The sequence below is a fragment of the Alteromonas sp. ASW11-130 genome, from assembly GCF_026183735.1.
Taxonomy (GTDB): Bacteria; Pseudomonadota; Gammaproteobacteria; order Enterobacterales; family Alteromonadaceae; genus Alteromonas.
Window position 1 is genome coordinate 190,717 of the sequence record NZ_JAPFRE010000027.1, and the last position, 57,671, is coordinate 248,387.

The 57,671-nt window shown below is 43.6% G+C and carries 44 protein-coding genes (2 of these 44 only partly in view); 32 read left to right on the forward strand and 12 right to left on the reverse strand.

Annotated features, from left to right (window positions below; all coding sequences use genetic code 11):
• The 3 genes from OPS28_RS10035 to pnp all read left to right on the forward strand — a co-directional run.
• A protein-coding gene (locus OPS28_RS10035; RefSeq protein WP_265609315.1) for a glutamate-5-semialdehyde dehydrogenase crosses the window boundary here: on the forward strand, window positions 1–1,056 show its 3' portion. The gene continues 192 nt to the left of window position 1, outside the view; the window shows 1,056 of its 1,248 coding nt (coding positions 193–1,248); its start codon lies beyond the left edge, outside the window; its stop codon occupies window positions 1,054–1,056.
• A 99-nt stretch (window positions 1,057–1,155) separates the two neighbouring features.
• Window positions 1,156–2,037 (forward strand): mechanosensitive ion channel family protein, encoded by an 882-nt coding sequence (locus tag OPS28_RS10040; RefSeq protein WP_265609316.1) that lies wholly within the window; start codon window positions 1,156–1,158, stop codon window positions 2,035–2,037.
• A gap of 152 nt (window positions 2,038–2,189) precedes the next feature.
• Window positions 2,190–4,304: a polyribonucleotide nucleotidyltransferase gene (gene pnp, locus OPS28_RS10045; RefSeq protein ID WP_265609317.1), complete on the forward strand. Its 2,115-nt coding sequence runs from the start codon at window positions 2,190–2,192 to the stop codon at window positions 4,302–4,304.
• A gap of 339 nt (window positions 4,305–4,643) precedes the next feature.
• On the opposite strand, the gene cdd is transcribed toward pnp, so the two are convergent.
• Complete coding sequence (cdd, locus tag OPS28_RS10050; RefSeq protein ID WP_265609318.1) at window positions 4,644–5,036, reverse strand: cytidine deaminase; 393 nt, start codon at window positions 5,034–5,036, stop codon at window positions 4,644–4,646.
• 116 nt (window positions 5,037–5,152) lie between these two features.
• On the opposite strand from cdd, the gene nlpI reads away from it, so the two are divergent.
• Window positions 5,153–6,043: a lipoprotein NlpI gene (gene nlpI, locus OPS28_RS10055; protein ID WP_265609319.1), complete on the forward strand. Its 891-nt coding sequence runs from the start codon at window positions 5,153–5,155 to the stop codon at window positions 6,041–6,043.
• A gap of 11 nt (window positions 6,044–6,054) precedes the next feature.
• Entirely contained in the window at window positions 6,055–7,518 is a 1,464-nt protein-coding gene (locus OPS28_RS10060; RefSeq protein WP_265609320.1) for a sel1 repeat family protein, read from the forward strand.
• Here OPS28_RS10060 and cysZ read toward each other — a convergent pair.
• On the reverse strand, window positions 7,493–8,260 hold the full coding sequence (cysZ, locus tag OPS28_RS10065) for a sulfate transporter CysZ (protein ID WP_265609321.1): 768 nt from the start codon (window positions 8,258–8,260) through the stop codon (window positions 7,493–7,495). The genes OPS28_RS10060 and cysZ overlap by 26 nt on opposite strands.
• Before the next feature lie 498 nt (window positions 8,261–8,758).
• Between cysZ and smc the strand changes: the two genes are divergently transcribed.
• Genes smc through ligA form a run of 3 tightly spaced genes read left to right on the forward strand, consistent with a single transcriptional unit; the run spans window position 8,759 to window position 15,637 of the window.
• Window positions 8,759–12,226: a chromosome segregation protein SMC gene (gene smc, locus OPS28_RS10070; RefSeq protein WP_265609322.1), complete on the forward strand. Its 3,468-nt coding sequence runs from the start codon at window positions 8,759–8,761 to the stop codon at window positions 12,224–12,226.
• Window positions 12,227–12,245: 19 nt separating this feature from the next.
• Window positions 12,246–13,550: a cell division protein ZipA gene (zipA, locus tag OPS28_RS10075; RefSeq protein WP_265609323.1), complete on the forward strand. Its 1,305-nt coding sequence runs from the start codon at window positions 12,246–12,248 to the stop codon at window positions 13,548–13,550.
• A 47-nt stretch (window positions 13,551–13,597) separates the two neighbouring features.
• The gene (gene ligA, locus OPS28_RS10080; RefSeq protein WP_265609324.1) at window positions 13,598–15,637 is read left to right on the forward strand and encodes an NAD-dependent DNA ligase LigA; all 2,040 of its coding nucleotides are present in this window, start codon (window positions 13,598–13,600) and stop codon (window positions 15,635–15,637) included.
• On the opposite strand, the gene OPS28_RS10085 is transcribed toward ligA, so the two are convergent.
• On the reverse strand, window positions 15,634–16,164 hold the full coding sequence (locus tag OPS28_RS10085; RefSeq protein ID WP_265609325.1) for a DUF2062 domain-containing protein: 531 nt from the start codon (window positions 16,162–16,164) through the stop codon (window positions 15,634–15,636). The genes ligA and OPS28_RS10085 overlap by 4 nt on opposite strands.
• Before the next feature lie 40 nt (window positions 16,165–16,204).
• On the opposite strand from OPS28_RS10085, the gene OPS28_RS10090 reads away from it, so the two are divergent.
• The 7 genes from OPS28_RS10090 to OPS28_RS17075 all read left to right on the forward strand — a co-directional run bounded on the left by OPS28_RS10090 (window position 16,205) and on the right by OPS28_RS17075 (window position 24,057).
• The gene (locus OPS28_RS10090; protein ID WP_265609326.1) at window positions 16,205–18,583 is read left to right on the forward strand and encodes a DNA internalization-related competence protein ComEC/Rec2; all 2,379 of its coding nucleotides are present in this window, start codon (window positions 16,205–16,207) and stop codon (window positions 18,581–18,583) included.
• An 85-nt stretch (window positions 18,584–18,668) separates the two neighbouring features.
• Entirely contained in the window at window positions 18,669–20,414 is a 1,746-nt protein-coding gene (gene msbA, locus OPS28_RS10095) for a lipid A export permease/ATP-binding protein MsbA (protein ID WP_265609327.1), read from the forward strand.
• A complete protein-coding gene (gene lpxK / locus OPS28_RS10100; RefSeq protein WP_265609328.1) occupies window positions 20,414–21,424 on the forward strand; it encodes a tetraacyldisaccharide 4'-kinase in 1,011 nt (336 codons plus the stop codon). The genes msbA and lpxK overlap by 1 nt, the downstream gene beginning before the upstream one ends.
• A 9-nt stretch (window positions 21,425–21,433) precedes the next feature.
• Complete coding sequence (locus OPS28_RS10105; RefSeq protein ID WP_265609329.1) at window positions 21,434–21,628, forward strand: Trm112 family protein; 195 nt, start codon at window positions 21,434–21,436, stop codon at window positions 21,626–21,628.
• 10 nt (window positions 21,629–21,638) lie between these two features.
• Window positions 21,639–22,394, forward strand: a complete 756-nt coding sequence (gene kdsB, locus OPS28_RS10110; RefSeq protein ID WP_265609330.1) for a 3-deoxy-manno-octulosonate cytidylyltransferase — start codon at window positions 21,639–21,641, stop codon at window positions 22,392–22,394.
• Window positions 22,395–22,411: 17 nt separating this feature from the next.
• The gene (locus tag OPS28_RS10115) at window positions 22,412–23,071 is read left to right on the forward strand and encodes an SDR family oxidoreductase (protein ID WP_265609331.1); all 660 of its coding nucleotides are present in this window, start codon (window positions 22,412–22,414) and stop codon (window positions 23,069–23,071) included.
• A complete protein-coding gene (locus tag OPS28_RS17075) occupies window positions 23,065–24,057 on the forward strand; it encodes a Kelch repeat-containing protein (RefSeq protein ID WP_265609332.1) in 993 nt (330 codons plus the stop codon). The genes OPS28_RS10115 and OPS28_RS17075 overlap by 7 nt, the downstream gene beginning before the upstream one ends.
• Before the next feature lie 61 nt (window positions 24,058–24,118).
• On the opposite strand, the gene rimO is transcribed toward OPS28_RS17075, so the two are convergent.
• Window positions 24,119–25,552, reverse strand: coding sequence for a 30S ribosomal protein S12 methylthiotransferase RimO (gene rimO, locus OPS28_RS10125; protein ID WP_265609333.1), 1,434 nt, complete (start codon window positions 25,550–25,552; stop codon window positions 24,119–24,121).
• Window positions 25,553–25,733: 181 nt separating this feature from the next.
• Between rimO and OPS28_RS10130 the strand changes: the two genes are divergently transcribed.
• Complete coding sequence (locus OPS28_RS10130; RefSeq protein ID WP_265609334.1) at window positions 25,734–26,162, forward strand: GNAT family N-acetyltransferase; 429 nt, start codon at window positions 25,734–25,736, stop codon at window positions 26,160–26,162.
• On the forward strand, window positions 26,159–26,650 hold the full coding sequence (locus OPS28_RS10135) for a DUF2919 family protein (RefSeq protein WP_265609335.1): 492 nt from the start codon (window positions 26,159–26,161) through the stop codon (window positions 26,648–26,650). The genes OPS28_RS10130 and OPS28_RS10135 overlap by 4 nt, the downstream gene beginning before the upstream one ends.
• Before the next feature lies 1 nt (window position 26,651).
• Here OPS28_RS10135 and OPS28_RS10140 read toward each other — a convergent pair whose 3' ends face one another.
• Together OPS28_RS10140 and tcdA are read right to left on the reverse strand one after the other, a co-directional pair.
• A complete protein-coding gene (locus OPS28_RS10140) occupies window positions 26,652–27,065 on the reverse strand; it encodes a hypothetical protein (RefSeq protein WP_442863991.1) in 414 nt (137 codons plus the stop codon).
• A gap of 38 nt (window positions 27,066–27,103) precedes the next feature.
• A complete protein-coding gene (tcdA, locus tag OPS28_RS10145) occupies window positions 27,104–27,877 on the reverse strand; it encodes a tRNA cyclic N6-threonylcarbamoyladenosine(37) synthase TcdA (RefSeq protein ID WP_265609337.1) in 774 nt (257 codons plus the stop codon).
• 96 nt (window positions 27,878–27,973) lie between these two features.
• On the opposite strand from tcdA, the gene lhgO reads away from it, so the two are divergent.
• Window positions 27,974–29,182 (forward strand): L-2-hydroxyglutarate oxidase, encoded by a 1,209-nt coding sequence (lhgO, locus tag OPS28_RS10150; protein ID WP_265609338.1) that lies wholly within the window; start codon window positions 27,974–27,976, stop codon window positions 29,180–29,182.
• A gap of 146 nt (window positions 29,183–29,328) precedes the next feature.
• Window positions 29,329–30,288 (forward strand): glutathione S-transferase family protein, encoded by a 960-nt coding sequence (locus OPS28_RS10155; protein WP_265609339.1) that lies wholly within the window; start codon window positions 29,329–29,331, stop codon window positions 30,286–30,288.
• A 433-nt stretch (window positions 30,289–30,721) separates the two neighbouring features.
• Here OPS28_RS10155 and OPS28_RS10160 read toward each other — a convergent pair whose 3' ends face one another.
• Window positions 30,722–31,810 (reverse strand): transporter substrate-binding domain-containing protein, encoded by a 1,089-nt coding sequence (locus tag OPS28_RS10160; RefSeq protein ID WP_265609340.1) that lies wholly within the window; start codon window positions 31,808–31,810, stop codon window positions 30,722–30,724.
• Between the two features lie 257 nt (window positions 31,811–32,067).
• Between OPS28_RS10160 and OPS28_RS10165 the strand changes: the two genes are divergently transcribed.
• Together OPS28_RS10165 and OPS28_RS10170 are read left to right on the forward strand one after the other, a co-directional pair.
• Complete coding sequence (locus tag OPS28_RS10165; RefSeq protein WP_265609341.1) at window positions 32,068–33,474, forward strand: mannose-1-phosphate guanylyltransferase/mannose-6-phosphate isomerase; 1,407 nt, start codon at window positions 32,068–32,070, stop codon at window positions 33,472–33,474.
• Window positions 33,475–33,484: 10 nt separating this feature from the next.
• Window positions 33,485–34,945, forward strand: coding sequence for a phosphomannomutase CpsG (locus tag OPS28_RS10170; protein ID WP_332017752.1), 1,461 nt, complete (start codon window positions 33,485–33,487; stop codon window positions 34,943–34,945).
• Window positions 34,946–35,010: 65 nt separating this feature from the next.
• Here OPS28_RS10170 and OPS28_RS10175 read toward each other — a convergent pair whose 3' ends face one another.
• The gene (locus OPS28_RS10175) at window positions 35,011–36,291 is read right to left on the reverse strand and encodes a citrate synthase (protein ID WP_265609343.1); all 1,281 of its coding nucleotides are present in this window, start codon (window positions 36,289–36,291) and stop codon (window positions 35,011–35,013) included.
• A gap of 579 nt (window positions 36,292–36,870) precedes the next feature.
• Here OPS28_RS10175 and sdhC point away from each other — a divergent pair.
• The 8 genes from sdhC (at window position 36,871) to sucD (ending at window position 46,794) form a co-directional block, all read left to right on the forward strand.
• A complete protein-coding gene (gene sdhC / locus OPS28_RS10180) occupies window positions 36,871–37,245 on the forward strand; it encodes a succinate dehydrogenase, cytochrome b556 subunit (RefSeq protein ID WP_265609344.1) in 375 nt (124 codons plus the stop codon).
• A complete protein-coding gene (sdhD, locus tag OPS28_RS10185; protein ID WP_265609345.1) occupies window positions 37,239–37,586 on the forward strand; it encodes a succinate dehydrogenase, hydrophobic membrane anchor protein in 348 nt (115 codons plus the stop codon). Before sdhC ends, sdhD begins: the two co-directional genes overlap by 7 nt.
• A gap of 1 nt (window position 37,587) precedes the next feature.
• On the forward strand, window positions 37,588–39,360 hold the full coding sequence (gene sdhA / locus OPS28_RS10190; RefSeq protein ID WP_265609346.1) for a succinate dehydrogenase flavoprotein subunit: 1,773 nt from the start codon (window positions 37,588–37,590) through the stop codon (window positions 39,358–39,360).
• Between the two features lie 15 nt (window positions 39,361–39,375).
• On the forward strand, window positions 39,376–40,086 hold the full coding sequence (locus OPS28_RS10195) for a succinate dehydrogenase iron-sulfur subunit (RefSeq protein WP_265609347.1): 711 nt from the start codon (window positions 39,376–39,378) through the stop codon (window positions 40,084–40,086).
• A gap of 158 nt (window positions 40,087–40,244) precedes the next feature.
• Complete coding sequence (locus OPS28_RS10200) at window positions 40,245–43,064, forward strand: 2-oxoglutarate dehydrogenase E1 component (protein ID WP_265609348.1); 2,820 nt, start codon at window positions 40,245–40,247, stop codon at window positions 43,062–43,064.
• 9 nt (window positions 43,065–43,073) lie between these two features.
• Window positions 43,074–44,609, forward strand: coding sequence for a 2-oxoglutarate dehydrogenase complex dihydrolipoyllysine-residue succinyltransferase (odhB, locus tag OPS28_RS10205; RefSeq protein ID WP_265609349.1), 1,536 nt, complete (start codon window positions 43,074–43,076; stop codon window positions 44,607–44,609).
• 146 nt (window positions 44,610–44,755) lie between these two features.
• Window positions 44,756–45,922: an ADP-forming succinate--CoA ligase subunit beta gene (gene sucC / locus OPS28_RS10210; protein ID WP_265609350.1), complete on the forward strand. Its 1,167-nt coding sequence runs from the start codon at window positions 44,756–44,758 to the stop codon at window positions 45,920–45,922.
• Window positions 45,922–46,794, forward strand: a complete 873-nt coding sequence (sucD, locus tag OPS28_RS10215; RefSeq protein ID WP_265609351.1) for a succinate--CoA ligase subunit alpha — start codon at window positions 45,922–45,924, stop codon at window positions 46,792–46,794. The genes sucC and sucD overlap by 1 nt, the downstream gene beginning before the upstream one ends.
• Before the next feature lie 385 nt (window positions 46,795–47,179).
• On the opposite strand, the gene OPS28_RS10220 is transcribed toward sucD, so the two are convergent.
• The 4 genes from OPS28_RS10220 to hutI all read right to left on the reverse strand — a co-directional run bounded on the left by OPS28_RS10220 (window position 47,180) and on the right by hutI (window position 53,633).
• The gene (locus OPS28_RS10220) at window positions 47,180–50,044 is read right to left on the reverse strand and encodes a glycoside hydrolase family 16 protein (protein WP_265609352.1); all 2,865 of its coding nucleotides are present in this window, start codon (window positions 50,042–50,044) and stop codon (window positions 47,180–47,182) included.
• A complete protein-coding gene (locus OPS28_RS10225) occupies window positions 50,034–50,711 on the reverse strand; it encodes a hypothetical protein (protein WP_265609353.1) in 678 nt (225 codons plus the stop codon). The genes OPS28_RS10220 and OPS28_RS10225 overlap by 11 nt, the downstream gene beginning before the upstream one ends.
• Before the next feature lie 800 nt (window positions 50,712–51,511).
• The gene (hutG, locus tag OPS28_RS10230) at window positions 51,512–52,447 is read right to left on the reverse strand and encodes a formimidoylglutamase (RefSeq protein WP_265609354.1); all 936 of its coding nucleotides are present in this window, start codon (window positions 52,445–52,447) and stop codon (window positions 51,512–51,514) included.
• Window positions 52,437–53,633 (reverse strand): imidazolonepropionase, encoded by a 1,197-nt coding sequence (hutI, locus tag OPS28_RS10235; RefSeq protein WP_265609355.1) that lies wholly within the window; start codon window positions 53,631–53,633, stop codon window positions 52,437–52,439. Before hutI ends, hutG begins: the two co-directional genes overlap by 11 nt.
• A 109-nt stretch (window positions 53,634–53,742) precedes the next feature.
• On the opposite strand from hutI, the gene hutC reads away from it, so the two are divergent.
• The 3 genes in view from hutC to hutH are tightly spaced (at most 2 nt apart) and all read left to right on the forward strand, a layout consistent with a single transcriptional unit that may run on beyond the window.
• Window positions 53,743–54,465 carry a histidine utilization repressor gene (gene hutC, locus OPS28_RS10240; RefSeq protein WP_265609356.1) on the forward strand — a complete coding sequence of 241 codons (723 nt, stop codon included), beginning with the start codon at window positions 53,743–53,745 and terminating at the stop codon, window positions 54,463–54,465.
• Window positions 54,462–56,132 carry a urocanate hydratase gene (gene hutU, locus OPS28_RS10245; protein ID WP_265609357.1) on the forward strand — a complete coding sequence of 557 codons (1,671 nt, stop codon included), beginning with the start codon at window positions 54,462–54,464 and terminating at the stop codon, window positions 56,130–56,132. Before hutC ends, hutU begins: the two co-directional genes overlap by 4 nt.
• Before the next feature lie 2 nt (window positions 56,133–56,134).
• Window positions 56,135–57,671: the 5' portion of a histidine ammonia-lyase gene (hutH, locus tag OPS28_RS10250; protein ID WP_265609358.1), read on the forward strand. It continues 2 nt past the right edge of the window; the window shows 1,537 of its 1,539 coding nt (coding positions 1–1,537); the start codon lies at window positions 56,135–56,137; only part of the stop codon is in view: it crosses the right edge, with 1 base visible at window position 57,671.

Here is a 57,671-nt window from a genome sequence, read left to right on the forward strand (position 1 = left end):
GTTGATAGGTTGATCTTAAATGAAGCGCGTATAGAAGATATGGCAGTGGGGATTGAGACCATTGTTGAACTACCTGATCCAGTGGGCGCCACACGGGATTTTGGCAAGCGTCCTAACGGCTTGGATATAAAAAAAATGCGTATTCCACTCGGGGTTGTATGCATGATCTACGAAGCGCGACCGAATGTGACCGCTGACGCCGGGGCCTTGTGTTTCAAATCGGGTAACGCAGTTATCTTACGCGGTGGTAAAGAAGCGTTGGATTCAAGTCTCGCTATTGCAGGCTTGATGCAGGAGGTGTTAGAAAAGCATAACTTACCCAAAGCGTTAATCACTGTGGTTCCAAACCCGGATCGTGCCTTAATGCAAGAGTTAATGAATCAACGAGAGTATATTGATGTCATTATTCCACGTGGTGGAGAAGGGCTGATCAATTACGTTACGGATAACGCTAAAGTTCCAGTGATTCAACATTTTAAGGGTGTATGTCATCTTTATGTGGATAAAGAAGCAGATTTAGATAAAGCAATGAATTTGCTGTTAAACGGTAAGACTCAGCGCACAGGCGTTTGTAATGCGTTAGAAGGGTTGCTGGTACACGAAGCGATAGCGAGTGATTTTCTTCCCAAAGTTGCAGAAGCATTGTCTGAACACAATGTTAAACTGCACGTTGACGAGAGAACGAGTAAATGGTTTCCTGATGCCGATATCATTGAAGAAAGTGGTTACGGTGAAGAGTATCTTGATTTAGAGATTGCTATCCGTGTTGTCGATGATATTGACCACGCGCTAAAACATATTGCACGTTTTGGAAGTAATCACACCGAAGTAATATGTACTGAAGATCAGGCAGCTGCCACGCGCTTCCAACGCACGGTTGACGCATCGGTCGTCATGGTGAATGCTTCTTCGCGTTTTTCAGATGGAAGCCAGTTAGGTTTAGGGGCTGAAATTGGTATTGCAACTACTAAGCTACATGCTTATGGTCCGATGGGCTTAGAATCGCTTACCACTGAGAAATACCTGGTTAATGGTGAAGGTCAAATCAGATCATAGCTGGTCTGTATTGTATCAATACTTTACCTTCGTCATAATAGAAAACACCGGCATGATTTTCCGGTGTTTTTTTGTTTGTTAGTCAAGAGGAACTCGTGAGTGGTAGAAATTAACGCAGTATGGAATGAAGTGGTAGCAGTTTTAATTGCAAATAAATTGCTTGCCTCTGCGTTATTAATAATTTGTTTTCTTTTAGTTAAACGCTTAATCCTCAAAATTATCAAACGACGAAGCAGCCGCAAGGGCGAGGATAGAAGGCATCAAATAACGATTCTTGCCCAACTGGGCAATGCGTTGCTCATCGTCCTTATTATGATGGTGTGGGCGTCGGAAATTCAGTCTCTGGCCATATCAATTGCTGCGTTTATGGTAGCGATTGTACTAGCGACCCGGGAATTTATTCAGTGCTTCATGGGGTTTATCTATTATCTCGGCGCGCGGCCGTTTAGGGTGGGTGATTGGATTCAAATGAACCACAACCTGGGCGAGGTGGTGGAGATGGACTGGGCCAAAACAGCCCTTTTGGAAGTTGACCCTGAATCTTTTTCATATACGGGTAAGCATATCTACGTACCCAATAGTCAGTTAGTTACGCAAACGGTAAGAAATCTTAACTTCTTACGTAGATATACTATGCATACATTTTCACTGACAAATGAGCCAACAGTAAACGCATATAAACTTCTGCCGGCGTTTATTGCCAGAGCTCAATCTCACTGTGAGTATTTTCGCGATGTAGCCGAGCGTTACAAAGGATTAATTGAACGAAATCTAGATGTGGAATTTATTTCTATTGATCCTGACGTTATGGTGGAAACGAATGAATACGCAAAATTGATCGTTACAGTCTCGCTGTTCTGCCCTACCGACCAGGCTTATTCACTACAACAGAAAATAAGTGCAGATTGGATGAGTCTTTGGTTTAAAGAGTTACAAGAGCAAGACGATAAGTGGATGCTTCCTGGACAGGAACCATCTTAATAGAAGTGGTAATCCGAGAGAAATGAGAACACGCAAACGCGTTTATCTATCTGCATCTGGATTTCACAATGGTATTAGTTTCTTTTCACGGCTATACTATCGGCCGCGTTGAAAAGCGAAACAAAAATAGAATTGAATAGAAAGGACAAATAGTGACTCCTATTACTAAAACATTTCAGTATGGACAGCATACTGTAACGCTTGAAACGGGGGTTATTGCCCGTCAAGCAACCGCTGCCGTTATGGCAAGCATGGATGACACAGCTGTGTTAGTAACAGTTGTGGGGAAAAAAGAAGCCAAAGCGGATCAAGACTTTTTTCCATTAACCGTAAATTATCAGGAAAAAACCTACGCTGCGGGTAAAATCCCCGGTGGTTTTTTCAAACGAGAAGGTCGTCCATCAGAAGGCGAAACGTTAACTGCGCGTTTGATCGACCGCCCAATCCGTCCATTATTCCCGGAAGGTTTCAAAAACGAGGTTCAAGTTGTAGTTACCGTGGTTTCTGCAAACCCTGATATCCCCACCGATATCATCTCAATGATTGGTACTTCAGCTGCGCTAGCGATTTCTGGTATCCCTTTCAATGGACCTATTGGCGCCGCACGTGTGGGCTATACCGATGGTGAATACGTGCTCAACACTCGTACAACCGAGCAAGAAACGAGTGAGTTGGACTTGGTTGTAGCGGGTACGCAAAACGCCGTGTTGATGGTTGAATCAGAAGCATCTGTGTTGTCAGAAGATGTAATGCTTGGCGCCGTTATGTTCGGTCACGAACAATTACAAACGGTTGTTGATGCGGTGTCTGATTTTGCGGGCATGGTTGGCACGGAAAAGTGGGACTGGCAGCCTAAAGAAGAAAATACTCAGCTTAAGCTTTTAGTTAAAGAGCTAGCAGAGCAAGGTATGACCGAAGCATACCAAATATCTGACAAAATGCAGCGTAAAGACGCAGTTAACGCTGTAACGGAAAAAGCGTTAGCTGAAATCATCGAGCGTGATTCAGAACAAGACGAAAAAGAAGCATTAGATATGCTTCATGCGTTGGAAAGTGATGTTGTACGTTCACGCATCCTAGATGGGCAACCGCGTATTGATGGACGGGAACCTGCGATGGTACGTGCGCTCGATGTTTCTACTGGTATTCTTCCACGCGCCCATGGTTCAGCCGTTTTTACTCGTGGTGAAACACAGGCACTGGTCGTGGCTACGCTAGGTACAGAGCGTGATGCCCAAATGATCGACGAACTCCAAGGTAAACGTGATAGTCGTTTCATGCTGCATTACAATTTCCCTCCATACTGTGTGGGTGAAACGGGCATGATTGGGTCGCCGAAGCGTCGTGAAATCGGTCATGGACGTTTGGCTAAACGTGGTATTCAGGCGGTGATGCCTGATGAGGCTGATTTCCCATACGTTGTGCGTGTTGTATCGGAAATTACCGAGTCAAACGGTTCGTCGTCTATGGCCTCTGTTTGTGGAACGTCGTTAGCATTAATGGACGCCGGTGTACCTATCAAAGCCTCTGTAGCAGGTATCGCGATGGGTCTGGTCAAGAGCGATGAAAACTTTGTCGTACTTTCGGACATCCTTGGTGATGAAGATCACTTAGGCGACATGGACTTTAAAGTCGCAGGTACTACTGACGGTATTACTGCCCTGCAAATGGATATCAAAATTGAAGGTATCACCAAAGAAATTATGCAGGTTGCGTTAAAACAAGCCAAAGAAGCGCGTTTGCATATACTTAAAGTTATGGATGAAGCGATTGGCGGACACCGAGACGAATTAAGTGAATTTGCCCCGCGTATCTACACTATCAAGATTGATCAGGATAAGATCCGTGATGTAATCGGTAAAGGTGGTGCAATGATTCGCCAAATTACTGAAGAGTCAGAGACTAACATCGAGATTGAAGATGACGGTACCATTAAGATATTTGCTACTGAGCGTGCAAAATCTGAAAAAGCCATTAGTATGATTGAAGCGGTTACCGCAGAAATTGAAGTAGGCAAGACGTATCACGGTAAAGTTACACGTATTGTTGATTTCGGTGCATTTGTTGAAGTATTGCCTGGTAAAGAAGGCTTAGTTCATATTTCACAAATTGCGCATGAGCGTGTTAACAAAGTCTCAGAGTACTTATCTGAAGGCCAGATGGTAGATGTGAAAGTAATGGAAATCGATCGTCAGAATCGCGTTCGACTAAGCATCAAAGAGCTGTTGGAAAAACCAGCGGCTCCAGAACAGCCTAAAGAAGACTAGTTCGGCTTATAAGTTTAAAAGGGGAGCGAATATCGCTCCCTTTTTTTATCGAAGAGGTTGGGGGAGTGGAATTTATTCCTCTTCCATAGACAAGAGAGCTGAGCAGCGACAGGCGAATTCACTCAATTAAGCTAAATAGGTAAGGTGCACCCTAATGCGTGGCTCTCACAAACCATAGGAAGACGCCGTAATAACTGCACCGAATATGTCTGGTGAGGTGGGTTGTTTATATTGCTGACTCTCCAATTATAATCGACTTAGTCCACTATAATCTTCACAAAGCTAGTGGGTTACACATTTAATAAATTCCTCTGCTGAATGAGCATTCATTGTCACGGCTTAGTTTTCATCCATTTGAAACGCAAAGGGCAGTAGCGTTTCGAGCGATACAACCTTTTCGTCACCCGATTGGCTAAACATTACAACTTCTGTATTGCTATCGGCAAACTCTGCAATTTTTTGTCTGCATCCTCCACATGGGAAACAAAGTTCATCAGTTGGACTGACAATAACTATTTTCTTGATGCTGGTACAAGCGCTGTTCACCATGGTGCCAATTGCCGTAGCTTCAGCGCATTGCCCTAAAGGGAAAGATACGTTTTCTACGTTGCAGCCAGAATAAACGTTGCCGTTGCTGCCTAAAATAGCAACGCCAACTTTAAAGTTTGAGTAAGGTGCATGTGCATTCTTTTGTGCAGCTAGTGCGTGGGTTTTAAGGGTGTGATTATCCATATTACCTTATTAATAGCGTGTTATACTTTACATTTACTATCAAATACGCGATTGTGACGTCTTTGTGCTGCGAATAAAGTGCAGCGATTCATTTGATTTCGAGATTTCTTTTTAACATGCGCCATTGTATAAGTCTCATTTTATTTTCATGTTGTTCTTTAATTTTAAACGGTTGTGCTCAAACTAACAGCACTGGGCCTAAAGCCGAAATGGGCAATTTATTGCTTGCTGAGCCCGCACCAATTAACCCTCGTTCACAGATGGCTATTGCTCGCTATAATCAAATACTTGCAAGTAATGCGATTACCGATGAAGACAAAGCGGAGTTATTTTACCAAAGAGGCATGTTATACGATAGTGTTGGGCTCGGCGGATTAGCGCAGTTTGATTATTCGCAGGCGCTTGTGCTAAAGCCCGACATGGCAGAAGCTTACAACTCCATTGGCATTCACTACATTCAGCAGATGGATTTTATCCAAGCATACGAAGCTTTTGATTCCACTTTAGATATTAATCCGGACTATGATTTTGCATTTCTCAATCGTGGAATTGCACTTTATTACGGAGGTCGGTCTGATTTAGCAGTAGATGATCTTAATCGTTTCTTGCAAATAGATGAGACAGATCCTTTCCGCGCGTTGTGGACTTACTTTGCGGCTACAGAAGTTGATGCGGAAGAAGGGATAATTAAGCTTAAGACCATGCGACAAAAATTAGATTCGCTTCATTGGGCAACCAAGCTAGTTGATTTGTTTTTAGGCGAGCTTTCTGAACAACAAGTTCTTGCCGCGTTGATAGATGGCATCTCAAGTCAAAAAGAACTTACCGATAGGCTGTGTGAAGCATACTTTTATCTAGGGAAGTTTCACAGTCAAAAGGGGAATCGCGGTATCGCGGCGAACTACTTTAAACTCGCTCTTAGCACCAATGTATTTGATTATGTTGAGCATCGTTATGCAAGACTCGAACTAGTTCGGCTTCGAAATCCAGAATATATTGCGGAATAATCTAACTTTTTATGCGCGGTTTTTTTCTGGCTTTGGCCCTATGTTTACTGCTGGCTAGTGATAGCGGTCGTCAGCCTTCTCAACTATTCTACAATGCTAACTTTGCTTTGCATTCTGGCAGCCTTCTATGGCTGGCGTCTAAAGTGGGGCACTCAGATGCTCAAGCATCTTTAATCGACTTCTCGGTTCAAAATGAAGAACCGTATTGGCTTAAGAAATTAGTTGCACTTGGTCATCCAGAAGCGGCATGGTCATTACATAGATTACTTGCGAACGATGAAAGCGATCAGACATTGGTTCGATTGGCTGCAAGAGGCAATGTCCCGGAAGCTCAGTTGGCTTTTGCAATGGCCACTGACGATGCTTTAGTAAGAGAAAAATGGCTTAAAAAAGCTGCTTCCAATAACTATTTACCCGCTCAAGCAGCTCTGGCTGATTGGTATTTGCTTCATGGAAAAGTTAATCTTGCACGTCCATTATTAGAAAAAACTCAACATGCTTTTACCCAAAGTGCCTTTTATTTGGGGCGGATATTAATTGATGAAGGCAAGCAAAATGTGGGGATACAGGCGCTACAACGCGCGTTTGAGAATGGGCATCCAGATGCAAAAAACTGGTTGACGTTAATTAAGCACTATCCTCAGCGCGAAATTGATGCTCTAGGGATAGGACAGTGGCCAGCAACTAAGCAATGTAAGCAACGAATACAGGTATTTGCCACTTCATTAGCAACTACTGAAAGGGCCAATGCAATTTATAACCAATTCGTTGAAGATTCACGTTTCAGCACATTACCTATCTGTTTGCAAAAACCTATTAGAATTAAAGCTGATAAATTGAATTGTACAGACAACTGGCGCGGTAGTGGCCGGTTGGGGTGCGATGTACGTCCTTTGTCTCTGGCCGTGAAAACGCTTGATATAACCCATGCGGTGATAATACATCAAACTGGAAAAGCCAATGTTGATAATGGACTGATGTATTTAGATTTGACCGATAGTTATGACGTATTTATTCATGAATTAGCGCATTTCGCGGGATTTATTGACGAGTACCCAATAACTAGAAATATGGCCAATCGCTACTGTAACCGCCAGGAAGCGCCAAACCTTATTTTTGATGGTGAATTGACGTATTCGCCTTTGGCAACCCTCAAACGATGGCAGGAGCGCCCCGAATTTGACGGTATATGGCCTGCAAAAACGTGTCAATACACTGATGTTCAAGCTTATAAACCTACAGGTGACATTACTTTTCTTGAACATCATGATAGTGGAAAAATCCCCACTATTTATTTAACGTTATGGAAACAGCAGCTGGAAGATCCTACTACTTCACGGCCCATATATATGAATTTGTTTCAATCATTTCATCGTAATGGGCAGCAAACTCAGGCAGATATATGGTTGCGAAAATATGAACAATACAAGCGAACCCCAACCTATGAAGCTATCGATCAGGCATCTGTTGATTAAGATGTTTTTCTAAATCGGGACGTAATTTTTCCACCCACATTGCGGTCGCACCACATATTGCTACAGGCATAACGATAAAGTTTACAATTGGGATCAGAGAAAACACGTTTACCATCATTCCAAAAGACATCGCGGCTCCTTTGTGCTGACCGAGATGAGTGCGCATGGAGGAAAACTTAATTTTATGATTATCATAGGCGTAATCACAGTATTGTATTGCCATCATCCAGGCATTGAATAAAAACCATATAGCCTGGCCAATCACTGGTACAAATAAAAAAATTAAAAAGAAGCCTATCGCTCTTGGTATGTACCACATCAGTTTAGATAGCTCGCGTCCCAAAACACGTGGGAGATCTTTTATCAGACTTAAAATGCCTTCGTCACCTAAGGATTGTCCTGTTAAATGGCGTTCAACTTTTTCTGCGAGAATTCCATTGAACGGAGCCGCTATCCAATTGGCTAAGGTTCCAAATATCAATGCAAATATAAGTAGTACACTGATAACAGCTATAGGCCAAAGAATATATACGAGTACTTCTTTTATCCAGCCTAACCAATCTGGGATACTTGCTAATAACCAAGCGATCCCTTCACCAATTTGACCAAACAAAAAATAAAATGCAGTTGAAAACAACAGCAGGTTGACCGTGAAAGGTATAAAAACAAATCGTTTTAATCCTTTAGTCTTAATAAGAGTAAAACCCATAGTGAAATAACTGAAACCACTTTTTGTCGGCATATTGATTCTCCTGTTAAACACTAAAGTGTATTAACATTTTCTGTTCAATTTTGCAGCCATCTGTCGTGCTTATGTGTAAGGCAGGAACTGCAAAAATATGTCATATTAATTTACTTAATTCGTTTTAGACGTACAAAATTAGACGGCAAACCCTTTACTTAGTTGTCAGCGTGTTGGTTTTCTGCAGAGTACAACCATACCTACTTTGTTTGACTTTCAAATAGCGTTCTAAGCTACTTGCGCCATATTTGGTCCGCGAAGGTCAAATAGTATGCGAATTACGAACAGATGCAGCGAACCTGCTCTAATTGTACAGGTTTTGCTTCGAACGAAAAAATCGGAATTGTTACAGGCTATGAGTTTTGATAGAGTCGCGAGATAATAATTATTACATCCAGCGCATGAAATTGTGATGTTCAATCAGCACGGGTTTACCGGCACTTCAGAAAGCTTCGCTACCCATATAGGTTTACTTCGCGTTAAGGTCGTGAGGTCTCTGTGCGTCTGAAAAAAATAAAGTTAGCCGGATTTAAATCTTTCGTCGACCCCACTTCTATCCCGTTCCCAGGCGATATGACGGCGATTGTAGGCCCTAACGGTTGTGGAAAATCTAATGTTATCGACGCTGTACGCTGGGTATTAGGTGAAAGCTCAGCAAAAAATTTGCGTGGTGATGCCATGACAGATGTAATTTTCAACGGTTCTTCTGCGCGCAAGCCCGTTGGACAGTGCAGTGTAGAGTTAGTATTTGACAACAGTAGTGGTCGCATTGAGGGCGAATTTGCCAGATACAACGAGTTATCGATTAAACGGCTGGTTACACGCGACGCATCATCAACCTATTTTTTAAATGGTACAAAATGTCGCCGTAGAGATGTAACAGATCTATTTCTGGGTACCGGATTGGGACCGCGCAGCTATGCCATCATCGAACAGGGCATGATTTCGCGGCTAATTGAGTCCAAACCGCAAGAATTACGTGTTTTTATCGAGGAAGCGGCGGGGGTTTCGCGGTATAAAGAAAGACGACGGGAAACGGAAAATCGTATTAGGCATACGGTAGAAAACCTGGAACGCTTAGAAGATGTACGTGGGGAACTGGCCCAACAGATAGAAAAGCTCCAGCGCCAAGCCGCAGCAGCAAACCGCTATAAAACTTTAAAAGTGAGCGAGAGGCGGTTAAAAGCAGAACTCAGTGCAATTCGTTGGCTAAAGCATTCCGAAAAAATTGACGAGTTAAGTCAACAAAAGTTAACACAGGAAACCGAGCTCGATGCGCTATTGGCTCGCCAGCGTGGCGATGAAGCGGGAATTATCCAGTACCAGCAAAAAGCTGATGACTTAACACAACGATTAGATGATTTACAGCAGAAAAGATTTATTACGGGTAATGCGATAACTCGAATTGAACAGAGTAATCTTCACAGTCAACAAAGGACCGCACAGATTGCTACGGAATTAGAGGATTTAGTCCACCAAATTGAAGAGATAAATAGCTCTATCAATCAAGCGCAGCAGGCAAAAGCTGCATCGTTTAAAACGTTGCAACAACTGGAACCTGAAAATGAAGTGTTGTCGATGGCGATTGAACAGGCGCAAGAGAACAAAGCATCAAAAGAAGCCGAGTTAAGAGAGTTTTACCAACATACCCGAAACCACGAAGCACAGTACCATCAACTTAAGAATCGGGTACAAACGTGCCATAGCCAATTGCAATCTCTGATGAAAATGCAATTACGTACGACGCAACGTATTGCTGAGCTGAATGAAGAGTTAGAAGAGTTAGGTGGGGACGACCTGCAATCTGAATTGACAGAAATGGAATCAAAATGTGCTCAGGAAGAGGCTAAAGTTGAAAAACAAAAAGAACAGTTAAACCAAAAACGTCTGCTGAAAGAAGAAGCTGAAATTGCTTTGGCTGAACAGCGAGAGGTGCTCGCCTCTACCACTAAACAGTTACATTCTGTTCAGGCCAGTATCTCCACTATTGAGACGATGCAAAATGAGCGAGCTTTAGCACAAGGGAAAAGTGAACACTTGACGCCAATCTGGCAACAAATTGAGGTAGAAACAGGATTCGAAAAATGTTTTGAAGTGGTGTTGGAAGGACTGGATCAACCTTTGGTAAATGCACATTTGATCTCCAATACTATCGCCCACACAATTACCGAACACCCTCTTGGGCAACGTGTTTATGCGTCGGATACGATTACTGACAATATTAATGCAAACAGTTTAGCTGCAAAAATCACCAGCGGACCAATCTATAGGTTCTTCAACGATATTATTATTGTGGCATCGGTGGAGCAAATTGAAGAAACGCTACAACAATTAGCACCACATCAAACGGTTATAACAAAAAATGGTGAGTGGGTATCACACTATTGGGGTATCAATCAGCACCGTTTACAGGGGGAGGGTGCGTTTGATCAAACTAAGCGCTTACATGCCCTCACAGAAAGGTTGTTGAAGCTGGAAGAAAAGGTTAATTCATCCCAGGAATTGCTCACAGAGCGGCAGCACCTCCTTTCAAAACGTGAAAAAGAGCTTTCTGAATGTGCGCATCTTGTTAGTGAACAGGTAGCCGTGTTGCAGAACTTACAGAGTGAGATAAAGTTCGTTCGTATGCAGATCGAAAATAGTGTGCAACGACAACAAAAGTTAAAAGACGAATTAGCTCGACAACACGAGCGTCTGGAAGAGGAAAAGCTGCAACAGGAAGAGGTGGCAATAAAATTAGAAGCGACGTCTTTAAAACAGGCTGAACTAGATGAGCAAAACCAGTCAAACGATGAACGGCGAGAGTTGTTAGAAGCTGCGATAACAGATGCGAATCAAGGTCTGGAAAGGTTGATTAATAAACGCCATCAAATTGAATTATCAATCCAGCAACAAAAAAGTCAGTACGAGCTATACTCTGAGCAGGTTACGCGTAACGAGCTGCAACGCCAGCGATTCATCGAACGTCGACAGTCATTAGAAGAAGAGCAACATACACTCTCTGCACCTTTAGCGACTCAACAGGAGCAACTTCAGGAGTTATTGACAACGCGTGAGAGCATTGAATCGTCTATCAGCGGTTACCAAATTGACCTAAACGAATTGCATAAATTACTGCAAGAAGCGAAGCAAGACCAGCACGGAATAACGACCAAAATAAGTCAACGGCAAGCTGCACTGGAAAGTATCAGGCTTGAAATTGAAGGATACCGTGTTCGTGCCGCTGCAGTAATCGAACAACTGCAGGAGACGGGGCAAAACCTTAAGACAGTGCTTGAACAACTCGACGAACAGGCTGAAGAGTCACACTGGCAAAATGAACTAGAAAAAACACAAGCAGCAATTGCTCGATTAGGTGCAGTGAACCTTGCAGCTGTCGATGAATATGAAACTCAGTCTGACCGTAAAGCACATTTAGATACTCAGTTTGATGATCTTAATAATGCGCTGGAAACGCTGCGAAGCGCAATTAGAAAAATTGATAAAGAAACTCGGCAGCGTTTTGCCGAAACCTTTGAGCAGGTAAATAGCGATCTGAAAATGTTATTTCCAAAAGTATTTGGAGGGGGGGCTGCTTATCTTGCATTAACGGATGATGACTACCTGGAAACCGGTGTAACGATTATGGCGCGACCACCTGGCAAGAAAAATAGTACAATTCATCTGTTAAGCGGTGGAGAAAAAGCGCTAACCGCTTTATCATTGGTATTCGCTATATTCCGATTGAATCCAGCCCCATTTTGTTTGTTGGATGAAGTCGATGCGCCGCTTGATGATGCTAATGTAGGCAGATTTTGTAATCTAGTCTCAGAGATGTCACAAACGGTTCAGTTTATTTACATTACCCATAATAAGATAGCGATGGAAATGGCTACGCATCTCACCGGCGTTACCATGGCGGAACCTGGCGTTTCGCGGATGGTGGCGGTTGACGTAGATGAAGCGATGTCATTCGCTGAAACATAACAAAGGGCAATCAAAGTCAATGCAAGATGAATTACGCCTGTCTTTATTAATCGCCGGAACACTTTTTATTATTGCGATATTTGCGCATGGTATGTGGAAGATCCGTAAACAAAGTAAGCCAGAAGAGAAAAAATCTCGTTTAGAACCGCGTTCGTGGGAAATAGATGATAATGACGAACACGATGAAGACGAGAGTTCCTGGCGTGAAGAAGATATGGGACGCAAGAGTGAAACACTACGAGACGCCCATAATATAGAAAATTTTGATGAATTAGGTTTAGGCAAAGTTCGAGTCGTTAGAAATCAGGCAGAAGAGACGCAAATTACGCCTGTAGAAGGCAAAGAGGGAGAGGTACATGTGCATACCGAAGCTGAAGTTGTCGACGAAGAGCCTGCTATAACACCAGATGCAGAAGCCGAACCTAAGCTTTATGGTTCGGTGGTCACCAATCCAAAACCGCATATGCAAAACCAGCGCAATAGCTTAGACAGCGATAAGGAAGATATTCCAGAGCCTCCTGGTTTTTTACTTAAAAGAGACGCGGAAAAAGTACCTGTGACACCGTCTGAAAAGTTTGAACCGCAAAAGAGTGAGCGGGAGGCAGAAGTAGATGACTTTTGTCTTGATCCACAGCCTGCACCCCAGCATTTACAGGAGTCGGCAGAAAGCGAGACTGCAGAAGGTGAGAGTCTCGGAGAGCAAGCGCGCCGTTTCATGTCTCGCAAGCGCAGCAAAGCCTCCGCGAAAAAGGGGCGTCAGGAGCCAAAATTTGGTGATGATCAGATGCGTATTGATTTTGACGATCCCCTAACTGACGAGGTTGCTACCTCAGGCGCAGAAGAAAAACATCATCAAGAAAGCAAATTAGAAAACAATGAAAAGCCGACTTTACCAGAACAGGAAGTATTGGTTCTGAACGTTAAAGCTGCTGAAGACGCGCCTATTTCTGGTGCGGCGCTGTTACCTATGTTGCTAACCCTCGGTTTTAAATTTGGTGAACAAGATATTTTTCATCGCCACGTAAACTCTAATGGTAAAGGCCCAGTATTATTTTCGCTGGCAAATATGTTTAAACCAGGTGTGTTTGATATCGATAACCTTGAAACCTTCACTACACAAGGCGTATCTTTGTTTATGATTTTACCTATAGAGGGCGATGCTCATCAGGTTTTTAATATGATGCATAATGCCGCCCGCAAAATTGCAGATGAGTTTGGTGCTCAGGTGCTAGATGGTCGCCGGAGTATAATGACAAAGCAAGGTCTGCAGCAATACATTGAACGTATCCGGGATTTTGAACGCTTGCGTATGATAAATCGCTAAGTATACAAATCTTATTTCAGTAAACACTTTTATTAATCGGTAACTAAATGAGTGATTCCTCATCTTCTGAATCAAGAATCTTACAGCTTCGTAAGGCGATAAATGAGTACAATTATCAGTACTATGTACTTGATGATCCCAGCGTGCCTGATGCGCAATATGACCGTCTATTTAATGAGCTTCTCGATCTTGAACGAGCACATCCTGAGTTAGTCACCGCCGACTCTCCGTCGCAAAAAGTAGGCGCAGCGCCTCTTACTGCTTTTAGCCAGGTAGAGCATGAAGTGCCGATGCTTTCATTGGATAACGCGTTTGATGAAGAATCGATCTTCGCATTTGAAAAACGTTTGCATGATCGATTAAAAGATAATACCCAACTTACTTTCAGCTGTGAGCCAAAATTAGATGGCTTAGCCGTGAGTGTTCTGTATGAAGAGGGGAAATTAGTTAGAGCAGCTACACGGGGTGACGGTAGAGTAGGGGAAAATATTACTGAGAATGTGCGAACCATAGCTAATGTACCGCTTTCACTTCGTGGAAATGCCTGGCCCAAACGTATCGAAGTGCGAGGCGAAGTTTTCATGCCACGTGCGGGTTTTTCTCGGTTGAACGACATACAAAAACGACAAGACGCTAAAGTATTTGCAAACCCTCGTAACGCTGCTGCGGGTAGTTTGCGCCAGCTAGATTCGCGTATTACTGCCAAACGACCACTTCAATTTTATGCATACTCGTTGGGCGTGGTTCAACCTAACTCGTTTACATTGCCCACATTACATACCGAACGCCTACAGTTGTTAGCAGACTGGGGTGTCCCCTTATGCCCCGAGATAGATTCTGCGATTGGGGCTCGTGGCTGTCTGGATTACTATCAACGTATTTTAAAAGCACGCGATACATTACCTTACGATATCGATGGTGTGGTATTTAAAGTTGATAAGATTCAACTTCAGGAAAAATTAGGGTTTGTATCCCGTGCGCCACGTTGGGCGATTGCGCAAAAATTTCCTGCCCAGGAAGAAGTCACTACGCTTGTTGGGGTAGAGTTTCAAGTTGGACGTACGGGCGCAATTACACCAGTTGCCCGCTTGGAACCCGTTTTTGTCGGGGGGGTGACGGTCTCAAATGCAACTTTACACAATGAAGATGAAATCGAAAGGCTAGGTGTTCGCATAGGCGATAAGGTGGTCATTCGCCGCGCTGGTGATGTTATTCCACAGGTGGTTTCTGTGGTTACAGCAGAACGACCTAAGGACACACATTCAATACAGTTTCCATCGACTTGCCCTGTATGTGGGTCAGCGGTTGAAAAACTTCCTGAGGAGGCGGTCGCTAGGTGTTCAGGAGGGCTATATTGCGGAGCGCAGCGAAAGCAATCTTTAAAGCACTTTGCCTCGCGCAAGGCCCTAGATATTGATGGTTTGGGAGACAAGCTAGTAGAACAACTCGTAGATGCTGAACTAGTTAAACACCCTGCCGATTTTTTCAAATTAAGCATGGAAAAGCTGATTGGACTGGAACGAATGGCGGAAAAATCAGCGGCAAATCTTCTTGCCTCGTTACATGCTGCTAAAACGACTACTCTACCTCGCTTCCTTTATGCGTTAGGTATTCGTGAGGTGGGGGAAACTACAGCGCAAAACTTAGCCTTACATTTCGGTAGCCTTGATGCAATTCGTCAGGCAAAACAGGATGAGCTTATCAACGTTCAAGATATCGGTTCTGTGGTAGCCCAGCACGTTGTTCATTTCTTCGCTGAAGACCATAATAATGACATTATTGACCAATTGATCGCTTTAGGGGTTAACTGGCCCGATGTTGAATCTGTGCAGTTAGAAAATGCACCCTTAGAGGGACAGACCTGGGTGTTAACGGGTACATTGTCCACAATGGGAAGAAACGAAGCTAAAGCGCACCTTCAGACATTAGGGGCGAAGGTATCCGGTTCTATTTCAGCCAATACAACTGTATTGGTTGCTGGAGACAAAGCGGGCTCAAAATTAACGAAAGCTCAGTCGTTAGGAGTGGAAGTATGGGAGGAAGAAAAGTTAACGAACTTACTTCGTGAACATCAACTCATTAATTAAGCATTTTCTCGCGCAAGTCTTCTTTGCTTGCGCGCCTCCCATGATTTTTGGACTGAAAAACGCCACAACCAATTGAGTCCAAAATAGCCCAACACACCAAAAAACGTTCCACAAATTAAACTGCCGACTAGCAGTGCCGGACCTATTGTACCAAGGCTCTGCATCAACCATTCAAGGCTGAATTGGATATCGAACTTTTGTTCCCGGGCCCCGAGTACAGTAGTACCTACCTTGTAAGCTCCGTAAAATATTGGCGGCATAGTAAAGGGGTTGGTAATCCAAACTGTAGCCACCGAGAGTGGAAGATTTGCCCTTATCGGTATCGCGGTAGCGGCAGATAGCCACATTTGGAAGGGAACAGGCCAAAAAGCAAAGAACAATCCTAGACCAAACGCGCGTGACGCTGAACGCCTGTTTAAGTGCCATAAATTAGGTTCGTGAAGGATGCTCCCAAACATCATTAAAGCTCGCTGGTTTTTGATGGTTTGGTGATCAGGTAAAAACCGTTGGATAAATTTTCTTGGCATAGCGACTTCTTAACCACGCATCAGGGAGAAAAGTAAAGGAATGCAAAAAGTCACACTTTGGCTAGTAGGGTTTTGTGCGAGCACAATGTCGGCCACTTGGTGGCCGGTGCTTCCATCGTTATCTGTTTGTTTGCTATTCGTTGCCATCAGCAGTGCTTCTTTAATTACCCTTTTTCGTTCCGTATATGCTTGTTTACCATCAAACTGGCTAAAAAGATTTCAATTTAATAATAGCCTGGCGGTCATGTTGCTGATCACCCTCAATGGAGTTGCTATCGGAACATTCTGGATGGCGAGTGTAGGGCATTGGTATACCAGTTGGCAACAAACGGTATACAAATTTAAAAATGATGTCGCTTTGGTGGGCAAGGTGCTAAGTATTTCTTCCAATGAAAACTATAGCAAACTGATATTGAAGGTTAATCAATTTGACGGTAAAGCCACCTTTATTGCACCAAAGGTTATTTTGTATTGGTATGATCCAAATCTACGTTTTCATCGGCACGAAGAGGTCAAATTAGTAGCAAAGCTCAAACCAGCGTATGGCCTTGCAAATCCCGGCAGTTTGCCCAAGCAACGTTGGCTGTTAAGCCAGTCAATCGTGGCGACAGGAAATATAAGTAAGCGTGCAAATGTACACTTACTATCGCCGGCTACTTCGCTGCACGCCAAAGTGAATGAATTTATTGATGGCAGTCACCTACGCAATGAAAGGTGGTTAAAAGCATTACTAATCGGTAATCGGGATAATTTATCTAAGGAAGATTGGGAAAGACTCCAACTAACAGGTACCGCTCATCTCTTTAGTATTTCAGGCTTACATATTGGAATACTATTCGCGTGGTGCTACGGCGCGCTCGCGCTATTAATTACACTTTTACAAAAGTGTGCTATCAATCGTTCACCTCAATTAAATTCGACCACATATTTGCTCTGGCCCCTTATTATGCTAACGGGCGGATACGCCATTTTCGCCACTGCGGCGTTACCAGTAGTGCGCGCATGGTTGCTAATATCACTGTATTTATTACTTCAAAATTCACGCGTTTATTGGAGTGGGATGGAAAAAGCATTAATCATGATTTCCAGTTGCATCATAATTTTCCCGCTATCGCTTTTTAGTGCATCCTTTTACCTGAGCGTTGGTGCTGTCGTCATTATCTGGTTTTTGCTATGGCGCTTTAACACGGATTTAGCAACTTACTTTAAAAAGTTAAAACAACTTGTTCTTTTGCAATTTTTCTTATGTTGGTTAATGCTGCCGCTAAGCGTTCTCTGGTTTGGTCAGATAAGCTGGGTAGCGCCTATTGCGAACTTAATGTTGGTACCGCTATTTACGTTAGCACTGCCTTTTTTGCTAATCGCGCTGATAGTAGATTATAGCTTCCCAGACGGATTGCTTGGGTTGCTATCCTTGGCAGATCAGTTAATGGAGTGGGTGATCTCGGTTATTATTCTCGTCGCAACCTATGCTCCTACCAGTACTCTCTCTTCTTTTCCCGTGTCTACAGCTACTTTTCTATTAATCGGCGCGCTATTGAGTTTGTTGCCGCCATTTCCTCATAAACGAATAATGATAGTGATAAGTTGCATTCCGTCAGTCGCGTTTTTCATTCCCCCATCTCCCCATAGCTGGAAACTACATGTTTTCGATGTCGGGCAAGGTACAGCTATGGGAATATCCAAAGGAGACAGGTCGATATTATTTGATACCGGGGCGGCATTCGAGGGACGCTTTAATATGATGCAACAGGTTATTATCCCCGCTTTAAAAGCGCTACAAATTAACCATGTAGATATGCTTTTCATCAGTCACAATGATAATGACCATGCTGGCGGCAAAGCCGCGTTTATTGACTATTTTAGTCAAAATAGCGCAGTGTCACCGCAAATTTTTTCTCCTGATTCTGGTTGTTTTGCAGGCAAGGAGTGGAGGTGGCAGAATCTCACAATAAATGCTATATGGCCTACTTACGTAGGTGAATCGGGTAACAATTTTTCCTGTGTACTCAGCATATCCGATCTTAAATTTACAATACTGATGCCAGGTGATATTGAACGAACTGCGGAATACGATCTGCTGTATCTCCAAAAAAATGTAAAGGCAGATATACTTATCTCTCCACATCACGGCAGCTCGACTTCGTCAACCAACATATTTGTAAAGAGAGTGGCGCCGAAATTGGTCGTTCATACTACCGGCTTTATGAACCGCTGGAACTTTCCTGCAAAAGAAGTTGTTGCGCGTTATAGTCACATAGGGGCAAAACAACTGACTAGCAGTGATCAGGGATACCTACAGATAAACATGAATAAAAAGGAAATAGAGGTGAGAAGTTTCAGACAATTTTTTGAGAATCGGTGGTATTTACAGCAGATAAATATGGTTAAACCTTTTCCTGTGCCGCTAGTGTATTGAATTACACCCAATTTAGCACCATAACCTATGGATTTGATACTTAACACGCTACAATAGCCGCAATGATAGATACAAGTGAGATTTCATGCAGCCAGTAGATCCTGACGCATACCAGTTAAAACGATTTTTAAACTATTTGCGTGCTTACAAATTGCCTTTTTTTGTTGCCATAATAGGCATGGTTGGTTACTCCGCGGTAGACACTTTTGTCATTAGCCAAACAAAAACGTTAATCGATGAATCTTTCGGTCAAAATGATCACGAATTTTTGCGTTTAGCTGCGTATGCAATCGTTCCTTTATTTGTTATACGTGGTGTGTGTAACTTTATGGGCACTTACACCTTGCGGTGGATTGGCGCTAAAGTGGTAATGCGCATGCGCCAACAGCTATTTGAAAAATATATCCATTTACCCGTATCTTTTCATGATCAGCATTCCACTGGCGCGCTAATCAGTAAAGTTACGTATGACACAGAACAAGTGGCAAATGCTGCAGGAAACGCATTGCTGACACTTGTTCGCGAAGGTGCTTTGGTAATTGGTTTATTGTTCGTAATGTTTTATTACTCGTGGCAACTTTCCCTAATTTTTCTTCTGATTGGTCCGATTGTAGCAGTCATCGTAGCATACGTAAGTAAACGATTCCGTACGGTAAGCCGCAGCATACAAACCGCAATGGGCAACCTAACCTCAGCTGTAGAACAGGCTGTTAAAGGCCATAAAGTAGTATTAATGTTTGGCGGTCAACAAATCGAACAGAGCAGGTTTGAAGAAAAAAACAATATAAATCGTCAGCAAAATATGAAGTTGGCGGTCACCCAAATACTAAGCGTGTCATCTATTCAGGTGATAGCATCCATTGCTTTAGCTGTGGTGCTTTTTATTGCAAGTACGCCCGAAATGGTAGAGCGATTAACCGCCGGCGTCTTTACCAATGTCGTTCTCTGTATGGTGATGCTGCTCAAACCTTTAAAGCAACTTACTACTGTGAACAATGAGTTTCAAAAGGGGATGGCAGCTTGTTCTAGTATTTTTGCAATTCTTGACGAGCGAGATGAAATAGACAAAGGATCGAAAATTGTTTCTAGAGTTGAAGGTAAGATTAGGTTTGATGACGTGTCATTCGCCTATCCTGGAAAAACAACCAAAGCATTGAAACATGTTAGCTTTACCATTGAACCAGGGCAGACGGTCGCGCTCGTTGGTCGTTCGGGAAGCGGAAAATCGACAATTTCTTCGTTACTTACTCGTTTTTATAATCCTCAAGAAGGTGAAATTACGCTAGATGGTAAAGCAATCACTGACTTTGATTTGAAGAATTTACGAGAACAATTTGCGTTGGTGTCGCAACATGTCGTTCTGTTTAACGATACGATTGCTAATAATATCGCATATGGTACAACCGATAACGTAAGTCGCGAGGAAATAGCTCGAGCAGCGAAGATAGCGCACGTGGACGAATTTTTAGCTCAACTTCCCAACGGGTTAGATACGATCGTGGGTGAAAATGGTTTGATGTTATCGGGCGGACAGCGCCAGCGAATAGCGATAGCGAGAGCCGTACTAACTAATGCGCCAATTCTGATTCTAGACGAAGCGACTTCAGCTTTAGACACTGAATCTGAACGGTTAATCCAAGATGCGCTAGAAAAGTTGCAACAAAACTGTACCAGTTTAGTAGTGGCACATCGGTTATCGACCATTGAAAAGGCTGATCTGATTATGGTGGTAGAGCAGGGCGAAATCATCGAAAGTGGTAAACACGATGAGCTATTGGCTAATGGCGGCCATTATGCGCAATTGCATGCGCTCCAGTTTGGTGAAAAATAGTGAGTAAACTTACTCAGGCTTGGTATGAAGGGGCATGGTGGAGTTGGATTTTGTTTCCGTTCGCTGTGATTTTTTGGCTATTATCATCCTTACGCAGAAAGTGTTATCAAATCGGTATTTTACCCTCCTCAAAACCTGATGCATTTATCATTGTGGTTGGCAATATTTCTGTGGGTGGCAATGGCAAAACGCCTGTAGTCGTAGAACTGACAAAATGGTTTCAGCAACGGCAAATAGAGGTAGGGGTATTAAGCCGCGGATACGGTGGTTCAGCTTCTAGTTTCCCGCATAAAGTGAGTAATAATGATTCAGCTATGCTGGTAGGCGATGAACCCAAACTGATCGCTAACCGAACGGGCGTGCCTGTGATAATTGATCCAAAGCGCACACGTGGTGCAGCTTATTTAAGAGAAACATACAATTGTAAAGTAATTATTTGTGATGATGGTTTACAGCATTATGCGTTAAAAAGAGACATGGAGTTGGTGGTTATGGATAATCGCGGGGTAGGAAATGGGAAGTTGCTGCCCATGGGCCCTTTGCGAGAAGGAGCTTGGCGATTAAATACCGTTGATGCCATTATCCATAATAGTCAGCTAGAAGATAAAAATACCCCCCCGGCGTCCGTGTCTGCCCCACAGTATAGAATGCACTTACAGGGTGATAACTGTATAAATGTCTCAGACCCTGATAAGGTTATTAATCTCAAAAATTTTCGACAGCAGTTCGGTGCCTTCACCGCTATGGCAGGCATAGGCTCGCCCAAACGTTTTTTTAACTATTTGATTCAGCATGGTCTGTCTCCCCAAAAAACACTCAGTTTCTCCGACCATCATCAATTTCAAAAAGCTGATATTCCGCCGGGAGTGGTTTTGATGACAGAAAAAGATGCGGTAAAAATTGAGACGTTTGGACATGAACAGTGCTGGTATCTACCTATAGAAGCACAACTACCTGACGCTTTTTACCGTTTGATAGAAAAGACGTTCAGCCAATCACATTATAAGTAGAGGTACACCATGGCATTTGATAAAAAACTACTGGATGTTATTGCGTGTCCAGTATGCAAGGGAAAGTTAATTTTGTTACACGATGGACACTCACTGGTTTGTCGTTTTGATCGATTACAGTATGCCATACAAGACGGTATTCCTGTATTAATTGACGACAAAGCAAAGCAGCTTTCATTAGACGAATTAGAAGCAATTAAATAACGGTTATTACATGAACTTTACAGTCATCATTCCAGCACGTTTTGGCTCCACTCGTTTCCCCGGAAAACCGCTAGCCGAAATAAATGGAAAGCCCATGTTAATGCATGTGGTCGACAGAGCTCGAGAATCTGGAGCGACGCGAATAATTGTCGCTACTGATGATGAACGCATACAACACGTGGTTGATAACGAATGTGAAGTCTGTATGACTTGTTCGTCACATACCTCTGGCACAGAAAGACTGGCTGAAGTGATAAAGAAGCTTTGCATTGAGGATACTGAAATTATCATCAATGTACAGGGTGATGAGCCATTTGTACCCGCAGTGAATATTCGCCAAGTTGCAGATAATTTGGTCGCACACAATCCATCCATTGCTACTTTGGCTTGTCCAATTGTCGAGCCTGACGAGGTAGTCAATCCTAACTGTGTAAAAGTGGTGTTGGCTGAAAATAGCAATGCGCTCTATTTTTCTCGCGCTATTGTTCCCTATATACGCGGAACCAACTATGCTGATAAAGGGGCCATCGATACTGCTCCATACTTACGCCATATAGGGTTATACGGCTATACCGCAGGCTATATAAAACAATATGTCGGTTATCAGCCTAGTCATTTGGAGCAGATTGAGTCACTGGAGCAACTCCGCGCGCTTTGGTATAACGATGTGGTGCATGTCGATATAGCGAAGGAAGCTCCGCCAGTCGGGATTGACACCCCCGAAGATCTAAAAAGGTTATTACAGGAATTGCAGGCAAACGCTTAAATAGGAAGTAAGATAGCATGAACATAGTTATTACTGGCGCAAACAGAGGAATAGGCCTGGCTTTAGTTAAATACTATAAAGCGCAAGGTCATACAGTATATGGCATCTGCAGAAATAGTAGTGATGAATTGAGACAATGCGGTTGTAACGTGATTGCAGGTGTAGACCTGTCTCGGCCCGAGCTTCTAAATGAGAAATTGGCTCCTTTAAAAGAGTTAAGCATCGATATTTTAATCAATAACGCGGGTGTGCTAGGAAGAGAATCATTGAATGACTGGGATCCTAATACTATTGATTATCAGTTTCGAATTAATGCATTAGGACCACTACTGGTCACCCAAGTTTTACGCAATAGCCTCAATGAAGGCGGTAAAGTGTGTCTGATAAGTAGCCGTATGGGTTCAATGGGTGACAACGGCTCGGGCGGCTACTATGGTTATCGCATGTCAAAAGCGGCATTAAACGCTATGGGTGTGTCATTAGCGCACGATTTACGAGCGCAAAATATCGCGGTGGGTATCTTGCACCCGGGGTTTGTTCAAACCGAAATGGTCAACGGCAATGGTGACATTAGCGCTGATACAGCAGCGGAAAGGCTCGCTGCTCGAATTGAAGAGTTAAACCTGGAAAATAGCGGTCAATTTAAACATTCCAATGGCGATAGTCTACCGTGGTAAAGCGCTTATTAGCTGGCGCCGTACTTATATTTGCAGGCATAGCTCAAGCTGAAGAAAATTATCGTTGGGAAAGCTCGCCCTCTATGCCTGTACCACTTCAGGAAATATATCCCGCCTTATGGAAAGACAGTATTGTTGTTGCGGGCGGACTTGCAGAAGGAAGTGATGGACGCCTGGCTGTGTCGGCCAAGGTCATTCAATTAGAACGTAATGCAAAAGAATGGAAAGAACTTCCAGAATTACCTGACCCTCGCCATCATGTGATGTTAGTGGCAAAAGATGAGTCCTTATGGGCTTTTGGCGGTTTTGTTGTAACTGAAAATGGACAATGGTCGAATACCGATTCCGTATTAGTATTGGACGCTCAGTCGCAACGATGGAGCCAACATAATCCGCTACCGCTAAAATTGTCGGAATCTGTAGCAGCCATTCTCAATGGTAATATTCACCTAGCTTCAGGCCGCACCCTTAAAGGAGAAAAAAATGGTCAGTGGGCACACCATGTGGATACAGATTGGCACGGTGTTTTTGATCAAAAAAGCGGTGTATGGAAACAACTCCCTCCCGTGCCTACAGCTCGCAATAGTGCGTGTTCGGTCGTTATTGACAATAACTGGCATGTTATAGGCGGCAGAACAGTTGCAGAAGGCAACGTGGATGTTCACGAGGTATACAACGATAAAACTAAGCAGTGGAATAAACTGTCACCGATGCCTGAAGCGCGTGCTGGCATTGCATGCTTATCAGATGGGAAGTTTATCTATGTATTTGGGGGCGAATATTTTAGCAATGGTGGCGGACTTTACCCTGATGTTCTTCGTTACGAAGTGAAACGCGATAGGTGGAAAGTTATCAGTAGTATGCCACAGGCTACGCATGGTCTAGGTGCAGTTTTATGGGGCGAAGATATCTTGGTTATCGGGGGAGCTGCACAGCCAGGCGCAAAAAAAACAAAAGCAGCAGTATTAAAATTTACAGTCAAATGAAAGTAAGTTTTTTACTACCATACGGCGCCTGAACGCGCCGTAATTAGAAACATTAGTTTACTTACTCTGAAGTCTCGTCTTCATCGTATTCTTCAGACAGTACTGCCCATAAGTCATGTTCGTCAGCATGGATTATTTCTGCCCACACTCTCTCACCTGGGGTGAGGTGGTACACACCGTTTAGGTGAACGGTGCCATCTACTTCAGGCGCATCTGCATACGTTCGACCCACAGCACCTTCGCTATCCACGCTATCGATTACAATTTGATATTCGTTACCAATACGTTGTTGCAGACGAGCTTTACTGATTTCGCTTTGAACTTCCATAAAGCGTGCTAATCGCTGCTGCTTCACATTTTCAGATACCGGATCGGGTAGATCATTTGCTTTAGCACCTTCCACGGGAGAATAGGCAAAACAACCTACTCTATCTAGCTGTGCCTGTTTAATGAAGTCTAATAACTCTTCGAATTCTTCTTCAGTTTCCCCTGGAAAACCTACGATAAATGTCGAACGAATAATAAGTTGAGGACATATTTCTCGCCAGCGCTTGATGCGCTCAATCGTACGATCGAAACTACCGGGACGTTTCATTAGCTTTAGAATTCGCTTACTAGCATGTTGAAAAGGAATATCCAGGTAGGGTAGCAGCTTGCCTTCATTCATTAATGGAATAAGGTCGTCCACATGGGGGTAGGGATAAACATAATGAAGACGTATCCACATATCCAGCTCACCGAGCTTTTCACTTAGCTGTTGAATGTGCGCTTTCACAGGCATACCATCCCAAAAACCTGTACGGTGTTTTAAATCAACACCGTAGGCGCTGGTATCTTGGGAAATCACGAGCAGTTCGTTTACTCCAGCAGCCTTTAAACGTTTGGCTTCATCAAGAATACTCCCCACAGGCCGACTAACCAAATCTCCCCGCATAGATGGAATAATGCAGAACGTACAGCGGTGATTGCAGCCTTCAGAAATCTTTAAATAAGCGTAATGTCGTGGGGTCAACTTAATCCCATGATCAGGGATAAGGTCAGAAAAGGGATTATAATCTGGTTTAGGTAAATGCGTGTGCACCTGATTTACCACTTCTTCATAAGCATGGGGACCCGTTACGGCTAACACATTTGGATGAACTTCGCGGATCTCATCATCTTTTATGCCCAAACAACCCGTTACAATGACACGTCCATTTTCCGTTAATGCCTCGCCGATTGTATCCAGCGACTCTTGCACTGCCGAATCAATGAAGCCACAGGTATTTACAATAACCAAGTCGGCGTCGTTATAGGTAGGTACGACATCATAACCTTCTGTGCGTAACTGAGTCAGAATACGTTCTGAATCTACCAGATTTTTGGGGCAGCCTAGACTAACAAAACCAATCCGTGTTCCTTGCGCTTCGATATTTCTGGTGCGATTTGCCTCCAGCACTTTAACTGGCGTTTCAAGTGTAGTGGTTTGGTTTGGAGTAAAGGTTTTGACCGTCATTGTGCCTCGCTGACAACTTGGAATAAGCGTGTGGTTGTAAAAATCGGCGGATTATACACGAGAGTGACATTAATTACAGCTCTTAAATGTTCAAAAAATCTACAGTATGGAGTTTTGTTATTATCGGTTTAAGTGGATACAATTGTGCGTTCACATTAAGTATAGGTGTAAGATACTGTTAATGATTACGATTGACCGAATTGAGACACAAAAAGCGTTAAAGCAAGCTGCTTCTGTTATGCTTGAATTGCGGCCTCAGTTTACTGCTGACGCTATGATAAAGCAGATAACACGCCAACAGGCTAATGGGTATGTATTATTTGGAGCGTTTAAAGGCGATGATTGTGTTGGTGTTGCGGGTGGGGTTATCGGTGAAAAGCTGGCCTGGGGAAAACATCTTTATATCGATGACCTGGTTACGCGCGAAGACGTCCGTTCGGAAGGAGTAGGGGAGGGTTTGCTAACTTACTGTATCGAATACGCTAAAACCAATGCTTTAAAAAGTTTACATCTGGATTCCGGGGTCCAGCGTTTTGGTGCTCACCGGTTTTACTTACGTCATGAGATGCACATAAATAGTCACCATTTTGCATTGGAATTGTTGGAGTGAACGGCAGATTATTGCTACCGCTCCATTGTTACGATGAGGCCGGAGTCGTTAAGCCCCCTAAGTGGCTTTATTGGTTATTGTTATTAGCGTGTGCTGATTGGATAGTATTGATATTCGCGCTTGCGTTACGCGAGCACACAACGTTGCTGCTTGCCCTGTTTTATCCCAACCGTCAGCTTCTAATTATCCAACTTATAGTAACCATTCCTTTTATATTAACCTTGTTGTTGTTGGGAAACCGAGCGCGGTTATGGAAGAAAGGTTTGGTTAAATGGTCCAAGGTAATTTTACCGTTAATGCTGGCTGGCATCGCATTATCTTTAATATCGACGGTGTGGCAACTCAATCACCGTGATTGGGAGTTTGCATTATTGCAAGCTTTTCGGCTTACTTTGAACCTCTTGTTAGTTATTTTGTTATTGCGAAGTTTACATATAGGACTGATGCTCAGTGACTGGCAATACATCAGTCCAGACTCGGTTAAATAAATTATTGTGCGTGATTAGCGAGGGCTTTATCGAAATATGCCTTAACACTAATATTACTATTATTGACTAGCCGCTCATAACAAATACCAGAAAAAGCATAGGAGTTCTCGTTCACGTCGAGCACCACGAATGGCGCATCTGGATTGCTCTGGTCGTAGCGCCAGGTCCCTCCAATCATTTTTTTAAATACTTCCCCAATGTACGCACCATAGATATTGCAGATGGTAAATACTGCATTGTCCTCCAGTGCTTTATCGTGATATTTGTCGACGAAGGACAGTAACACATCATCAACGTTAGCCACGCTATCCTGAGTGAGGTCGAGCTTCACATTGAACTCTTCTTCCGCCGTTTGTACAGCGTCACTGGCGCATTCTTTCATCAACTGATCAAGTTCGTGTTGTTGCACGCGTATCTCCTAATACCACAATATTCTAAGTATGGACGAAATGATTACTTAACTCCACTTAAACGATTAATCACCCGAGCAGCTGCAATCATGCCAAATGTGGCGGTCACTGTCACCACTGCACCAAATCCTCCGGCACAATCCAATCGCGTTCCTCCTTCCATTGCCGACTTATTAAAACATACTTGTCCATCAGGTTGGGGGTAGCGCAATTGTTCGGTGGAATAGACACATTCCACGCCAAAGCGTCGTTTAGGATTAGATGAAAAGTTAAAGTTTCGGCGTAATTCGCTCCGTACTTTGGCTGCAAGTGGGTCTTGTGTTGTTTTCGCTAAGTCACCATGCGTTACCTTTGCAGGATCGATTTGACCTCCCGCTCCGCCAACAGTCACAACCGGTATCTTGTTTCTTTTGCAATGCGCAATAATGGAGGCTTTCGCTTTAACACTGTCAGTCGCATCGATGACAGCATCAAAATTATGAACGTAATCCACTACAGTATCGGCGGTGACGAAATCTTCAATAGCGGTAACATTGCAGTTAGGATTGATCAGCTCGATACGTCGTGTCATTACGTCGACTTTGGGTTGGCCAATAGTGTCGTTTAGAGCATGTAGTTGCCGGTTGGTATTGGTGACGCATATGTCGTCCAAATCGATTAGTGTGATCTGACCCACACCCGTCCGAGCCAACGCTTCTGCAGACCAACACCCCACGCCTCCTATACCGATCACACAAATATTTGCGTTTGAAAAAGTTACCAAAGAAGAATGGCCGTATAATCGTTCGATACCACCAAAACGTTGCGAATCATTCATATAGAAAGAAATCTTCCAAAAAAATAAAAACAATTAAATTGATAGGGCGTTATTCTAACCGAATTGTGAAGATGAATCAGTTGTCGGGTGTAACAAATGAAATTACATTTTGATTTTATCGTCGTGGGCGCCGGTATTGTGGGTGCCGCAGTGGCTAGACAGTTAGCAATACAATTTCCTACCAAATCTATTGCGATTATTGAAAAAGAAGCCAAGCCAGCACAACACCAATCAGGACGTAACTCAGGGGTAATACATGCAGGCGTTTATTACCCCCCAGAAAGTTTGAAGGCCCAATATTGCATAGAGGGGCTTGGAGCTACAATCGAATTATGTGAAAAAAATAATCTGCCATTCGAACAATGTGGAAAAATTGTGGTAGCTACGAATTCTATAGAAGAAGCGCGTTTGGCTCGTCTTTTTCACCGTTGTCAACTGAATGGCTTAGCCCCACGTATGCTAACCAAAGAACAAATCGGGCAAAAGGAACCCAATATCTCCGGAACGGCTGGAATGTGGGTTAAGCAAACAGGCATTACAGATTTTAAAAGGGTCACTCAATGTTTACTGGAAAAGGCATCAGACAAAGGAAATATTACTTTTTATTATTCCACGGAAGTTGATGCTATCGATGAAACAGCAGAGGGTATGCACCTTTCTTTAATTCAGGGAAAAAGGACAATATCTGTTCGCGGAGACCTTTTGGTCAGCTGCGCAGGTGTATATGCAGATGCGCTGATTCGTAAACAGGGACTACCATGTGACTTTAGAATAGTGCCCTTTAGAGGCGAATACTATCGCTTACGTTCGCGTTTCGACACCATTTCTAACCGTTTAATTTACCCGGTTCCCGACCCTGCTATGCCTTTTCTAGGTGTTCATTTGACCAAGATGATTGGGGGTTATACCACAGTTGGACCTAATGCCGTATTGGCCGCTGGAAGAGAGGCTTATTCAGGCCTCAAAATCGATCTTCTGGAATGGATGAGATTAGCGTCGTTCCCAGGATTATATAAACTACTGTGGCATTTGAGGGGAAATGTGGTGTCCGAACTTAAAACCAGCTTTAGTAAAAAACAGTATATTAAACAGGTAAGACGGTATTGCCGATACATCAGCGAAGATGACTTATTGCCATATCGCCCGGGGATAAGGGCACAGGCTGTAACGTTAGAGGGAGAACTACTGCATGATTTTAAATTTGTCGGCAGTGAACGAGCGCTTCATGTAGGGAATGCGCCTTCTCCCGCCGCCACAAGCGCCATTCCCATTGCTAAGGCCATCGTCAGCAAGCTGATCAGCTAGGTGTATGTTATTAAATAAACTATTCTAAGCAATAGAGTAGCTTAATGAAATTTTTAACAGCGGCGAATTCTTTTAATTTGGAAAACATCTTTTTCTTTGGCTGTTAAAACACTTTTTTAATTTATATAAAGTGACAGGAGCGAATCATGGGACTGCTAGTTGACGGTAAGTGGCAAACCAAATGGTATGATACGAAAAGTAACCAGGGAAAATTCCAACGTCAAGCCTCTCAATACAGAGAGTGGATAAGTAGCGATCCCGACGCAAAATACACGCCTGAGAAGAATCGGTATCACCTCTATGTGTCGTGGGCCTGTCCCTGGGCTCATCGAACACTTATATTCAGACAGTTAAAGCAGTTAACTGAACTCATCGATGTGTCAGTCGTTAGCCCTGAGATGTTGGACGATGGGTGGACGTTTAAGCCATTCCCTGGTTCTACACCAGATAAGTTGTTTAATTGTGATTGCTTGCATCAAGTATACACTCGCGATAATTCGAAGGTGACCACAAGAGTTACCGTTCCAGTACTTTGGGATAAACACACTGATTCAATTGTAAATAATGAATCTGCGGATATTATTCGAATGTTTAATTCGGCATTCAATGCTATTACTGGTGATGAGCAAGATTTTTACCCGGCTGAACATCGCCAGGAAATTGATTACATAAATGAACGGGTTTATGACAAGGTCAATAATGGGGTCTATAGAGCAGGCTTTGCGACTACGCAAGCAGCTTATGAAGAAGCGGTAACCGAGTTATTTGAAACGCTTGACTATTTAGAGGCAAGATTATTAAAACAACGATATCTAATAGGCGATAGCCTTACTGAGGCGGACTGGCGTTTGTTTACCACCCTCATACGCTTTGATGTGGTTTATCATGGCCATTTCAAGTGTAATATCAAACGCATTAAAGATTATCCGGCGTTATCAGGGTATATGCGCGAGCTTTATCAATATAAAAATGTGGCAAGCACTGTGAACCTTGCCCACATTAAGCATCATTACTACTTCAGCCATATCATGATAAACCCGACGCAAGTCGTGGCAGTTGGGCCCGATTTGCAGTTAGAAAAAGTTCATGGACGCGATAGCATGTAACATTACTGGGAGTTGAAAGGTAAATACAGATATAAAGCTAGTCAGTCTAGAATAACGTACCTGCCGGTGAAGCGAATTTTGGTAAGAGCTCAACATCAAACAGTCGATACGGTTAGCTTTTTTGGGGCTGCGACTCAGCCTATATAGCAAAGCGACTAAATCCGTAAGGCTAAAGAATATGTCACTGCACCCACGCTACGTAAAAGAATGTAAATGGATAGCGCGTTGACAGCGTACGGACGAGGGTAATCCACTAATCCCCAATAGCGTACGCCTTCTCAACAGCAAAGTATTAAGTGCCGCGCCCGAAAGGAAAAGAGGCGCGTCCACTATTTCGTAGGCATGTTTACGAGAAAGCATAGCATCTACCCACAAAGCTCTGCCAGTAAGCAAAAAACTGACCGACGATACAGCGGGTGGTTTTTGTCAAAATTTACTCTTCTGTGCTTAAATATTTATCGACTGTGGCGTTCCACTTTTCACTTTCGATGACGGTAAGTAGTGCATTATTTACTCGTTCTCGCCAAGCACTGTTTTCAGGTAAAGCAATAGCATAATCTTGCCGCTCAATAGTGTCAGGCAAGATGTATAAGTCTTCAGAGAAGTTGTTTTTTACTAAATACTGAAGCATAGGTTTATCATAGACTACTGCATCGACTTTCCCTTCGGAAAGCGCGTTAAGCGCATTTTCTAAGCTATCGGCTTTTTTGTAGCCAATTTTGTTAGCATCCAGAAACCGGGCGCTAGCCGAGTTGCCCACGGTAGTTACTTTCGCTCTAGGCAAATCTTCCAATCCTGTGACCGAACCGGAAAGTTGGCTCACAGTTAGACTTGTGGCAATAGCAGCAGTAAAACTACTTATTAAAATAATGGCCGCAAACATCCAAATAAAACCGATGATTCTACCACCTAATGTAATCGGTGCCTTGTCTCCGTAACCGACCGTTGTCATAGTTACTGCGGCCCACCAAAAGCTAGATCCTAATCCCTTTGACGCCCCTCCGCCAAATTGTTCACTGTTTTGTCTTCGTTCAAACAGCCACAAAATTGTACCCACTGCAAACAACAACAAACAGAGCCCGCCTAACGCAGCCAAAAACTCCCACGAGAAAAAACGCGAAATAGCAGCCATTAAGCGTCCCTCAGACCCTTTCACCGCTATGGCTAACCCGGTAGTAAAATAGGGGTGCGAAAAGTCAATTTGCTGCTCGCGTTCAGCAGTGACAGTGACCGCCGCAATAGACATATCAAAAGCTTCCTCGTTCAGCCCGTTTAAAAGCGTTGATAGATCGGCTTCTGTAAACTGGTATTCTGTGTCGAGATGCGCTGCCATTTGCTCCCACAGTTCTATACTTAAGCCTGAAAGCTCCCCGTTATCATTTTTCATTACAAAGGGCGGGGCTATTTTAGTACCGATTAATAGCTGATTATTCGGTGCATTTTCCGCCTTGGCGGGCCTGATAATACTTAAATTGAAGCTTAAACATATCAAAGCTAAGACTATGAGGTATGGTTTCTGCATAAAGCTCTCGTTATTCGTGTTTTTAGTTGAATTAATGTAGTTTTGTAATTTAGCGCATAAAAGTAGTATCAAATCTGTTAGTTATGCTTGCAATCGCCTCCTAGTAACTAGGACTTTCGACTCGCTTTTGTTTGAGCTAAACGAAATTATGTCTTCTTAAGTCTAAAAGCAAAAAATGACAGTATATTGATGTTACTACCTGAATCTATAAGTGGTTCAATAGAATTGAGCCAGCCAGAATCAAAAAAGGAAAGTAAATGAAACCGGTTATATTAGCTGGCGGCAGCGGAAGTCGTTTGTGGCCTAAATCTCGTGCTGCATTACCTAAACAATTCTTGTCCTTAACTTCTGACAAAACAATGCTACAAGAAACAATTATAAGATTAAACGGGACGGGGGCAGAGAAGCCTATCGTAATTTGCAATGATAGCCATCGCTTTTTAGTAGCTGAGCAGCTTCGTAAGCAAAATATTGAGCATGGTGGCATCTTACTTGAACCGATGGGACGAAATACAGCACCTGCAATCGCGCTTGCGGCACTACACGCGATTAAAAATGGAGAAGATCCTACCTTACTAGTTCTAGCGGCGGATCATTTAATTAAAAATGTTTCAGCATTCCACCGAGCAATTGAACAGGCTGACGTGTTAGCGCAAAACGATTATTTAGTCACTTTCGGAATCGTTCCAGATATGCCACATACTGGTTACGGTTACATACGTGCAGGAGAGCACATTGATGGTGGCATGCGAGTGAAGGAGTTTGTTGAAAAACCCGCTTTAGAGACCGCTACGAAATATGTTGCGTCTAAGCAGTATTTCTGGAATAGCGGAATGTTTATGTTTAAGGCCAGCCGTTACATTGAGGAACTAGGCAAGTATCAGCCAGATATTTTAAAAGCATGTCGCGACGCTATCGATTCTGAAACCAAAGATTTAGATTTTATCCGCATTGATTCTGACACATTTAGTCAATGTCCAGATGACTCCATTGATTACGCTGTGATGGAAAAAACCAAAATGGCAGCTATGGTTCCCCTTGATGCAGGTTGGTCAGATGTGGGCAGTTGGAGTTCACTCTGGGAGACGGCTGAAAATAAAGACGCGAGCGGCAATGTAGTGGTAGGGGATGCAATTTTAGAAGATGTCAATAATAGCTACATCAATGCTGAAGAGCGGCTAATTTCTGTTATCGGTCTCGATGATGTTGTGGTCGTAGAGACAAAAGATGCGGTCATGGTTGCCCATAAAGACAAAGTGCAAGATATCAAAAAGGTAGTCAGTAAACTTAAACAAGAAAAGCGTCCGGAATTCGAGTTCCATCGAGAAGTTTTTCGTCCATGGGGCAGTTATGACCGCATCGACAATGGCGCGCGTTTTCAAGTAAAACGTATTGCCGTCAAACCTGGCGAGAAATTGTCTGTTCAAATGCATCATCACCGGGCTGAGCATTGGATCGTGGTGTCTGGTACGGCCAAAGTAACGATCGGTGAAAACACAAAACTTGTTACTGAAAATGAATCGGTTTATATACCAATTGGACACGTTCATGCGCTTGAAAATCCAGGGAAAATACCGTTAGAGCTTATAGAGGTTCAGTCAGGCGCTTATTTGGGTGAGGACGACATTGTGCGGTTCTCTGACCGTTATGGACGTACTAATTAAGGAGACGCAAGTGAGTAGCCCTATTACTTGTTTTAAAGCATACGATGTCAGAGGCGAGTTGAATACGCAGTTAAATGAAGAAGTCGCTTATCGAATAGGCCGTGCTTTTGCAGAAGAATTAGCAGCAAAATCAGTAGTGGTGGGGGGGGATATCCGGAAAACATCTACACCCTTGAAACTGGCATTATCCGCTGGTCTTGTGGATGGCGGAGCGCACGTTATCGATATTGGCATGACGGGCACTGAAGAAATTTATTTTGCCACCTCCCACCTGAACGTGGACGGGGGGATCGAAGTGACTGCTAGCCATAATCCTATTAATTACAATGGAATGAAAATGGTTAAGGCCAAATCAGTTCCTATTAGTGGTGATTCGGGTCTTCACGCGATCAAAGATAAAGCTGAAACCTATCCCTCCGCCGAGGTTGAACAACGACTGAAATATTATTCCCACGATAAACTAGTAAACAGTGACGCTTTTATCAAGGGCAAAGCCCATGTGGAAACTGAAGTGTTGTTCAAGACGGGTAGATTTGACGAAAAGTCAGTGATGGATGAGTATATTGAACACATTTTATCTTATGTCGATTTATCGAAATTATCGCCCCTCAAACTGGTCGTAAACGCAGGCAACGGAGCCGCTGGAAAAACGTTAGATGCGTTCGAGCAGGCATTTAAATCAAAAAGCGTTCCTATTGAGTTTATCAAAGTAAATCACGCTCCAGACAGCGATTTTCCAAATGGTATCCCTAATCCGTTGTTACCTGAAAACCGTGCAGATACTGCGGAGGCAGTAATTCGGCATAATGCCGACTTTGGTATTGCTTGGGATGGTGATTTTGATCGGTGCTTTCTATTCGATGCGCAAGGGAATTTTATTGAAGGATACTATATCGTTGGTTTATTGGCAGAAGCATTTCTTGAAAAGGAGCAGGGCGCGTCGATTATTTACGATCCTCGTTTGTATTGGAATACTGAAGCGATTGTGTCTAATAAAAAAGGTATTCCCATCAAGTCAAAAACGGGCCATGCCTTCATTAAAGAAAGAATGCGAAAAGAGGATGCGATATACGGTGGTGAAATGAGCGCACATCACTACTTCAGGGATTTCGCATATTGTGATTCGGGCATGATTCCATGGCTTTTGATCGCAGAGTTAGTGTGTACCAAGAAACAATCACTTGCAGAAATGGTGTCACAAAGAATTAAGTTCTACCCCTCGTCCGGTGAAATCAATAGTAAATTAAAGGATGCAGATGCCGCCTTGGAAAGAGTACTAGCGAAATACAAAACTGATGCTACCTCTATTGATGAAACTGATGGTATAGGACTGGACTTTGGCACCTGGCGTTTTAATTTACGTAAATCTAATACCGAACCAGTAATACGCCTTAATGTCGAATCGAAAGGGGATATTCCGCTAATGGAAGAGAAAACGGCTGAATTGCTCGCGATTATAAGAGACGAGTGACTCCCCTTTATTCTCTAAATAAAAAAATAGCGCCTTACGGCGCTATTTCAATTCAAAAAGAATGATTACTTTTTAATAGGGTTAAATTTACGCTGACTTTCGCCGGTATATAGCTGGCGAGGACGACCAATTTTTTGTTTGGGATCACTCATCATTTCGTGCCAGTGTGAAATCCACCCTACTGTTCTCGATAAAGCGAAAATACAGGTAAACATATTAGTTGGGATACCAATCGCTTTCAGAATGATTCCTGAATAAAAATCAACGTTCGGGAACAATTTCTTTTCTTTGAAGTAGGCATCATTCAACGCGATTCGCTCAAGTTCCATCGCTACATCAAGTAATGGGTCTTCAATTTTTAATTCATCCAGTACTTCGTGACAGCTTTCACGCATAACCGTTGCACGAGGATCATGATTCTTATAAACGCGATGGCCAAAACCCATCAAGCGGAAAGGATCGTTTTTGTCTTTTGCTTTTTCTATGAATTCTGGAATACGGTCGACGCTACCAATTTCTTCAAGCATATTTAAACACGCTTCATTTGCACCGCCATGTGCAGGCCCCCATAAAGAGGCTACACCTGCGGCAATACAAGCATAAGGATTAGCCCCAGACGAGCCAGCTAAACGCACGGTGGACGTAGATGCGTTTTGTTCATGGTCAGCATGTAACGTGAAGATCCTATCCATAGCGCGTTCTACCGCAGGGCTGATAGAGTATTCTTCAGCAGGAACAGAAAACATCATGTTTAAAAAGTTTGCGGCGTAACTTAAGTCATTTCTCGGGTAAACAAAAGGTTGGCCGACATTATATTTGTAACACATCGCGACCAATGTTGGCATTTTCGCAATCAAACGATGTGCACTTCGGACACGCTCCTCAGGATTAGAAACATCTAAATCACTATGGTAGAAAGATGACATAGCGCCTACAGTCCCGCATAGCATGGCCATTGGGTGCGCATCGTTTCTGAACCCATGGAAAAACATATTTATTTGTTCATGAACCATGGTGTGTCGTGTGATAGTGTTCTTAAATTCTTCGTACTCTTCAGTACTGGGTGCTTCGCCGTGCAATAACATATGGCATACTTCAAGGTAATCCGCATCCCTGGCTAATTCGTCAATAGGATAACCACGGTGAAGTAATACACCAGCAGCCCCATCAATGTAGGTTATCGCTGACTCGCACGAAGCGGTAGCCATAAAACCAGGGTCGAAAGTAAAATAGCCATTCGCTCCCAGAGAACGTATATCTATTACGTCCTGTCCCTCAGTACCGGTGTGAATCGGAAACTCAATTTCTTTACCGTTCACGGTTAGAATGGCTTTCTGATCTGCCATAAAAGCTCTCCTCAGAATAGTTCTGTTTGCATCGAAACGGTACGAAAATGTCCGCTTCTTTGAAAAAGTGGCGTATATTTACTTTATTATGCACCGATAAGTCAATTTAAATGCAAATATGCACAATAAATATTCTATATGCATAACATAAATACGCTAAAAAAATTGTATTGATTTTAGTTTATTCGTTAAATACGTTTTTTCGTTCAATAATCGTTATAAAAAAGAGGGGAAGTGAACCAACAATGGGCGTTGGAATACGCTCTCATTGATCGTTCACATTTTGCCAATGGGGACGAATTCTGGCGAGATTTCAAGCAATGCTCGTTTTTTGTGCCACAATACGCAAAGTAACACCTTAATATGGCACAAAAAATTGTAATTATACTATGTGCTGGATATACTCTGCGTGTGACAGAGACTCCACGCGAGTAACTGTAAATAAAGTAAAATTATGTTCACAAATAGTTAACATCTTAATGGATGAGACTCTTAACAGATAAAAACCGAATCACTCAATCAGGACATATGATAATTTAGAGTGGTTCATTGTCCCTACGGATTAAACAGGCATAAATTGTGAAAAAGCAAAGACCAGTAAATTTAGATCTTTCTACCATTAAATTTCCTCCTGCTGCTATTTCGTCAATTCTCCATCGTATAACCGGTGTCGCTTTGTTCTTTGCACTATTATTTTTAATTGGTGCTTGGGCTGTGTCGCTTTCTTCTCCAGAAGGTTTCGCAGACGCGCAGACAGCGCTTACTGGCATTTGGGGAAAGCTGATAGCGATAGGCACACTATCGGCATTGACATACCATTTGCTTGGCGGCATTCGTCACGTGGTGATGGAAGCAGGCTATTGGGAAGAAATTCATTCAGGTAATCTTAGCGCCAAAATTATTATGGTGCTTTGGGTTATTCTGACTGTCGTTTGGGGAATTGCATTATGGTAACAAATAAGGCAAGTATGAAGCGCAATGGCGTTCAAGACTTTGTATCCATTCGCGCAACCGCAGCTTTGATTGCTGCTTATGTTATTTTTATAGGGTGGTTCTTTCTCTCGACTGAAACTATCACTTACGCAGTGTGGCAAGATCTATTTTCGTCTATTGCTATGAAAGCATTTACCCTAATCACGCTTGTTGCGATTATGACTCACTCGCGTATTGGGCTGTGGCAAGTGTTAACTGACTACGTAAAAGCACCTTTTTTACGTGCAGTATTACAGTTTATTTTAAACATTATTGCATTCGCCTATGTAGTAGTGGGTTTAATCGTATTGTGGGGAGTCTAAAATGAAGTTACCTGTTCATGAGTTTGACGCCGTTGTAATCGGCGCCGGCGGAGCTGGTATGCGAGCCGCTCTACAAATATCTCAATCTGGCAAATCCTGTGCACTTTTATCTAAAGTGTTTCCAACCCGTTCTCATACTGTGTCAGCACAAGGGGGGATTACTGTGGCCCTTGGCAACTCCCATGAAGATAATTGGGAATGGCACATGTACGATACGGTGAAAGGTTCAGATTATATCGGCGACCAAGATGCCATCGAATATATGTGCAAAACCGGCCCTGAAGCTATTGTTGAAATGGAGAATATGGGGTTACCCTTCTCTCGTTTCGAGAATGGGAAAGTATATCAGCGTCCATTTGGTGGTCAGTCTAAAAATTTCGGTGGTGAACAAGCTGCGCGCACAGCAGCAGCAGCCGACCGAACTGGTCATGCCTTACTACATCTTTTGTACCAACAAAATGTAAAAAATAAAACAAAAGTGTTCAGTGAGTGGTATGCGTTAGATTTAGTCAAAAACCAAGATGGCGATGTTGTCGGCTGTACTGCTATCGATATAGAAACAGGCGAAGTTGTTTACTTCAAATCGCGAGCAGTCGTACTGGCTACTGGCGGCGCGGGACGAATTTTCGCATCAACTACAAATGCGCACATTAATACAGGCGATGGTGTTGGTATGGCTATTAGAGCTGGCGTTTCTATGCAGGACATGGAAATGTGGCAGTTCCATCCTACAGGCATAGCAGGCGCAGGCACATTGGTTACGGAAGGTTGTCGTGGAGAAGGCGGTTACCTGCTAAACAAAGATGGTGAACGTTTCATGGAGCGTTATGCTCCAAATGCTAAAGATTTAGCAGGTCGCGATGTTGTAGCCCGTTCCATGATGACGGAAATTCGCGAAGGCCGTGGTTGTGAAGGTCCTTGGGGGACGCATATAAAATTGAAACTCGATCACTTAGGTAAAGAAGTGCTTGAGTCTCGGCTTCCTGGCATTCTTGAACTATCGCGTACATTTGCTCATGTCGATCCAGTAAAAGAACCTATTCCGGTGATTCCTACTTGTCATTATATGATGGGGGGGATACCTACCAACGTTCATGGTCAGGCACTTACTATAGGTGGTAACGGAGAAGAACAGGTCGTTAAAGGGTTATTTGCATGTGGCGAGATCGCGTGCGTTTCAGTTCACGGTGCTAACCGTTTAGGCGGTAACTCATTACTCGATTTAGTGGTATTCGGCCGTGCGACAGGTTTACACCTAGGTGAAACGCTTAGTCAGATGGATTCGACAAGGGATGCATCTGAATCGGATGTCGATGAAGCGATGGCTCGTTTCAATCGTTGGGAAAATTCAGAGCAAGGTAAAGGGGAAGACCCTGTTCAAATTAAGAAAGACATGCAAGAGTGCATGCAGCTTAATTTCTCTGTATTCCGTGAAGGCGATGCGATGGCCGAAGGCCTAAAACAGCTAAAAGATATCCGTGAACGCTTACAGCACGCTCGTTTGGACGATAAAAGCTCAGATTTCAATACCCAGCGTATTGAATGTTTAGAGTTGGATAACCTAATGGAAACAGCTTATTGTACAGCGGTTGCGGCTAATTACCGCACTGAAAGTCGTGGTGCGCATAGTCGTTTCGATTTCCCTGAACGGGATGATGATAATTGGTTGTGTCATTCTATCTATCGTCCACAAACAGAGTCTATGCTTAAGCGTGAAGTCAATATGTCGCCAAAATTGAGGGAAGCTTTCCCACCAAAAGTGCGGTCATATTAATAAGGGGTGAGTAGCATGAAATTATCGTTTTCTATATATCGTTACAATCCGGACGTAGATGCTAAACCGCATATGCAGGATTACACGCTTGAGGTGGATGAAGGGCAGGACATGATGGTGCTCGATGCCCTTATCGCACTCAAAGAACAAGATCCGACGTTATCGTTTAGACGTTCGTGCCGTGAAGGTGTTTGCGGTTCGGATGGCATCAATATGAATGGTAAGAACGGATTGGCTTGTATTACCCCGCTATCTGCTTTAGGTAACGGTAAAATTACTCTTCGCCCATTACCAGGTTTACCGGTAGTGCGTGATCTGGTTATTGACATGACTCAATTCTATACACAGTATGAGAAAGTCAAACCGTTCCTTATTAACGATAGTAAGCAGCCGCCAGCGGGGGAGTATCTACAGTCGCCCGAGGAACGAGCTAAACTTGATGGGCTGTATGAATGTATATTATGCGCATGTTGTTCAACTTCTTGCCCATCGTTCTGGTGGAACCCGGACAAGTTTATCGGACCGGCAGGCTTGTTGCACGCGTATCGTTTTTTAGCGGATAGCCGTGATACGGCTACCGAAGAGCGTTTAAGTGATCTAGATGATGCATTCAGCGTATTTCGCTGTCATAGCATCATGAATTGCGTAAGCGTTTGTCCGAAAGGATTAAACCCGACAAAAGCAATCGGCCACATTAAGTCGATGCTTCTGCAACGGGCTGTTTAGTTAAGCATTTTCAACATTTGTGTTGATTGTAGTAATGCTCTAAATGGCCATCCGTAAAGGATGGCTATTTTTGTTTAAGGGATTAGGGTTGTTTAATATATAAACAATCGCTTAGAACTTCTCGTATTAGTAAGTTTTTAACGAAGCAAGGCACAATAATGCAAGACAGCGTGATGAAAGCGTGGTGGGACTCTTCACACATGGCAGGGGCTAATGCGCCTTATGTTGAAGAGTTATACGAGGCTTATCTTGAAGATCCGCAAAGCGTCGATTCGACGTGGCGTCAGGTATTCGATAGTCTGCCAAAAGTTGAAGGCACTCAACTGGAAGATAATCATACTGCTATCCGTGAACAGTTTCGAAAACTGGCCTCGTTAGGTCCGGTTGCGCGTATGGGTAGTGCTCCAGCCATAAGCTCTGGTGGTACGGATGAGAAGCAAGTTAAGGTACTTCAGCTCATTAACGCCTACCGATTCAGAGGGCATCAGCATGCCAACTTAGATCCGTTAGGTTTATGGAAGCAAGATCGAGTACGTGATCTGGAGTTATCTCACCATTCACTCAGTGAAAGTGACTTTGATACAGTTTACAACGTGGGCTCCTATGCCGTTGGCCAAGAGAATATGTCGTTAGGTGATTTGTTTAAATCACTTAACCGTACTTATTGCGGAAGCGTAGGTGCTGAATACATGCATATCACTGACACAGAGCAAAAGCGTTGGATACAGCAGCATTTGGAATCTGTGCAGGCTAAGCCTGAAATCAGTAAAGACGAAAAACGTCAAATTCTGAAGGGTTTAATTGCAGCAGACGGAATCGAGAAGTACTTGAACTCAAAGTTCCCCGGTGCTAAACGGTTTTCGTTGGAAGGGGGGGATTCTCTCATTCCTATGCTTAAAGGGCTTATCACCGAAGCAGGAGCCGCTGGCACAAAAGAAGTTGTGGTTGGAATGGCTCACCGGGGGCGGTTAAACGTTCTGGTAAATGTGTTGGGTAAGAACCCATCCGTATTATTTGATGAGTTCTCAGGTAAACATGATGAGTCATTAGGGGCGGGTGATGTAAAATATCATGCTGGCTTCTCGTCTGATTTCGCAACTCCAGGCGGCAATGTTCATCTGGCCCTAGCGTTCAATCCATCTCATCTTGAAATAGTTAATCCGGTTGTGATGGGCTCAGTAAGAGCGCGCATGGAACGTCGCAAAAACGACAGTAACGCTGTTTTACCTATCACCATTCATGGTGATTCTGCTATTGCGGGTCAAGGGGTGGTCCAAGAAACATTCAATATGTCGCAAACCCGCGGTTTTGCTGTGGGGGGGACGGTAAGAATTGTTATCAATAACCAGGTTGGCTTTACTACCTCGAAAACGGAAGATACCCGTTCCACTCAGTACTGTACTGATATTGCGAAAATGGTGCAGGCGCCAATTTTCCATGTTAATTCAGATGACCCGGAAGCGGTATTGTTTGTTACCAAACTTGCTCTAGCATACCGTAACGAATTCAAGCGGGACGTAGTTATTGATTTAGTGTGTTACCGACGTCATGGGCACAATGAATCAGATGAGCCCAATGCGACTCAACCGTTGATGTACCAAAAGATTAAAAAACATCCGGTTCCTCGTCAAATTTACGCTGACCAACTTACTGCGGAAGGCAGTATTGAAGCGCGTGAGATCGAACGCTTATCCGACGAATACAGAGCTGCCCTTGATCATGGAGCGTGTGTCGTAGAGGAATGGCGTCCGATGACTGAGCACTCAGTTGATTGGAGCCCATACTTAGGCCACGACTGGGATGTGGGCTACGATAGCGCTATCAGTGTAGAAAAATTAAAAGAGTTGGGTAAGGCGATAACATCTTATCCAGATGATTTTAAACTCCAATCTCGCGTAAACAAGCTTTATCAAGATCGGAAAGCTATGGTTGCCGGCGAGAAGAATCTTGACTGGGGAATGGCAGAGAACTTAGCCTATGCAGCTATAGTCGATGCAGGTAGTGCAATTCGCCTAACCGGTCAAGATTCTGGCAGGGGGACCTTCTTCCATCGTCACGCGGTTTTACATAATCAAAATGATGGTTCATGTTTGATGCCGTTACAGCACATTCATGATAACCAAGGCAAAATTGATATCTATGACTCCGTGCTATCTGAAGAGGCAGTTATGGCCTTTGAATATGGTTATGCCACTGCAGAGCCTGGGTGCTTGACCATATGGGAAGCTCAGTTTGGTGATTTTGCTAATGGCGCGCAAGTCGTATTCGATCAGTTTTTAAGTTCAGGCGAAGCAAAATGGGGCCGTTTGTGTGGTCTTACCGTTTTGTTACCTCACGGCTATGAGGGACAAGGACCTGAACATAGTTCAGCGCGATTAGAGCGTTTCTTGCAGCTTTGTGCAGATCATAACTGGCAGGTATGTATTCCATCCACGCCTGCTCAGGTATTCAACATGTTGCGTCGTCAGGTGTTTCGCCCGCTGCGCAAACCTTTGATTGTTATGTCGCCTAAATCATTACTGAGACATCCTCTAGCTACTTCTACGTTAGAAGAATTGTCCGACGGTGTTTATCACAATGTAATTGGTGAAATCGATGCTCTTAATCCAGACGATGTAAAAAGAGTGGTCATGTGTTCAGGTAAAGTGTATTACGATTTACTTGAACAGCGCCGCAAGAATGAACAAAACGATGTGGCTATTATTCGACTTGAACAACTTTATCCGTTCCCACAAGAAGAATGTGCCCAAGTTGTTGCGAATTATAGCCATGTGAAAGATTGGGTCTGGTGTCAGGAAGAACCGCAAAACCAAGGGGCATGGTACAACAGTCAGCACCATTTCTGGCAAGCCATACCTGATGGGGCACAATTAAGATACGCAGGCCGAGAAGCTGCTGCATCGCCGGCAGTGGGTTATGTTTCCGTTCACAACCAGCAGCAAAAGGCGCTGGTTGAAGACGCACTTACGATTAAATAAGGAACAATGATGACAATAGAGATAAAAGTTCCGGTCCTACCTGAGTCAGTTGCTGATGCCACGATTGCAACCTGGCATGTTAAGGCTGGTGATTCGGTTAAACGCGATCAGAATTTGGTTGATATTGAAACTGATAAGGTTGTACTGGAAGTAGTAGCTCCTGCTGACGGTGTTATTGGTGAAATCATTGATGGAGAAGGTGAAACTGTTCTAGGTGAGCAGGTTATCGCCAAGCTTGATGAAAATGGGAAAGCTACGCCGACGTCATCGGCCCCATCTGACGCGTCTAGTAAGAGCGATAGCAAGAGTGAAAGTAAAACAGAGGTGAAGCCAGCTGCTAAGAGCGAAGGTAAAGAGTCCGATATCAAGGTTCCAGTATTACCTGAGTCTGTAGCTGACGCGACTATCGCTACTTGGCATGTTCAGCCGGGGGAATCAGTTAGCCGCGACCAAAATCTTGTTGATATTGAAACTGACAAGGTCGTGCTTGAGGTTGTCGCGCCAGCAGATGGGGTGGTGTCTGAAATACTGGCAGAAGAAGGTACTACTGTTGGCGCTGAAGAGGTTATTGGTAAGTTTAAATCCGGCGCATCAGGTACTGACAATGCATCAGTTACTACAGAAGAAGCTGAAACTTCTACGAATGATGACAATGATGCTTTAAGCCCGTCGGTAAGAAGGCTATTAGCAGAGAAGGGGATAGACCCTGCCAAAATCAAAGGAAGTGGTAAAAATGGTCGTATTACCAAAGAAGACGTTGAGCAACACTTAAAGTCTGATAAGGGTGAGACTAAAGCTGTATCTTCCCAGGCTGAGACCTCGACAGCCAATTTACCAACGGGCGAAAGAAACGAAAAACGTGTCCCCATGACGCGTCTTCGTAAGACAATTGCAAACCGTTTATTGGAAGCGAAAAACTCGACTGCGATGTTAACTACCTTCAATGAAGTTAACATGAAGCCTATAATGGATATGCGGAAGCAGTATCAGGAAAGTTTTGAAAAACGTCATGGTATCCGTCTTGGATTTATGTCGTTCTACGTCAAAGCGGTAACAGAAGCGCTCAAACGCTTCCCAGAAGTTAACGCCTCTATCGATGGCGATGATATTTGTTATCACAACTACTTTGATATCTCGATTGCAGTATCTACACCAAGAGGCTTGGTGACTCCAGTGTTAAAGGATACCGACTCTCTGGGTATGGCAGGAATTGAAAAAGGCATTAAAGAGCTTGCGCTTAAAGGGCGTGATGGCAAGTTGTCTATGGCAGAGTTGCAAGGCGGTAACTTTACCATTACTAATGGCGGCGTATTTGGCTCGTTAATGTCAACGCCTATCATCAATCCTCCACAGAGCGCAATTTTGGGTATGCACAAAATCCAGGATCGTCCTATGGCGGTGAATGGTAAAGTGGAAATTCTTCCTATGATGTACTTAGCTCTTTCTTATGATCACAGGATCATCGATGGTAAAGAGTCGGTAGGATTTCTGGTTACAGTTAAAGAAATGCTGGAAGACCCAGCACGTCTTTTACTGGATGTTTAAGGGATATTCCCTATAGAACACTGAGATGAAACGTAATTTAATTTGCGTTTCATTCTCATTACGCTGATATTCGGCCTATAATATCAGCACTTTGAATCAAGTCGCGTAAGCGGCTTTTGTCTTAATAAAAATCGGATAGAAACACCATGAATTTGCATGAATATCAAGGTAAGCAGTTATTCAAGGAATACGGCTTGCCTGTTTCTGAAGGATACGCAGCAGATACTCCGCAAGGAGCTATGGAAGCCGCTGATCGAATTGGCGGTAATGAGTGGGTTGTAAAGTGCCAGGTACACGCGGGCGGTCGCGGTAAAGCGGGCGGCGTAAAACTTGTTAAAAACAAGAGCGACATTCGTGAGTTTGCTGAAAAATGGTTAGGCAAAAATTTGGTGACTTTCCAGACTGACGAAAAAGGTCAGCCAGTAAGCAAAATTTTAGTTGAATCCTGCACAGATATTAAAAACGAATTGTACTTGGGTGCGGTAGTTGACCGTACATCTCGTCGTGTTGTTTTCATGGCTTCAACAGAGGGCGGTGTAGAAATTGAAACCGTTGCTGAAGAAACGCCTGAGAAAATTTTAAAAGCTGAGATAGATCCTATTGTTGGTCCTCAGCCTTATCAGGCACGACAAATGGCATTTAAACTAGGTCTTGAAGGCGTTCAGATTAAACAATTTACGCAAATCTTCCTCGGTCTGGCTAAGATGTTTGAAGAGCTTGATGTTGCGTTAATTGAAATCAACCCGTTAGTAATTAAGGCAGATGATAATTTACATTGTTTAGATGCCAAGGTAGCGATTGATAGCAACGCGCTTTATCGTCAACCGAAAGTTAAAGACATGCATGATCCTTCTCAAGAAGATTCGCGCGAAGCGCATGCTGCCCAGTGGGAGCTTAACTATGTAGCATTAGACGGCAACGTAGGCTGCATGGTAAATGGTGCCGGCCTTGCAATGGGTACAATGGACATTGTTAACCTGCACGGTGGAAAACCAGCTAACTTCCTCGATGTAGGTGGTGGCGCGACTAAAGAACGTGTTGCAGAAGCATTTAAGATTATCTTATCAGATGACAATGTAAAGGCTGTTCTGGTTAATATCTTCGGTGGCATTGTACGTTGTGACATGATAGCAGAAGGCATCATCGGTGCGGTTAAAGAAGTTGGAGTTAACGTTCCTGTGGTAGTGCGTCTTGAAGGTACAAATGCTGAAAAAGGCCGTGAAGTATTAGCTAACTCAGGTCTGGATATTATTGCAGCTGAATCGTTAACAGATGCAGCACAGAAAGTCGTTGCAGCAGCGGAGGGCAAATAATGTCAGTTTTAATCGATAAAAATACTAAAGTTATTTGTCAGGGCTTCACCGGTGGTCAAGGTACATTCCACTCTGAGCAAGCTATTGATTATGGTACACAGATGGTTGGTGGGGTAACCCCAGGCAAAGGTGGGTCGGAGCATTTAGGTCTTCCTGTATTCAATACTGTAAAAGAAGCGGTAGAAGCCACTGGCGCTACTGCATCTGTCATTTATGTACCTGCAGCTTTCTGTAAAGATTCAATTGTTGAAGCTGCCGACGCGGGTATTGAGCTAATCGTATGTATTACTGAAGGCATTCCGACGCTTGATATGCTTTATGTTAAAGAATATGTAAATGCTAAAGGCGTTCGGATGATTGGACCCAACTGTCCTGGTGTCATTACCCCGGGGGAGTGTAAGATTGGTATCATGCCGGGACATATTCACAAGCCTGGAAAAGTGGGTATCGTTTCACGCTCAGGTACGTTGACTTATGAAGCTGTTAAGCAAACTACTGACGAAGGCTTTGGTCAATCAACTTGTGTAGGTATCGGTGGCGATCCTATTCCTGGTTCGAACTTCATCGATATTTTGAAGTTGTTCCAAGAAGACCCTGCAACAGAAGCAATTGTAATGATTGGTGAAATCGGCGGTACAGCAGAAGAAGAAGCTGCGACTTTCATTAAAGAAAATGTTACAAAACCTGTTGTTTCTTATATCGCTGGGGTTACTGCACCTCCTGGTAAACGTATGGGCCACGCTGGCGCCATCATTGCCGGTGGAAAGGGCACTGCCGATGAGAAATTTAAAGCTTTGGAAGCCGCGGGCGTTAAAACTGTTCGCTCCTTAGCTGACATTGGCAAAGCATTACGCGAAGCTACTGGCTGGTAAAGTAGACCTTAAGGAAAAGCCCGCTTCTATTGCGGGCTTTTTTGTGGTGGAAAGTCAAAATGTCTTTTTCAATAATCTTCATAAGGGTCGACAAACGGTTGATTATTAGTCTCCCTATGAAATTCCTACTCGTATTTTTTCTTTCGATAGAGGGTTGGCTCCCCCAAATCCAAGACTTAAAAAACACTCTTCATCATTCAAAATCTATCCAAAATACTGCATTCATCTACCGCATTTCGCTTGGGTAAAGTACGCGTCTATACAAAGGCTTAGAATTAAGTCCCTGGATATATATAATAATCGCCGCCAATGAATGAGTGTCTCAGTAACAAATATAAATAGTAAAGCCCGAGAGAGGGCAGCTTACGATGCTGCCCCAGATATACTAAGGGGTAATGTTAATATTATCGAGTTGGTAAACTGTGCCAGTTGCTTTCCCCCATTCAGGAAAAACCATTATATACTTTAGCTTTGAAATGTTCAGACCAGCAGATGCTAATGTTGCAATATCGAATGAGTACGATTGCCAAATATTTACATTTAACGGTTCCCCATCGAGGCCTTCATGAAGTGGGAACTGCGCAGAACTACCGTCCGTAGCCTCTACCTTGAGCAACATAAGTGTTGAAGGATCAGCAGGCGGATTCATCAACCTTAAATCAAATGAAAGCGTTCCAGCAGATACTGCACTCACATCATGGGGTAAGTTTGCGGATAAACCTGAAACAGTTGGCTCGGGACCAAAGAAATCTACATTGATAACATTACCCATGACATCATCACTCAAAATAGCAAGCGAGGCGTTGGCGCAGCAATCCCATAGATCCCAGTGAGTATTAAGGCTTTCATCGAAAAGGGTTAATGCGTCATTCACCATTATTTTTGTCGGCGCATTATTGGTATCGTCGCCGTCTCCTACCAATTTTACATTATCGACGTGCATAACCACGCCCGATTGATTTCCCCAAGCCGGAAAGATAACCAGGGGCGTATCGACTTTTGTTAAGTCAAGCGACGACCCAGTATTGCTGACTAAATCACTGAGCCTGATTTGATAAGTAGTCCACTCCCCGATAACTGGTGGGACGATAGGGTAGTCATTTGAACTACACGGATGACCACAATCCATTTTCACCATAAACCGACGATCTTCTCGCGGGTCATGCGTGACGAGTAAATCAAATACCAACGTATCAAAATTGCTGACATCAAGTTTTGTGGTAACGCCCGCTGAATTTGGGAGCGTTTGAAAGTAAACCACCGATTCATCTGTATTAAAGCTGAATTGATGCACGTTACCGTGAGTCCCCCCCACATCAATCTCAGCAATATCGACACTTCCGTTGGCTACGTATTTACTTACTGTAAACGGGGCGTGTAGTGAATCATCATAAATAACAGCCTCAGTTAGCCCTGCCAAATCATACTCATACCGAATATTGTCTAATGCTAATGTTACTGGGGCACTGGACTCAATTACAAATGGATTAACCACGCTATTCATATCTACTGTATATCCAGAAGCATAACGATTCCCATTTTCTATAAGTCTACTGACTGCAAACGACATGGTGTGCCATTCACTATCTAATGGGAGTTCAAGCGAAGCATCTCCCACTGCTGGCCATCCACTATCTATTTTAATCAGAGTAGGACTGTCTGCTGCGCCACTTATACGTTTTACGTCAAGTTTGATATGCCCAAATTCAGCGTAATGTGACAAATTAATAGCAGGATCGGCATTAAAATACAGGTTACCTATATTGCCCGTCTGCTCTATTAATAATATATTTCCGCGACCGGCTTCGGCTACAACAGAAGAACTGACTGATACGTTGGGGTTATAAGATCCATAAGATAGCCCCTCTGTTAGCTCGTCCGTAAACAGGTCAAATCTGGGACCAGCGCCTAAATTTTCTTCGGGTTCAGAGATAACTGGGGGCTGATGCCCCTCCACAATAACCGGACTATCGCCTATAGTAGCGCAGCCTTGGCCATTTGAAGGATTAACTGAACACTCATAGACCCTCACATAGTCGACTTCAAGCGTTTGGGGAAAGGCTGTTTCATCGATACCACCGTTATTAGTATTAGCCGCCCAGGACCCGCCGACAGCCAAGTTTAGCAACATGTGGAATCGTTGATTAAATGGTGCGTCTGCTTCGCCGTTTTGCCACTGACCAGTCTCGTCTTGAAATTGGCTGTACCAGCCATCTGACCGCTGCGTAGCAAAATGAATATCATCAACATACCAGCGTATTTCATCTTGTTCCCACTCAACAGCATATTCGTGAAATCCATCCGCTGGATTGATTCCATCTGGTAATTTATAAGACGAACCTGAATAGACATTACCAGGCCATTCTCTGCCGTAATGCAAGGTTCCGTGTGTTCTTCTTTCTATTTCACCGCTCTCTGCACCAGCTTCATCTGTGGGCGTACTTAAATTTACCGCTTCCATAATATCTATTTCACCAGAGGCCGCCCATCCCCCGTATACCCAATCGGTAGGTAGCATCCAGATAGCAGGCCAGGTACCTTGACCTTCTGGTAATTTGGCGCTTATTTCGAATCGACCGTATGTCCAGTCACCTTTTCCGATAGTTCTTAATCGCGCAGACGTATAGGGTAGGGTAGTTTGACTGTCAAGATTACCTTCTGGATTGTCGGGTCCGGTGAAGGTTTCTTTTTTCGCTAAAATAGTTAATCGTCCATTCTCTACAAAAGCGTTGTCGCCCCGGGAGGTATAACATTGTTGTTCGTTATTTCCCCCTCCCCAACAGTTTTCCTCAAAACTCCATTTTGTTTCGTCGATGGCGTTGCCGTCGAATTCGTCGTGCCAAACCAACTCCCAAAGGCTATCTTGAAGTTCTTGCTGGACGGAAAGATTAAATTTAAGGCGCCCGCGGTTGAATTCAAACTTTAAAACCTGTGAAACTGTTTCGCCGGGTGCAATGGAACTTGTGTCGAGCAGAACGTAAGGGACATTGGTCTCGGTTATGCCAGATGGCGTAGCAAGCTGTAAAGTTGCATTATCTACCAGCAAGCGAAGAGGTCCTTCGAGGACTTCTTCAGAATCATTCGTCAGCTTAACAATCACATTGAATTGTCGATTGACTCGGTCGAATGCTTGTCTACTCTGCTTAATGGTAAATGGCTGGGCAACAGTTTCCCACCCAGCATACGTAGGGGGTATAGTAAGTAATGTGAATGCCACAGAGGATGCTAAAACGGTGAATCTAGATTTCATTTCTTTTTTCCCAGTTTGATTTATTTATAACACCTAATAGCAACAGCCCTGATAAAAGCAGCGGAAGCGTAGGGGGAGTGTCGACATTTGATACGTCAAATAATTGGACTTCGTTAATAGTTATCGATGAAGCGAGCTCATCAAAGTTTGAATTAATTTGAAACTCTAAGAACCAACCCGTGTGATTGTTAAACATTTCGTCTAACCTAAAAGAATGTCTAAATGAATCAGCGCCAGTGATATCCATTGAGTTATACATACCGCCTAATTCGCCGGTGTGATCGTAAAGGTTGCCTGCGCCATCGTTAAAATAAATGTCAAAGTAGTCGGCGGTGCCTATGTCTAATCTTGGCTGGGTGGTATCAACCGAAAAGTCTAGTGTTAGTCTCAGCGCGGAATCTGCCGCTACGGAAAAATCAACTTCCTGGTAAAGGATATTTGCAATAGCAAGCGAGGCATCTATCTTAACTGTCGCTGCACACCCATTTGGTGTATTCGACATAGTGAAATCGCCCGTCGGGATAGGGTTATCTGTGCTGGCCAAGTTCCAGCCAGTAAAATCGCAGGTTTCAAAATCACCATTTAGTATCGATGCAGCATTCGCATGTATCGTGAGACCGCTTATAAACAGTGCTGTAAACAATTTGTTTATCACATTTTTAAGCATAGTCATTCCTTTATCGCAATAAGAAAGCGCTTACATTTTTATTGTTTAGATTGGACAACGTAAGTAGACCTAATGTATGTATGAGAGCGCTTACAATTTAATCTTCCATTTACAAAAGGTCAACGAAAAATAAACATTATAATTTTTGCATTTACAAAGTATCTGCCAATAGGCCGAACTACATTTGCGAAAATAGGTGCGCCGTCAGCGAACGCTTTTAATCTATTTAGGCGCCAGTTACTCTAAGCGCGACGAGGGTAAAATGGAACGAAGTTGAGTAGTGCACAACCAATTACGACACCGCCCGAATTGGGAAAAGAGAGGTTATCTGCTATGGGGGGCTTCAGTTAGAAAGCGCAGCGGATTCGTTCATATAGGAGTCTGGACTAGCCATCTAACGTTTACTGCAAGTTAAGAATAGGTCAGGGCGGATTATTTAGTCAGAATGATGCGAGATGGGTAAAATTATGGAGAAAAGTAATTTAGTACGCGAAAATCGTCATAAACCAGAGTTATTAAATTTTTGCGCTTTAGGGAGCAGCTGCAATAAATGTTGCTACTCAGTACAAATTTGTAGTCATCCTCAAAGGTTTACAAGCGTGAAGCCTGCACTGAAGTGACGTAACGAAGTAAAGCGTTTGTCACGAATTTGTATATATGAAACACGTTGCACTATATGAGACCATTTCTGATTTACCATAGGCTCTTTCCCCACAGGTTTACACAATACGTCGCTGAAACAGCAAACAGTTACGTTATCACACAAATGTTTAACGATCTGTTTAACTACAATAGCGCAGTCAATTATTCATCGCGCTAACTAATTCAAAGGCTATTCGTGCGGCAAATCTCGCCGTCTTATTATCAGTATCTAAACTGGGATTTAGTTCTGCTATGTCGCTTAGTTTCCACGTCACATTTTGTTCGATACACGCTTTGCTTAGCCATTGGATAATATTGATTGTTTCAGCAGGATCAATTCCCAGTGCGGAGGGGGCACTCACACCTGGACACAATGAAATAGGAAAAGCATCCATGCATACTGTTACATAAAGTTCGTCAATTTCTTTAAGCAAAGGTGTTATGACTTTTTGCGCGTTGACTAAGTTAAAGTCAACATCGGATAGCATTCGCGTTCGTGTCTTAGCTGCATAGTTGAAGAGTGCCTGAGTATTGGCCGCTTTAGAAACACCTAAACACGCATAATTAAACCTTAATTCATTATTCTCGCAGTGTTCTGCAATTTGCCGAAAGGGTGTACCTGATGATGTATCGGGGGAAGGTTTGCGTAAATCTAAATGTGCATCAAAGTTAATAATACCAATGCGTTTCTGCGAGTATTGGGCTAAACCCATATAGCTAGCCCAGGCAATATCGTGACCGCCGCCCAAGCCCAAAACAACCTTACTGTTTTCTAATGCTTTATTCACTTTGGAGGCGAATGCTGCCTGAGTACGGGGCAATTCATCAAAGATTTGGGAGTCACCCGCATCTATTAATCCACTTCTTAAGTGCCAAGGCAAACTGGCTAAAAATTGTCTGATAGCGTTAGGCCCCCCAGATGCGCCAACGCGTCCTTTGTTAGCCGCTACCCCTAGGTCGTTCGGATAACCTACTAGCGTGATCGAGTCGGATGAATTTGGCAGCTGAGTAAATTTAACTACCTGATGCCAGCGTAGTCCAGCTTCACCATCTTCGGCATCCACCCTACCTTGCCATAAATTTTTATAAGACACGCTTGCCTCCTATCCATTTTGCGGTTGGGCGATATCCGTTTATTTCATAAACCAATGATTCGGGTGATTCAATATCCCATAGACACATATCCGCATCATAACCTGTTTTAATTTGACCTTTGTTTTTCAATCCCAGCGCTAAGGCAGCGTGAGCGGTAATCCCTGTTAATGCCTCTGCCGTCGTTAGCCCAAACAACACACAGGCCATATTGGCACAGGTAAGTAAAGATGCTATGGGGGAAGTACCCGGATTCATATCGGTAGAGATCGCAATAGGAACATTATATTTTCTCAATGCGTCAATAGGGGGGAGCTGGGTCTCCTTTAAATAATAGAATGCGCCAGGTAACAGCACGGCAACGGTACCTGAATCGGCCAATAACGGAATATCTTCTTCAGCCAGATACTCAATATGATCGACAGATAAAGCATTGTATTTCGCTGCAAGCGCAGCACCTTTACTATCACTTAATTGCTCAACGTGACCTTTTACTTTTAAATTAGACTGCTTAGCAGCCATAAATACCCGTTCAGTTTGGGCTAAATTGAATCCCACTTTTTCACAAAATACATCTACCGCGTCTGCTAGTTGATGCTCAGCTACATATGGGATCATGGTTTGGCAAACAAAATCAATATATTCTTCCGCAGACACCTCGCTATCTGGCGGCAAGGCATGGGCACCTAAAAATGTACGCTGTATATTTAAGTTGGTTAGTTCACCGACTTTTAGGGCCACATCTAACATTCGAAGTTCGGTGTCTTTATCCAATCCGTAACCAGACTTGATTTCTACCGTAGTAACCCCTTCTTCGGCAAGCCGCTTAGCTCTTCTAAGTGTTTGCGAAAGAAGCGTGGCTTCGTTAAGTGCCCGGGTCGCACGTACTGTACTTTTTATGCCACCACCTTGTTTGCTGATGGTTTCATAGCTTACCCCCTTAAGCCGTAGAGAGAACTCCTGTGCCCTGTTACCTCCATAAACTAAATGAGTATGGCAATCAATAAATCCGGGCAAACACCATTGCTCGTGTGCATCTACACGGACTGCTGTCTCACATACCAAATCGTTTCCGATAGCCTGAATTTTTCCATTGACAACCAAAATATCGGTGGCATCGAGTTGAACAAATTCATGGTTGTCATTTGAGGAAGCTATACGTGCATTCTTTATCAGCGTGGTTGACATAGTAACGAAACTCGATGGCGAAAATAACGAATAAGTCTACTTGTCTACACTTGTATATACAAGTTAAATTGAGTAAGGTAATACCAGATTCAATCCGTTTGTTAAGCTAATGATCCCACGCTATTTACAGATAAAGTCAGCATTGCTGGAACGCATAGAAGCAGGTGATCTTACAGCGGGAGAACAAGTCGCTTCTGAAAATCAATTGGCAAACGATTATGCTGTTAGCAGAATGACAGCGAGACGGGCAGTTTCCGAATTGGTAGAAGAAGGTATTCTGGCGCGAAGCCAAGGCATTGGAACATTTGTTGCCGATGCTAGACCGATGAGCTCAATTCTGACAATTAATAACATCCAACACGAAATAGAGGCGCGTGGTCACCAATACACAAATAAGCTTCTACTTCACAAGGTAACAGAAGTCACAGCTCAGCAAAGCCAATGGATTGGTTTAGAAAAGGGCAGTCCGGCGTTCCGCACTCAGGTGGTGCATTACGAAAATGGCAATGCGGTACAGCTGGAAGACAGATTCGTGAATCCTCTTTGGGCGCCGGGTTATATTGACCAAAATTTGAATGAGTTGACTGCCCATGAGTATTTGTCGAGGGTAGCACCGCTAACAGAGGCTGACCATACTGTAGAAGCCATTTTACCTTCTGCAGCGCAGGCAGCATTGCTGAAAATTGATTATCACCAACCTTGTTTACAAATAAAGCGACGAACATTTTCTGCCAAGGGAATAGTAAGCTTTGCCTTGCTAACGCATCCTGGCAACCGATACAGATTGGGTGGTCATTTGCATTTCACCACCACCGCTAAGGAGATAAAATGAAACGACACGATCCAAGCCGCACTATTACTGCACCTACAGGAACACAACTTAACGCCAAAAGCTGGCTTACTGAAGCCCCTTTGCGCATGCTGATGAATAACTTGGATCCTGATGTGGCTGAACATCCTGATTCGCTTGTCGTTTATGGAGGTATAGGACGCGCTGCAAGAGATTGGGAATCCTTTGATACCATCGTTGATGTATTAAAACGGTTGGAAGAAAACGAAACCTTATTGGTTCAGTCGGGCAAACCCGTAGGCGTTTTCCCCACGCATAAAAATGCGCCGCGTGTACTAATCGCCAACTCAAATTTGGTGCCTCATTGGGCTAACTGGGAGCACTTCAACGAATTAGATAAGAAAGGTTTGATGATGTATGGCCAGATGACGGCTGGCTCATGGATATATATTGGTTCTCAGGGAATTGTACAGGGAACCTATGAAACGTTTGTCAGCGTAGCTAAAACCCATTTTGAGGGAAATGCGAAGGGTCGTTGGATTCTAACCGGCGGTTTAGGTGGAATGGGGGGCGCGCAGCCACTTGCGGCTACGATGGCAGGCTTTTCAATGATTGCGGTCGAAGTAGATGAAAGCCGAATAGATTTTCGTATTAAAACCGGGTACGTAGATAAAAAAGCGAAGACACTAGACGATGCGCTAGCCATCATCGATGAAGCAAAATCATCTGGTAAAGCGGTATCCGTTGGATTACTTGGTAATGCTGCAGATGTTTTTCCTGAACTCGTTGCGCGCAACGTCATCGCAGATGTTGTAACCGACCAGACCAGTGCACATGACCCACTTAATGGCTATTTACCGAAAGGCTGGTCATTAGACCAGGCTGTTTCCACTCGTAAATCAGAACCCCAAAAAGTGGTTAAAAAAGCAAAACAATCTATGGCCTTGCAAGTGAACGCGATGCTTACCATGCAGGAGCGCGGCGCAGCAACATTAGATTACGGCAACAATATTCGTCAAATGGCATTAGAAGAAGGGGTTAGTAACGCGTTTGATTTTCCGGGTTTTGTGCCTGCTTATATTCGTCCTTTATTTTGTCAGGGGATTGGTCCGTTCCGTTGGGTAGCGTTGTCTGGCGATCCGGAAGATATATATAAAACAGATGCAAAAGTAAAAGAACTCATTCCAGATAATCCACATTTACATAATTGGTTGGATATGGCACGAGAGCGAATTCAATTTCAGGGCTTACCGGCCAGAATATGTTGGGTCGGGCTGGGAGAACGCCAAAAGCTGGGGTTAGCGTTTAATGAAATGGTTCGTAATGGTGAACTAAAAGCACCTGTAGTGATAGGTCGTGACCATCTTGATTCTGGCTCGGTGGCTTCCCCCAACCGAGAAACTGAGTCGATGTTGGATGGCTCCGATGCAGTCTCGGATTGGCCGCTCTTGAATGCACTATTAAATACAGCTGGCGGCGCCACGTGGGTAAGCTTACACCACGGGGGTGGGGTAGGGATGGGCTTTAGCCAACATTCCGGCGTGGTCATTGTTTGTGACGGTAGTGAGGACGCAGACGCAAGAATTGCGCGTGTATTGCATAACGATCCCGCCACTGGGGTTATGCGTCATGCCGATGCAGGTTATGAGATTGCTAAGAGCTGCGCCGAGAAACATAAGCTCGACTTACCTATGCTTAACAGGAAATAGATATGACTACTCCCTTTGTTTTAAAACCAGGCCAGTTAACAGTTGCAGACTGTTATCAATTTTTCCGTCAACACCAGACTCTTTCGTTGTCAGAAGATGCTTATCCAGCGATAGATGAAGCACAGCAAACAGTTTCAAATGTATTAAAGCAAGGTCGAACCGTATATGGCATAAATACAGGTTTTGGATTGTTGGCCAATACGCGTATAGCAGAAGAAGAGTTAGAATTACTGCAAAAAAGTATCGTGTTATCTCATGCTGCAGGTATTGGTGACCTCATGCAGGTGTCTACTGTGCGGTTGCTAATGCTGCTAAAAATTAATTCCCTTTCACGCGGATTTTCGGGTGTACGAAGGGAAGTCATTGATGCGCTAATCACACTATTTAATCACCAAGTTTGGCCTGCCATTCCTCAGAAAGGTTCTGTCGGTGCGTCCGGAGACCTGGCCCCGCTTGCACATATGAGCGCAGTTTTGTTAGGTGAGGGTGAAGTAATAATTGACGGTAAACGTCTACCGGCTTCTGAAGGTTTGAAAAAAGCGAATTTAACCCCTCTTGCATTAGCTCCAAAGGAAGGGCTAGCCCTACTCAATGGTACTCAGGCCTCTACTGCTTTCGCTTTCGAAGGTCTTTTTTACACTGAAAACGCACTGTTATGTGGTATAGCAATTGGCGGGTTAAGTGTAGACGCTGCTCAAGGGTCTCGCGTGCCGTTCGACGATCGTATCCACATGGTACGTGGGCAACAAGCACAACGCGACGTGGCCTCAATGTATCGAGACGTTCTTAAAGAGTCAGAAATTGGAAAGTCACACGAAGATTGCGCCAAAGTACAAGACCCGTATTCGCTTCGTTGTCAACCTCAAGTGATGGGGGCGTGTTTGCAGCAAATTCGATACGCGCAGAATACGTTGATTGCAGAAGCGAATGGCGTTTCAGATAATCCGTTAGTGTTTGCTGAGCAGCAAGACATTTTATCTGGGGGCAATTTCCATGCAGAGATCATCGCCATGACCTCCGACATGCTGGCTATCGCGCTTTCTGAAATTGGTTCATTATCCGAACGCCGAATGGCCTTGCTGATTGACTCAAACTTGAGTGGATTACCCCCGTTCCTAGTGGAAAACGGTGGCGTTAATTCTGGGTTCATGATTGCCCAGGTGACGAGTGCGGCTTTAGCGAGTGAAAATAAAACCTACGCACATCCTGCTTCAATCGACTCATTGCCTACCTCTGCAAATCAGGAAGATCACGTATCCATGGCGACTTTCGCGGGGCGGCGCTTAAAAGATATTTTTGAGAATGTTGCAGGTATTTTAGCGATCGAATGGTTAGCTGCAGGGCAGGGGATAGATTTTCGTTCTCCACGCAAAACCAGCGAGCCTCTCCAGCAGGTTCATTCGTTGCTAAGAAGCAAGGTAGCGTTCTACGACAAAGATCGTTACTTCGCGCCTGACATAGAGAATGCAAAAAATCTGATTACCGAGCACAAGCTCGCGGATTTGGTAAAATCAAAGATTCAATCTCCTATTTACGCAT

What these genes read in the sequence shown, in the direction of transcription:
- cdd (WP_265609318.1), bottom strand. Translation starts at nt 5,036, where the DNA reads ATGGATAATCACACCCTTAAAACCCACGCACTAGCTGCACAAAAGAAT.
- nlpI (WP_265609319.1), top strand. Translation starts at nt 5,153, where the DNA reads ATGCGCCATTGTATAAGTCTCATTTTATTTTCATGTTGTTCTTTAATT.
- OPS28_RS10060 (WP_265609320.1), top strand. Translation starts at nt 6,055, where the DNA reads ATGCGCGGTTTTTTTCTGGCTTTGGCCCTATGTTTACTGCTGGCTAGT.
- cysZ (WP_265609321.1), bottom strand. Translation starts at nt 8,260, where the DNA reads ATGCCGACAAAAAGTGGTTTCAGTTATTTCACTATGGGTTTTACTCTT.
- zipA (WP_265609323.1), top strand. Translation starts at nt 12,246, where the DNA reads ATGCAAGATGAATTACGCCTGTCTTTATTAATCGCCGGAACACTTTTT.
- ligA (WP_265609324.1), top strand. Translation starts at nt 13,598, where the DNA reads ATGAGTGATTCCTCATCTTCTGAATCAAGAATCTTACAGCTTCGTAAG.
- OPS28_RS10085 (WP_265609325.1), bottom strand. Translation starts at nt 16,164, where the DNA reads ATGCCAAGAAAATTTATCCAACGGTTTTTACCTGATCACCAAACCATC.
- OPS28_RS10090 (WP_265609326.1), top strand. Translation starts at nt 16,205, where the DNA reads ATGCAAAAAGTCACACTTTGGCTAGTAGGGTTTTGTGCGAGCACAATG.
- msbA (WP_265609327.1), top strand. Translation starts at nt 18,669, where the DNA reads ATGCAGCCAGTAGATCCTGACGCATACCAGTTAAAACGATTTTTAAAC.
- OPS28_RS10105 (WP_265609329.1), top strand. Translation starts at nt 21,434, where the DNA reads ATGGCATTTGATAAAAAACTACTGGATGTTATTGCGTGTCCAGTATGC.
- kdsB (WP_265609330.1), top strand. Translation starts at nt 21,639, where the DNA reads ATGAACTTTACAGTCATCATTCCAGCACGTTTTGGCTCCACTCGTTTC.
- OPS28_RS10115 (WP_265609331.1), top strand. Translation starts at nt 22,412, where the DNA reads ATGAACATAGTTATTACTGGCGCAAACAGAGGAATAGGCCTGGCTTTA.
- rimO (WP_265609333.1), bottom strand. Translation starts at nt 25,552, where the DNA reads ATGACGGTCAAAACCTTTACTCCAAACCAAACCACTACACTTGAAACG.
- OPS28_RS10130 (WP_265609334.1), top strand. Translation starts at nt 25,734, where the DNA reads ATGATTACGATTGACCGAATTGAGACACAAAAAGCGTTAAAGCAAGCT.
- tcdA (WP_265609337.1), bottom strand. Translation starts at nt 27,877, where the DNA reads ATGAATGATTCGCAACGTTTTGGTGGTATCGAACGATTATACGGCCAT.
- lhgO (WP_265609338.1), top strand. Translation starts at nt 27,974, where the DNA reads ATGAAATTACATTTTGATTTTATCGTCGTGGGCGCCGGTATTGTGGGT.
- OPS28_RS10155 (WP_265609339.1), top strand. Translation starts at nt 29,329, where the DNA reads ATGGGACTGCTAGTTGACGGTAAGTGGCAAACCAAATGGTATGATACG.
- OPS28_RS10160 (WP_265609340.1), bottom strand. Translation starts at nt 31,810, where the DNA reads ATGCAGAAACCATACCTCATAGTCTTAGCTTTGATATGTTTAAGCTTC.
- OPS28_RS10165 (WP_265609341.1), top strand. Translation starts at nt 32,068, where the DNA reads ATGAAACCGGTTATATTAGCTGGCGGCAGCGGAAGTCGTTTGTGGCCT.
- OPS28_RS10175 (WP_265609343.1), bottom strand. Translation starts at nt 36,291, where the DNA reads ATGGCAGATCAGAAAGCCATTCTAACCGTGAACGGTAAAGAAATTGAG.
- sdhD (WP_265609345.1), top strand. Translation starts at nt 37,239, where the DNA reads ATGGTAACAAATAAGGCAAGTATGAAGCGCAATGGCGTTCAAGACTTT.
- sdhA (WP_265609346.1), top strand. Translation starts at nt 37,588, where the DNA reads ATGAAGTTACCTGTTCATGAGTTTGACGCCGTTGTAATCGGCGCCGGC.
- OPS28_RS10195 (WP_265609347.1), top strand. Translation starts at nt 39,376, where the DNA reads ATGAAATTATCGTTTTCTATATATCGTTACAATCCGGACGTAGATGCT.
- OPS28_RS10200 (WP_265609348.1), top strand. Translation starts at nt 40,245, where the DNA reads ATGCAAGACAGCGTGATGAAAGCGTGGTGGGACTCTTCACACATGGCA.
- odhB (WP_265609349.1), top strand. Translation starts at nt 43,074, where the DNA reads ATGACAATAGAGATAAAAGTTCCGGTCCTACCTGAGTCAGTTGCTGAT.
- sucC (WP_265609350.1), top strand. Translation starts at nt 44,756, where the DNA reads ATGAATTTGCATGAATATCAAGGTAAGCAGTTATTCAAGGAATACGGC.
- sucD (WP_265609351.1), top strand. Translation starts at nt 45,922, where the DNA reads ATGTCAGTTTTAATCGATAAAAATACTAAAGTTATTTGTCAGGGCTTC.
- OPS28_RS10220 (WP_265609352.1), bottom strand. Translation starts at nt 50,044, where the DNA reads ATGAAATCTAGATTCACCGTTTTAGCATCCTCTGTGGCATTCACATTA.
- OPS28_RS10225 (WP_265609353.1), bottom strand. Translation starts at nt 50,711, where the DNA reads ATGCTTAAAAATGTGATAAACAAATTGTTTACAGCACTGTTTATAAGC.
- hutI (WP_265609355.1), bottom strand. Translation starts at nt 53,633, where the DNA reads ATGTCAACCACGCTGATAAAGAATGCACGTATAGCTTCCTCAAATGAC.
- hutC (WP_265609356.1), top strand. Translation starts at nt 53,743, where the DNA reads ATGATCCCACGCTATTTACAGATAAAGTCAGCATTGCTGGAACGCATA.
- hutU (WP_265609357.1), top strand. Translation starts at nt 54,462, where the DNA reads ATGAAACGACACGATCCAAGCCGCACTATTACTGCACCTACAGGAACA.